Genomic DNA, 57,536 nt, shown 5'->3' with positions numbered 1-57,536 from the left:
TCGTCGACGCGGAGGGCAAGCTGATCGGCATCAACAGCTCCATCGCGCAGCTGGGCGGTGGCCTGGGTGGCCAGAGCGGCAACATCGGCATCGGTTTCGCGATCCCGGTCAACGAGGTCAAGTCGATCGCGGACCAGCTCGTCGCCGACGGCACCGCCGAGCACGCCTTCCTCGGCGTCAGCGCCCGGGACACCGTGACCAAGGACGGGTCGGCCCAGCGGGCCGGGGCAGAGATCGCCGAGCTGACCGCCGGTGCGCCTGCGGAGCAGGCCGGCCTCCGCAAGGGTGACGTCGTGGTCGCCATCGACGGTGAAGCCGTCGACTCGTCCACTGCTCTGGTCGCACAGATCCGCGAGCGGACGGCCGGCGAGAAGGTGACCCTGACCGTCATCCGCGACGGTCAGCGCCAGGACGTGGCGGTCACACTCGCAGCCAGGCCGGCGAGCTGACCTCTGGAGGGCCCCCCTTCCCCCCATGAGGTATGCCGCTGGGCTCCTCCCCGGGTCCAGCGGCCCCGGGTGGGCAGGACGTCGACAGGCGTCCTGCCCCTCGCGGTGGGCCCGACGATTCGGGGAGCACGTGGCCGGGACCGTACTCTGCTCCGGTGACCCAGCCCGCTCCTGCCGCCGACCACGCCGGTCCCGGCGACCCCGGCCACCCCGGCCACCCCGGCCACCCCGGCCACCCTGCAGCGTCCCCGCGCCTCGACCCGTCCGACGTGGCGACGACACTGCGGGTCCTGGCCGCCGTGCCCGCGCTGGACACCGACGACCCGGACTTCGAGACGCTCAAGCGGGCGGCCTCCCTGATGTACAAGCGTCTCAAGAAGGACCGGCGCAACGCCAAGACGTGGGCCGAGCGCAAGGCCGACCGGCAGGTGATCGAGTCGACCGCCACCGGGTCACCGATGCGGATCGACGACGAGACCAAGGGGATCCCCCTGGTCTCCACCGCGTCCGGGGCGTTCGCCGGTGAGCTGGTCAACCCGCGTGGCTGCTACATCTGCAAGAGCGACTACACCCTCGTCGACGCGTTCTACCACTGGCTCTGCCCGCAGTGCGCCGGCCTGAGCCACGCCAAGCGCGACCAGCGCACGGACCTCACCGGTCGCCGCGCGCTGCTCACGGGCGGGCGCGCCAAGATCGGCATGTACATCGCGCTGCGTCTCCTTCGAGACGGGGCGCACACGACCATCACGACCCGTTTCCCCAAGGACGCGATGCGACGCTTCGCCTCGATCGAGGACAGCGCGGACTGGATCGACCGGCTGAAGGTGGTCGGCATCGACCTGCGCGACCCGACCCAGGTCGTCGCGCTCGCCGACGAGGTTGCCGCGGCCGGGCCCCTCGACATCCTCGTCAACAACGCGGCGCAGACGGTGCGCCGCTCTCCGGGCGCCTACAGCCAGCTGGTGGAGGCCGAGTCGGCGCCGCTCCCGGAGGGCATCGCGCTGCCCGAGATGGTCACCTTCGACCGGATCAGCGAGGCGCACCCGGCCGCGATCGCCGGAGCGCTCGAGCACCACGCGATCGCCCACCACGACGGCGGGTCGGCTGCGGACGCGGTGGCTGCCCAGACCGCGGCGTCCCTGACCGCGCTCGCCCTGACCGGCAAGGCGATGACCGCGGGCCACGCCAGCCTGGAGGCGCACCGGGCCGGCACGGCGGTCGACGCCGGCGGGCTGCTCCCCGACCTGCAGCGCATCAACTCGTGGACGCAGAAGGTCGAGGAGGTCGACCCGCTCGAGCTGCTCGAGGTGCAGCTGTGCAACTCGACCGCACCCTTCATCCTCATCAGCCGGCTCCGCCCGGCGATGCGCGCCGCCGTGCGCGCCGGAGCCCGCCGAGCCTATGTCGTCAACGTCTCCGCGATGGAGGGCCAGTTCTCCCGCCGATACAAGGGCCCGGGGCACCCCCACACCAACATGGCCAAGGCGGCGCTCAACATGCTGACGCGGACGAGCGCCGGCGAGATGTTCGAGACCGACCGGATCCTGATGACCGCGGTCGACACGGGCTGGATCACCGACGAGCGTCCGCACGACGAGAAGCTGCGGATCGCTGCCGAGGGCTGGCACGCGCCGCTCGACCTCGTCGACGGGGCGGCGCGGGTCTACGACCCGATCGTGCGCGGCGAGGCCGGGGAGGACCTCTACGGCTGCTTCGTCAAGGACTACGAGCCCAGCCCCTGGTGACCACCCATCCCGCGGTCGCGAAGTCCTGTCCCACAGCGCCGGCCGGGGTTACCGTCGGAGCATGATCACCGCGGTGCACACGCTCATCTACTCAGACGACGCACCCGCCACCCGGGCGTTCCTGCGGGACGTGCTCCAGTGGCCCTACGTCAGCGACGAGGTCCCGGAGGGCGACCCGGAGTGGCTGATCTTCCGGACCGGGCCGAGCGAGGTCGGGGTCCATCCGACCCGAGGCAAGGACGCCGCCTCGCGCGCCGAGCGCCACCACTCCATCTCCCTGATGTGCGACGACCTCGAGTCGACGATGGCCGAGCTCGCCTCACGGGGAGCGGAGTTCGCGACGGAGCCGGTGGACGAGAGCTTTGGCCGCATCGTCTTCATGAGGGTCCCGGGCGCCGACGACATCCTGCTCTACGAGCCGCAGCACGCCGTCGCCTACTCCTTGGAGGGTTGAGCGACTCCGCTCCGGCGGCGCGGGCAGCAGCCGGTCGTCAGGCGCTCGCCCGGAAGTCCGAGGCGAAGGCCGCGCGGGACGCGAGCGCCTCGCGCAGCTCGGCGTCCGCGTCGACGAGCGACCTGCGCACCGCGGGGGTCAGGTCGCGGCGCCGCAGGGCCCGGCTGCTCAGGGCGTCCGTCTGGCTCGTGAAGACCTTGGGGAAGGCGGCGAGGACGACGCGAGAGAGGGCGTCCTCGCCGACCCACGCGGACATCGCAGGGACGTCGGTGAAGAACCGCTCGACGTAGTCGGCGACGAGGGCGTCGTCGGGCGACATCCACAGGCCGCGCGCGAGGTGGATCATCTCGTAGTTGGAACGGCCGTGGCGACCGGTCAGCTGGTCCCAGGCCCAGGCCTTCACGTCGGGACGGGGCAGCGCCGCCCGGCACATGAGCGCGTTGAGGCCGCCCTGGAGGGTGTCGTCCTTCGCGCGGTAGGAGTCGACCGCCGCTGCGTCGATGAGGCCGCGAGCGGCCAGATTGCGCACGACGATCCACCGGAAGTCGCCGTCGTCCTCGAGCCCGTGCGGCAGCCCCGAGCCGTCCGCCCACGAGCGGAGCAGCGCCTCGTCGTCGCTGGTCCCGGCGAGCAGGCGCGCCGCGGCGAGCGAGCGGCTGGTGCCCTCGTCGGCCCGGTCGAGCAGCTGACGGGCGCTCCGGGCCAGCCGGCCCGCCGCGGCCGGCTGCGCAGCACGCGGCACGAAGTGAGGGACGATCCGGTGCTCCGCGTAGAGCGCCATGCGGGCAAGGATGGATGCGTTGGACTCGGAGGTCCAGGTCGCCTCGAAGACGTCGAGGAAGGTCACGGGCGACACCTCCGCGACGTGGACCCCGTCGATGAGGGCCGACCACACGACAGCCCGGGCCTGCGCATCGGGCACCCTGGCCAGCTGGGTGGGAAGCGCGTCGAGCGTGCTCCTGTCGAGCCGGACCCGGGCCCACGTGAGGTCGGCGGAGTTGGGGACCAGGACCGCAGGAACGGCTTTGCCGGCCAGGTCGGGCAGCGGCGTCAGGTCGCCGGTCGCTGTCACGGCGAGCCTGCTGACCTCGGCCCCGTCCGTCCACGCCGCGACGTCCAGCGCGTGGGGACGGTCCGCCAGGTGCGTCGTGGGCCGCACCCGCAGCAGCCGTGCCGCCTCGACGGTCCCGCCGTGGACCGCCACGTCCACGGAGATCGTGTCACGGCCGGCGCTGAGCAGCCACGCATCTGACCAGGGGCCCAGGTCGCGGCCGCTGGCGCGCTCGATCGCGCCGAGGAAGTCGGCGAGCATCCCGTTCGCGTAGGACTTGTCGGTGAGGTAGGCGCGCACCCCGGCCAGGAAGGCGTCGTCACCGACGAACGAGATGAGCTGGCGCAGGACCGCGGCCCCCTTGGCGTAGGAGATCCCGTCGAAGTTCTGCAGGGCGCTCTGGGCGTCCAGGGCCTCGACGCCCGCCACCGGATGCGTGGACGGCGACCGCTCCGCGCCGTATCCCCACACCTTCCGCACGATCGACGAGTCCACCCACGCGTCGGTGTACTCCGTCGCGTCGACGAGGCAGCGGTGCGACATGTACTCGGCGAAGGACTCGTTGAGCCACAGGTCGTCCCACCACTTCATCGTGACGAGGTCGCCGAACCACATGTGCGACATCTCGTGGCTCACCGTGTTGGCGCGGCCGAGCAGCTCGTCGCGGGTCGCCGCCCCGCGGAAGAGGTACTGGTCGCGCAGGGTGACGCACCCGGGGTTCTCCATCGCCCCGGCGTTGAACTCGGGCACGAAGACCTGGTGGTACTCGCCGAAGGGATAGCGGATGCCGAACAGGTCGTGGAAGTAGTCGAAGCACTGCCGCGTCACGGTGAACAGCTCGCCGGAGTGCCGCTCCAGGGGCTCGCGAAGCGAGGCCCGCGCGTGGATCCCGAGGGGGATCCCGTCGTGCTCGTCCCGCACCGAGACGTAGGGCCCGGCACACACCGTGACGAAGTACGTCGCGAGGGGCTTGGTCGTCGCCAGGCGCCACTGGCCGGGCGCCACCTGACGGGCGGCGCCGTTGCCGAGGACGACCCAGTCCTGCGGTGCCCGCACGCCAATGTCGTGGGGCGCCTTGAGGTCCGGCTGGTCGAAGCAGGCGAAGACCGTCGGCGCCGCGTCGAGGAAGAGGTGCCCGTAGACGTAGTCCCGCCGGTCGGCCGGGTCGGTCGCCCGGTGCAGGCCCTGGCCGTCGTGGCTGTAGGCCATCGTCGCCCGCACCACGAGACGGTTGTCCGCGGCGAGCCCACGCAGCGTCAGCCGGCCGTCCCGGATGTCGCCGGGATCGAGCCGCCGGCCGTTGAGGGTGACCTCGTGCACCGATCGCGCCTTGACGTCGACCCAGCTGTCGGCACCCGGCGAGCTGCACGTGAAGGTGATGCTCGAGACCGAGCCGAAGACCCGGTCACCTTGGTCGAGGTCGAGCTCAACGGCATACGACGTCACCGCGATGAGCGCGGCCCGCTCGCGGGCCTCGGCCAGGGTGAGACTACGCATGAGGGCGAGCCTGCCAGATGAACGGGCCCGCCATGGCCACGACTGACCCAGCGTGTGGATCAGTAGCGGCGGGGACCCCCCGCCAGGCTCTCGAGCCGGGCGATCCGCTGCTCCATCGGCGGGTGGGTCGCGAAGAAGCGCGATACGTCCTGCGCCCGGAACGGGTTGGCGATCATCATGTGGCTCGCGTTGACGATCTGCGGCTGGGGTGCCAGCGGCGCCCGCGCCACCCCGGCCTCGAGCTTGCGCAGCGCCGACGCGAGCGCCAGCGGATCCCCGGTCAGGCGGGAGCCGTCCTCGTCCGCGTCGTACTCACGCGTCCGGCTGATGGCCAGCTGGATCATCATCGCGGCCATCGGCGCGAGGAAGGACATCGCCAGCAGGGCCAGCGGATTGGGCCGGTCCTCGTCGGAGCCGCCGAACATGCTCGTGAACATCAGCATCTGACCGATCGAGGTGATGACACCGGCGATCGCGGCAGCCACGGAGCTGGTGAGGATGTCCCGGTTGTAGACGTGCATCAGCTCATGCCCGAGCACCCCGCGCAGCTCACGCTCGTCGAGCAGCCCGAGCAGGCCCTCGGTCGCACACACGGCGGCATTCTGGGGGTTGCGGCCCGTGGCGAACGCGTTCGGCGCCTGCGTCGGGGACACGTACAGCCGCGGCATCGGCTTGCCCGCCGCGGTCGACAGCTCGCGGACGATCCGGTACATGACCGGTGCCTGCGCCTCTGAGACGGGGTAGGCGTGCATGGCGCGGATCGCGAGCTTGTCGGAGTTCCAGTAGCCGTAGGCGGTCGTGGCGACACCGATGAGGGCGAACAGCCAGATGTAGCGGCCGTTTCCGATGAGGGCGCCGATCCCGAGCAGGAGGGCCCAGATGGCGCCGAAGAGGGCGGCCGTCTTGAGTCCGTTGAAGTGCCTGTGCATGTCGGTGGAACGAGCGGTCCGCGGCGGGTGTTCCGCAGTGCGGGCTCGGGCTCGTGGCGGTGAGGCGCTGAGCTGGTGAGGCGGTGAGCTGGTGAGGCGGTGGTCACAGTCGCCCTCGTGGATTTCTCAACTACTACATGTAGTAGTAGTGTTCATCTCGCCAGGGGAAACCAGGGAACAGGGAACCAGGGAATGGGAGTCCCTCCCACTACAAGGAGTAACGCGATGCGCAAGACGCTTGACCAGCTCATCTCTTGGACCGGCCTCATCCTGGCCGTCGTCCTCCTCGTCGCAGGTGGCCTGCTCACCTACGCCAGCAACTTCGTCAACCAGAACGTCGAGGAGCAGCTCAGCCAGCAGCGCATCACGATGCCGGCCGCGGAGCGTCTCGAGACGCAGGAGCAGAAGGACGCCCTCCTCCAGTACGCCGGTCAGGACATGACCACCGGCGCGCAGGCCAAGGCCTTCGCCGACCACTACATCCTCGTCCACATGAACACGAGCTCCGAGAACCGCACCTACGAGGAGGTCTCCGGCGAGTTCATGAAGCTGGCCAAGGACCCCAGCGCCAACCCCGAGGAGGTCAAGGCTCTCGGTGACCTGCGCCAGACGCTCTTCATGGGCAACACCCTGCGCGGCCTGCTCCTCAACGCCTACGCCTTCGGCACCATGGGCACCATCGCCGGCATCGCGGGCATCGGCGCCTTCGTCGCCGCCGCGGTCCTCGCGCTCCTCGCCCTCTTCGGCTTCCGCCACGCCAAGAAGGTCAACGACGCCCTTCCCGCCGCCGCACACCGCGACGCCCCGGTCCGCGTCTGACGCACTCCCGCGGCGCGAAGACCACCGACGCCGCGGACCCACCCTTCGGCCACGACCGAACAGCAGCCAGCCCCGCTGTCGCCACCAGCGGGGCTGGCTGCTGTCCACGGGCCATCGAGGGCCATCGAGGGCCATCGAGGGCCATCGAGGGCCATCGAGGGCCGCCGCGGGATACCGTGGGCCGCATGCTGCCATGGTCCTCGGAACTGGCCGGACGCCTCGACGAGCACTCCCTGGAGAGCGCCGTCCTGCGGGACAACCCGCTCGGTGACCCCCATGTCCGGCCCCTCTGGGTCTATGTCCCACCCGGGTACGACTCCGAGCCCGAGCGGCGCTACGCGAGCGTCTACGTCATCCAGGGCTACACCGGTGCGATCACCATGTGGCGCAACCGGACGCCGTTCCGCCAGCCCTTCGTCGAGACGGCCGATGCCGTGTTCGCCGCCGGCGAGGCACCACCCACCATCGTCGTCTACGTCGACGCGTGGACGGCCTACGGCGGCAGCCAGTACGTCGACTCGCCGGGCACCGGCAACTACCATTCCTACCTCTGCGACGAGGTGGTGCCCTTCGTCGACCGGCACTACCGGACGCTGGCAGCGCCGCAGCACCGGGCGATCAGCGGCAAGTCGAGCGGTGGCTTCGGTGCGATGATCACCCCGATGCTGCGACCGGACCTGTTCGGCGCGCTGGCGACTCACGCCGGTGATGCGCTCTACGAGTACTGCTACATCCCGGACTTCGCCAAGGCCGTGAGGTTCCTGCGCGAGTATGACGGCGACATCACGGCCTGGTGGGACGACTTCCGTGGACGCACCGCGTTCACGAAGGAGGCCGACAGCTCACTGCTCATGCTCCTCGGGGTCGCCGCCTGCTTCTCCGCCGAGCCGGACGGGACCCCGCGTCTCCCGTTCGAGGCGAGGAGTGGTCGCCTCGTGCCCCACGTCTGGCAGCGGTGGCTCGACTGGGACCCCGTGCGGATGGCAGAGCGCCACGCCGACGCGGTCAGATCATGGCGCGCGGTGTGGATCGACGCCGGCACGCGGGACGAGTGGTTCCTCGACCTCGGCGCCCAGGCCTTCGACGCAGAGCTGCGGCGCATCGGCCTGCCCGACGAGCGGATCCACTTCGAGACCTTCGACGCCGGCCACGGCGCGATCGACTACCGCTATCCGCTCGCGCTGGCCTGGCTCGCCCGGCGCATCGCTCCCGGCGCCGACCGCGACGAGGTCAGCCCAGGAGACGCAGCACCACGTCCGGCTGGACGCTGACCACGACGAGCAACGCCGAGCTGAGCACCAGGCCGGCGATGATGACGCGCCGACTTCCGGGGCCACGCGTCGTGGGCTGCACCGTCTCGGCGGCCTCCGTCGTCGTGATCACGGGCTTGAGCCACCGCAGGTAGACGGCGACGCCGAGCACCGCGTTGGCGGCAGCGATGACGGCCAACCAGATCCATCCCTCGACGACCACCGGACGAAGGGCGACGACCTTGCCCACGAGTCCGATGATGCCCGGGGGCAGACCCGCCAGGGAGGTCAGCGCGAGCGCGAGAGCCCCGGCGCGCCACGGGCTGCGGTGCCACAGACCCTCGTACGCCTCGAGCGTGCGGCCAGAGCCCGGCCGCTCGCGGAGCATCAGAGCGACCACCGCGAAGGCCACTGTGGTCGCCAGGACGTACGTGAGCAGGTACGTCGCGGCCGCGCGGTTGCCGAGCGAGGAGACGCTGACGAGCGGCATCACCACCCAACCGGCCTGGGCAACCGTCGACCACGCGAGCAGCCGGACGACGTCGTTCTGACGCAGCGCCATGAGATTGCCCACGGTCATGCTCAGTGCCGCGAGCAGGGCGACGGCGGCGAGACCCGACGCACCCATCACCGTGATGGCGCGCAGGACCACGAGCAGCGCCGCGAGGGCCGCGATCTTGGAGACCGTGGCGAGGAAGGTCGCCACCGGCACCGTGGCGCCTGAGTAGGCCGTCGGGGTCCACGCGTGGAACGGCACGAGCGAGAGCTTGAAGCCCAGCCCAGCGATCATCAGCACGACGGCGAGGGCGAGCATCGCCGTTGACGCGTCGGGCCAGGCCACCAGGGCGGAGCCGGGCGCCTCGGTCTGGTATCCCTCCCCGACGAGAACGGCGTTGCCGTCGAGCATCGGGCTTCCCGTCGCGACGAGCCAGAGCGCCGCCCCGAGGACGAGCAGCGCGAAGGACACGAGCGAGGTGACGAGCAGCTGCACCGCGCCGGCGACGGCGCCGCGGCGTCCCGAGAGGGCGACGAGCCCGATCACCGGGAGGGTGGCGAGCTCCAGGGCGATGAGCCAGGTCCCGATGTCACGGCTCGCAGCGACGACCATGGTGCCCGCGAAGGCCGTGAGGAGCAGGATGGCCATGATCGGCTCACGGGTCCCCTCGGTGACCGAGCGGGCCCTGGTCCGCGGCCAGGCGAGGAGCACGACGACGAGCGTGGCCACCCCGGCGGCCAGCTGCAGGGAGCTGGTCAGCGAGTCCGCCTGCCAGAAGCAGGTCTGCGGCAGGCCCTCCCCCCCGGGACGCGGCGTCCCGGCAGGCGCGGTGCCGGCTCCCGGTCCGACACAGAGCGTCGCCCAGGCGTCGCCGCGCACCTGGCCCAGACCGGGCAGGGTGGCGACCGAGGCGCCGATCGCCGACAGGCCGGCGACGGCGAACGGGAGCTGCCGAAGGCTCGGGTTGACCAGGTCGACGACGAGGATCACCACGACGCCGACGATGGGGATCAGCGCAGGCAGCAGGACCAGGTAGTCGATCTCGAGGCCGTTCATCGGGTCACTCCCGTCAGCAGGGCGGCCGCGTCCATCTCGGAGATGGTCAGCAGCAGGTGGGGCATGACGCCCAGCGACACCATGACGACGATGAGGGCGAGGATGACGCCCCAGCGGATGCCACGCTCGTCCACCACCACCTCACCAAGGCCGTCGGCCGGCGTGGACCCGGCGGTGACCGAGGCCGCCGCGGCTGCGGCGGTCGCCCCGTCGGCCGCAGCTCCTTCGCCGGCCCAGAGGATGCGAGCAACACGCAGGGCGTAGGCCGCCGCGAGTGCCAGCCCGACGGCTCCGACGACGACCGTCCCTCGCAGCATGCCGACGTTGACGCCCTCCGCGGGTGACCAGGCGGCATAGAGCGAGAGGAACTCGCCCCAGAAGCTGATCAGGCCGGGGAGCCCGAGCGCTGCCGCCAGGCCGAAGACGAACGCGACACCGAAGCGCGGTGCGCGGTCGCGCAGTGCCACGCGGGGCGTCGACAGGTCCGCCGAGCCCCACTGCTCCTTCAGGTCACCGACGAGGAAGAAGAGCAGGGCCGAGACGATGCCGTGGGCGATGTTCGCGAAGAGCGCCGCCTGGAGCCCCGTGTGGTTGCCGGCGGCCAGGGCGATGCCGATGAAGCCCATGTGGGCGACGGAGCTGTAGGCGATGAGCCGCTTGAGGTCGCGCTCGACGAGGCAGGCCAGGCCTCCCCAGATCGTGGAGACCGCGCCGAGCGCCGCGAGGATCGGGCTCAGCGCGACGACGCCCTCCGGGACTGCGGCGACGGCCAGCCGGACGATGCCGTAGGTGCCCATCTTGAGGAGCACCGCCGCAAGGAGGACCGAGCCCGCCGTCGGGGCGATGGTGTGGGCCGAGGGCAGCCAGGTGTGCAGGGGCCACAGCGGAACCTTCACTGCCAGGCCCGTCAGGAGGATCGCCGCGATGGCGACCTCCAGACTGTGCGCCAGGCCGGCACCATGCATCCGGGCCAGCGCCTCGAGGTCGGACGTGCCCTGGTGCGACACGAGCAGCAGGATGCCGATGAGCATGAGGGTCGAGCCGAACACCGTGAAGAGGACGAACCGTCCTGCCGCGTCGGCCCGCGTCTCGTCCGGGACGTGGTCGTCGCCGAACCGGCGGATCAGCAGCCACATCGGCACGAGGACGACCTCGAAGGCGATGAAGAAGAGGATGGCGTCGCGCGCGAGGAAGGTGGCGATCGCCCCCGTCTCGACGAGCAGGATGGCGCCGAGGTAGGTCGAGCGCGATCCTCCGGAGGGCGTGGGCCCGGCGAGGGCGTGGAGCAGGACTCCGACCACGAGGAAGGCGGTCAGCAGGACGAGGGCCGCGGAGATCCCGTCGACCGCGAAGTGCCACCGGATGCCGAGGCTGCGGATCCACGGCACGTCGATGCTGTGGCTTCCCCACACGACGACCACTGCCAGGACGGCGGTGACCGCGGCGGTCCCCAGGGCGATGAGGCGGTCGACCGACGCCGCCGCAGGCATGGCGAACAGCACGATCGCTCCGACGAGCGGGAGGAGCAGGAGCAGGGTCAGAGCCACGTCACCACCCCCAGGCCGACGACGAGACCGGCGCCGACGACGAGGCCGACGAGGGCGAGGGAGGGGATCGCCCGATGGGCTCGTTCGCCGAACCGCCCGAGGCCCCGCGCCGTCACAGCGGTCGCGCGGGGGTAGGCGTCGACCACGTCACGGTCGAGCATCACCACGACGCGCGCCAGGCCCACGACCCCGGAGCCGAACCGGGCGTAGGCAGCGTCGGCGCCGAAACCGCGCTCGGCGCCGGCCCGGACCGACACGGGAAGGCGCTCGGCCGCGTCGACGCGGCCGTGGCGGCTGGCGACCCAGACAGCGAGGGCAGCGCCCGCGATGAGGAGGACGGACAGGACGGCCGTCGCGATGCCGACGTGGATCGCTCCCCGCAGTCCGGTCAGGAAGAGGGTGCCGACGACGGTGAGCACCGCAAGGGCCACGACGGACACCGCCGCCGAGAGCGTGATCGGGGCATGGTGCCCGTGGCCCGCTGCCTGCCCTGCCGCCACCTCGTGTCCCGCAGTCGGAGCGGGTGGGGACTCGCCGGCCGAGACCGGGACGGGGGCTGCCGACGCCTCCCGACGCGCCGTGTCCTCGAGCGGGCCGTCGACATGATCGAGCAGCAGCCAGGCACGCGTGCAGTAGGCAGCAGTCAGGACGACGGTGACCAGGAGGGCCACGAGGACGATCCAGGCGCCCAGCCCGACCCCCTCCGCCACGCCCTCGAAGGCGGTGTCGATGACGGTCTCCTTCGTGAAGAAGCCGATGAGGGGCGGGACGCCCGCGAGGGCGGCGAAGCCGAGCGCCATCGACCACCGGAGCGCACCCCTGGTGCGCAGCCGGCCACGCATCCTCACCAGCGCCGTCCCACCGACGAGGACCGCCAGCCAGCCGACACCGAGGAAGAGGAGTGCCTTGAAGAAGGCGTGACCGATGAGATGGGAGATCGCCGGCGCCGCTCCTGACTCGGCGGGAGCCGCAGCGAGCGCTCCGAGCATGATCGCGATCTGGCTCAGCGTCGAGTAGGCCAGCAACCGCTTGACGTCGCTCTGTGCGAAAGCGAGCACAGCGGCATACACCATCGTCACGGCGGCAAGGACGGCGAGGAGCAGGCGGGCGGCGTCGTCGACGGCGTAGAGCGAGAAGAAGCGCGTGACGACGTAGGAGCCCGCGGCGACCATCGTGGCTGCGTGGATGAGGGCGGACGCCGGCGTGGGGCCCTCCATCGCGTCGGGAAGCCAGTCGTGGAAGGGGAAGAGACCCGACTTGCCGGCGACTCCGATGAGCACACCGACGAGACCGACCGTGAGGAGCCCGTCGCCCTCGGTGGCCGTCAGGACGTCGAGCAGGTCGGTGCTGCCCGCACGGACCGCGAGGGCCACCAGGCCGACCACCATGCCGATGTCGGCGACCCGGGTCACGATGAAGGCCTTGTAGGCCGCGCGGCGCGCGGCGTAGCGATCGGTGTCGTGGCCGATGAGCAACCACGAGCACCAGCCCATGATCTCCCAGCCGACGAGGGTCAGGGCCAGGTCGGCCGACTGGACGACGAGAAGCATCCCGGCGGCGAAGAGCGACACCGTCGCCGAGAACTGGCCATAACGCCGGTCCTCGCGCAGGTACCAGACCGTGAAGACCTGGATCGCGAGGACGACCAGGGCGACGACGAAGCTGACGAGACCGGAGAGCCGGTCGGAGAGCAGGTGGAGCGGCACGCTCAGGTCCCGCAGGGGCAGGCCGCCGAGCGAGTCGATGTCGGCCGTCCGGAGGGGTGCCAGCCACTGGGCCAGACCGAGGGCGGTGACGAGGGCAGCGGAGCCGACGGCGACGCCGGCAGCCACGGCCCGCTGACGCCGGGCGAGCAGGCCGGCCAGGCCGGCGAGGGCAGGAAGCAGGACGATGAGCCGCACGACCCAGGTCATGAGATCTCCTCCGCAACGGGGCGGCCCGGCTGGCGTGCCGGTGTCTCTCCCGGTGTCTCTGGCACCGACCCTGCGGCGGCGACGCCGAGCGACTCGTCGCGCTCCGGGTCGTCGGTCAGGTCGGGCGTGGCCGTGAGGTCGATGTGGCCGAAGCGGCGGAACATCACCAGCACGATGGCCAGCGCCACCACCACCTCGGCAGCGGCGATCGTGATCACGAACAGCGCCAGGACCGGCCCGGCGGCGAAGGGGGCGCCCGAGCGGGCACCCGCCGTCACGAAGAGGAGGTTGGCGGCGTTGAGGATGAGCTCGACGCCGATGAGCATCAGCACGGCGTTGCGCCGGGCCAGCACGCCGTAGACCCCGATCCCGGCGAGGAGCGCGGCCAGCGCGGCCGGGTAGACCAGGCTCACGACGCCTCCCCCTCGTGGTGGAGCACGATGCGGGACACCGCGAAGGCCGTGACGAGGGCGACGAGCAGGAGCACCGACAACAGCTCGAACGGCCACACCCACGTGCCGAAGATCGCCTCGCCGATCGCGGGGGTGCCCGGCGCGTCATCGGCCAACCGGGTCGACGCGAACATCGGCAGGAGCACCGACGCGAGGAGCGCCGCGGTCGCCCCGCCGAGGACGCTGGCGAGGGCCCGCTCCCACCGCGGCGTGTCGATCTCGGGGTGCGGGCCGATCGGGGCCCGCGTCAGCATCAGCGCGAAGAGGACGAGCACGACGATGGCGCCGACGTAGACGAGCAGCTGCACGATCCCGACGAGCTCCTGGCCCAGCACGACGTAGGCGCCGGCGAGCGCGCCGAGCGCGACGAGCAGCCACAGGGCCGCGTGGACCACCTGCCGGGTCGTCACGGCCAGCATGGCGGACAGGGCGGTGATGGCGCCGACGACGACGAAGGCGATCTCACGGGAGGTCATGCCCCACCGTCCTCGTCAGGTCGCGTCGGTGCGGGTTGGCGTGTCGGGGATGGGGGTGTTGGGGGTGGGGGTGTCGGAGGAGGTGGTGGGGCCGCCGTCGGGAGCTCAGCCGTGGGAGCCGGTGCCTCGGTCGGGATCGCCTGGGTCACGTCGTCCGAGCCCCCGGCCTCGGGGACGGCGCGGCGGGGCCGCGCCGCGGCGGGACTGCCGTCCCCGGGGGCGACGCGCGCCGGGCGCACCCGTGCGGGCGTCGCCGCTGCTGCCTCGCCCGCTGCGGGACGGGCCGGGCGTGGCGGCTTGGAGGCGGCCACGAGCTCGGCCGGGTCGGCGCTGGCCGGGTCCAGGGCCGCGGGCGGGGGGACCGTGGCCATCCAGGCTCCGAGCCGGTCCTTCTCGTGGATGAGCTCGCGGATGTCGAGCTCGGCGTACTCGAACTCCGGGCTCCACCACAGCGCGTCGAACGGGCACACCTCGACGCAGATGCCGCAGTACATGCACAGCGAGAAGTCGATCGCGAACCGGTCGAGCACGTTGCGCTGGCGGGCCCGTCCACCCGGCGTCGTCGGCGGGAGCTCCTCCTTGTGGGAGTCGATGTAGATGCACCAGTCCGGGCACTCACGGGCGCAGAGCATGCACGACGTGCAGTTCTCCTCGGTGAGCGCGATGACGCCGCGGGTGCGTGGCGGCAGCTTGGGCATGACGTCGGGATACTCCGCCGTGTGCGTGTGGCGGGTCAGCGTGCGCGCGGTCGTCGCGAGGCCCTTGACCAAGCCGGGCAGTATGCCGCTGGGCCTGGTCTCCGCGCCCGGCTCAGGCTGCGTCCTGCGGGACCGCGACGCCTTGGCAGCGGCCCGGTCGGCGCCGGCCGGCTCGGGGCTCGCCGGGTCGAGCCGGTCCGGCTCGAAGCCGGTCTCGTCGGTGCGTGCTGGTTCGGTCATCGCATCATCACCACACCCACAGCCGTGATCGCGAGCTGGAACAGCGCGATCGGGACGAGCCAGACCCAGGCGAGGCGCTGGAGCTGGTCCTCACGCAGCCGCGGCCACGACACCCGCAGCCAGATGATCACCACGGCGATGGCGTACGCCTTCAGCACGGTCCAGAGCCAACCGAGCCAGTCCTCGAAGGGGCCGGACCACCCGCCCAGCCAGAGCACCGAGAACATGAGGGAGAACAGGACGATGCCGGCGTACTCCGCGAGCAGGAAGAAGGCGAACCGCAGCCCGGTGTACTCGGTGAAGATGCCGAAGACGAGCTCCGAGTCGGCGATCGGCATGTCGAACGGGGGCCGCTGCAGCTCGGCGAGAGCGGCGACGAGGAAGACGAAGGCACCGGGTGCCTGCCAGAGCAGCCACCACGGCGTCCACGCCTCGGCGATGCCGGTGAGCGAGAGGGTGCCGGCCGCCAGCGCCACCGAGGCCACGGCGAGGACCAGCGGCAGCTCGTAGCTGACCAGCTGGGCCGCCGCACGCATCGCGCCGAGCATGGAGTACTTGCTCGCCGACGCCCAGCCTCCCATCAGGGTGCCGATGATGCCGACGCCCGTGGCCGCGAGAACGAGAAGCGCACTGCCCGGGACCTCGGCCCCGACGATGCTCGGCGACAACGGGATCACGGCCATCGCCACGAGATAGGGGATGAGGGCGACGAAGGGGGCGAGCCGGAACACGCCGCGGTCGGCACGGGCCGGGGTGATGTCCTCCTTCTGGATGAACTTCACCGCGTCGGCGACGAGCTGGGCCCAGCCGTGGAAGCCGCCGGCATACATCGGTCCGAGCCGGCCCTGCATGTGCGCCATGACCTTGTGCTCGGTCTGGCCGACCAACAGCGGCAGGACCAGGAACGCGGCGAGCACCGAGACGGCCCGCAGGACGACCTCGAGAACGGTCCAGCCCGCATTCATCGTGGCCCCCACTCCGGCCCGGGCACGCCGGGCGCCTGGACTCGGCGGCGGCTCGGCGCCCCTCCGCCATGGCCTTCGCCCGGCTCCTTCGCACCCGGCCACGGCTTCGACGCGCGCGCGGTCAGGACGAACGACTTGCGCAGGGGGAAGCCCTCGAAACCGTCAGGCAGGAGCAGCAGCCGCAGCCCCTCGTCCGTGTGGTCGACGAAGCCGTCGAACTCGATCCCGAACATCTCGAAGGTCTCGCGCTCGTGCCACGCTGCACCGGGGAACACTCCCGTGATCGAGGGGACGGGCAGCCCCTCCGGCGCACGCGTGCGCAGCAGGACCGACTCGAGCGAGCCGGGGGTGCCGACCCGAATCAGGTGGCAGACGACGTCGAAACCAGCGACCGCGACCTCCCCGCCCTCGTCACCCGCCTCCTGCGGCTCGGCGGTGGCGTCGGTCTGGTCGACGGCCGTGAGCCAGTCGAAGTACGAGTAGCCCTCGTCCCGCAGGGCGAGCACGGTCGAGGACCACTCACCGAAGGGGACGTCGCGGACGGCGGTGACCTTCACGACACCTCACCGGTCCGCTCGCCGGTGCCGGGCTGGCGCGGCTCCCCAGGCTCCCCAGGCTCCTCCGGCTCCTGCGGTGACGTCTGCGCGGGCTTGGCGACCATCGGGCGGCTGAGGTCCCCCGCCGTCGCGAGGCGAGCGCCGGCGTAGCGCCCGCGCACCTTGGCGGCGGACAGACGCTCCTCGGCGATCTGCTCCTGGAGCCGGATGATTCCGTGGAGCAGGGCCTCGGGCCGCGGCGGACAGCCGGGAACGTAGACGTCGACGGGGATCACCGTGTCGACGCCCTTCGTCACGGAGTAGGAGTCCCAGTACGGGCCACCCGAGTTGGCGCAGGCACCGAAGGAGATCACGTACTTCGGCTCCGGCATCTGGTCGTAGAGCCTGCGGATCGCTGGCGCCATCTTGTCGGTCACCGTGCCGGACACGATCATCAGGTCGGCCTGCCGCGGCCCCGGTGCGAAGGGGATCACCCCGAGCCGCATGAAGTCGTGGCGCGCCATGGATGTCGCAATGAACTCGATTGCGCAGCAGGCGAGCCCGAAGTTGAAGACCCAGAGCGAGTAGCGGCGACCCCAGTTGAGCAGCACCTTGATGGGCTTGGGGGCGTGCTCGCCCAGGACTCCGACCCGACCGTCCATGGGCCGGATCATCGGCATCGGCAGCCCGACCGGCTCGGACATCACACCCACCTCAGGAGGCCGCGTCGGGCCGCGTGCGCCAGGCCGAGGACGATGACCCCGATGAAGATCGTCATCTCGACCAGGCTGGCGACGCCGAGGTCGGGCGACCGGAGCACATGGGCCCAGGGAAACAGGTAGATCGCGTCCACCGCGAAGACGACGTAGAGGAACGAGAAGACGAAGTAGCGCACCTTCGTCTGGGCCCAGCCCTCGCCGACCGGGTTGACGCCGGACTCGTAGGTCACGAGCTTGCCCAGGTGCGGCGCGTGGGGAGCAAAGAGGCGTCGCGCGATCATCGCCACCGTCACGAGGAGAAGTCCAGCACCGAGGACAGCAGCGACGACCACATAACCGGACATGGCCGTCAGCCTAGCGACGCGCGAACCGCAGTAAAGGGGGGGCGGCCCGGGCGCGTCGTGGTGTCGGCTAGATCACGTTCCCGGGTGGGGTGTGCGCGGCGCCGGCGACGGTCACGCGCCGTGTGCGCTGCGAGCGTCGCGCCGTGATGACCGGGGCCGATGAGGGCACTCCCGACCGGCTCGGACGCGTCGATCATGGGCCCGGGGATGTTAGCGGGCACGACCCGGTCCGCGCAGCATTGTGTCCGTGAAATGACAACCTGCACGAACATGACCCCTTCGCGGCCTAGCATGGGTACTGGCTCGTTGGGAAGCCCCCCGGCCAGTGTCTAGAAGCGCTTAGGACGTCGCAGAGCATGAGCACCAAATTGGTCCAGAAGCTCGATCGCGTGGTCATTCGTTTCGCCGGGGACTCCGGCGACGGCATGCAGTTGACCGGCGACCGGTTCACCTCGCAGACAGCGTTGCTCGGCAACGACCTGTCGACCCTGCCCAACTTCCCGGCGGAGATCCGGGCACCCCAGGGGACGCTTCCCGGTGTGTCCAGCTTCCAGCTGCACTTCGCCGACCACCACGTCCTCACGCCGGGTGACCGGCCGGACGTCCTCGTGGCGATGAACCCTGCGGCGCTCAAGGCGAACCTGCGCGACCTGCCGCGCGGCGCGACGATCATCGTCAACACCGACGAGTTCACCAAGCGCAACCTCGCCAAGGTGGGCTACGCGACGAACCCGATCGAGGACGGCTCGCTCGAGAGCTACCACGTCCACGCCGTGGCGCTCACCTCGATCACCGTCGACGCCTTGGCACCCTTCAGCGACCTGACCCGCAAGGAGAAGGAGCGGGCGAAGAACATGTTCGCCCTCGGGCTCCTCTCATGGCTGTACACGCGACCCCTCGAAGGTACGGAGGGGTTCCTCAAGGCGAAGTTCGGGGCGCGCCCCGGCATCCTCGAGGCCAACCTCGCGGCACTCCACGCCGGCTTCCACTACGGCGAGACCACCGAGGACTTCTCCGTCTCCTACGAGGTCTCCCCCGCGCCCATGGAGGAAGGCAGCTACCGCAACGTCACCGGCAACGTGGCCCTCTCGCTGGGGCTCGTCGCTGCGGCGCACCGCGCGAAGCTCCCCCTCTTCCTCGGGTCATACCCCATCACGCCGGCCTCCGACATCCTGCACACGCTCGCCGGCCTCAAGCGCTACGGCGTCGCCACGGTCCAGGCCGAGGACGAGATCGCCGGAGTCGGGGCAGCGCTCGGCGCCTCGTTCGCCGGAGCCCTCGGAGTGACGTCGACCTCCGGGCCCGGCCTCGCTCTCAAGGCGGAGACCATCGGCCTCGCGGTGTCGCTCGAGCTCCCGCTCGTCATCATCGACATCCAGCGCGGCGGGCCCTCGACCGGCCTGCCGACGAAGACCGAACAGGCCGACCTGCTCCAGGCGCTCTTCGGTCGCAACGGCGAGTCCCCCGTGTCGGTCCTGGCCCCGGCCACCCCCGCGGACTGCTTCGACGTCGCCGTCGAGGCGGTGCGCATCGCCACCGTCTACCGCACGCCGGTCATCATCCTGTCCGACGGCTACCTCGCCAACGGCTCCGAGCCGTGGCGCCTGCCGAGGACGAGCGAGCTGCCCGACCTGACGGTCGAGTTCGCCACCGAGCCGAACGACGTCACGGCTGACGGTGAGCCGGTCTTCCACCCCTTCAAGCGCGACCCGGAGACGCTGGCGCGTCCGTGGGCGATCCCCGGCACGCCCGGCCTCGAGCATCGCGTCGGCGGCATCGAGAAGGCCGACATCACCGGCAACATCTCCTACGACCCCGACAACCACGACAAGATGACCCGGCTGCGCCAGGCGAAGATCGACGGCATCGCCGACAGCATCCCGCCGCTCCTCGTCGACGACCCGACCGGAGACGCAGAGCTGCTCGTCCTCGGTTGGGGGTCGACGTACGGCCCCATCGCGGCCGGCGTCCGGCTCGCCCGGGCCATCGGCACACCGGTGGCTCATGCGCACCTGCGCCACCTCAACCCCTTCCCCGCCAACACCGGCGAGGTGCTGCGCCGCTACCGCCGGGTCATCGTCCCGGAGATGAACCTCGGACAGCTCGCGATGCTGCTGCGTGCCACCTACCTCGTCGACATCCAGTCGCACACGGCCGTCCGGGGCCTGCCGTTCCAGGCGAGCGAGATCGCCGATGTGATCGCCCAGGCGGCGCGCACGTCGGTTCCGGAGAGCATGAAGGAGATGGCCAAGTGAGCATCACTGACCTCGGTGTCCCCACCAACGGGAGCCCCGCACCGGGGCACCCGCTCAGCGGCGTCGGGCACGTGCCCGCGCTCAGCCCGGGCGAGACCCTCTCCAAGCGGGACTTCACCTCGGACCAGGAGGTGCGCTGGTGCCCCGGTTGCGGCGACTACGCGATCCTCGCGGCCGTCCAGGGGTTCCTCCCCGAGCTCGGCATCAAGCGCGAGAACATGGTCTTCGTCTCCGGCATCGGCTGCTCCTCCCGTTTCCCGTACTACCTCGACACCTACGGGATGCACTCCATCCACGGGCGCGCCCCGGCCATCGCCACGGGGATCGCCGCAGCGCGCGACGACCTGTCGGTCTGGGTCGTGACGGGCGACGGCGACGCGCTGTCCATCGGTGGCAACCACCTGATCCACGCCCTGCGCCGCAACATCAACCTCAAGATCCTGCTGTTCAACAACGAGATCTACGGGCTGACCAAGGGCCAGTACTCCCCCACGTCACGCACGGGGCAGGTCACCAAGTCGTCGCCGCTCGGGTCGCTCGACACCCCGTTCAACCCGGTGTCCCTGGCACTCGGGGCCGAGGCCACCTTCGTGGCGCGCACGCTCGACTCGGACCGCCAGCACCTCACCTCGGTGCTCCGGGCGGCCGCTGAGCACCGCGGCTCCGCCTTCGTCGAGATCTACCAGAACTGCCCGATCTTCAACGACGGCGCCTTCGACGTGCTCAAGGACCGGACCGAGGCCCAGGCCCGCATCTTCTACCTCAACAACGGCGAGGAAGTCGTGGCCGGGGATGGAGACGACCAGCGAGTCGTCGTCCGGGACGACCAGGGCGTCATGACCGTCGTGCGGCGCGCCGACGCCGATCCCGCCCGGATCGTCGTGCACGACGTGTCGGCGGAGAACCCCGCCGCTGCGTTCGCGCTGTCCCGGCTCGACTCAGCCGAGCTGACGAGCGTGCCGATGGGCGTGTTCCGCAATGTCGCCCGACCCGCCTACGACGACCTGCTGCGCGACCAGATCGACTCCGCTCGCACCGGTGAGATCACCGACGCTGACATCGACGCCCTCCTCGCGGGCAAGGACACGTGGACGGTCAGCGGGCCGGCATGACCGGTGCCTGACGAGCAACAGGGTCTGGGCACCCGGCCGACACGGCCGGGTGCCCAGCTCGTGGGCCCGCCTCAGGGAGAGGTGGGCCGCGGCACCGTGCTGGCCTTCGCCGCATACGGCATCTGGGGGCTGTTCCCGCTCTACTTCGACGCCCTGAAACCGGCCGGAGCCTGGGAGATCCTCGCCCACCGGATCCTGTGGACCCTGCTGTTCTGCGTGCTGCTCATCGCGGTCACCCGGGACGTCGACTGGATCCGACCGGTGTTGCGCCGCCGAGCGCTGCTCGCGGGAATCACCGTCGCGGCCCTCCTCATCGCCGCCAACTGGGTCATCTACGTGGCCGTCGTCACCGCGGGACACACGAGCGAGGCCGCACTCGGCTACTTCCTCAACCCCCTCGTCACCGTGGCCCTCGGCGTGATCGTCCTCGGGGAGCGGCTTCGCGTCCTCCAGTGGGTCGCCGTCGGCATCGGGCTGGCCGCCGGCGTCTACCTTGCCCTGGCGAGCGGCCGGGTGCCTTACGCCGCAATGGCTCTCGCCATGTCGTTCGGCCTCTACAGCCTGACGAAGAAGAAGGTCGGCGCCTCCCTCCAGGCGGTCCACGGACTTGCCCTCGAGACCGTCATCCTCGCCCCCGCCGCCGTCGTCATCCTCCTCGTGGTCTCGAGCCGCACCGGTCTCGAGTTCGGTGACCACGGTGCGCTGCACACCTGGCTGCTCGTCGGCTCGGGTGTCGCGACCGCGGTTCCGCTCCTCTTCTTCGCTGCCGCCGCCCGCCGCATCCCACTCGTCAGCATCGGGCTCATCCAGTTCATCACCCCGCTCATGCAGCTGCTCGTCGCCGTCCTCCTGCTCGACGAGCTCATGTCGCGCGAGCGGTGGATCGGCTTCGGCATCGTCTGGCTCGCCCTCGCGGTCCTCAGCATCGACTCGGTCCTCGCGCTCCGCCGGGGACGCCGAGCGGCCGCTGCCATCCCCACCGACGACTACCCGCGCTGACCGATCGAAAGAGCAGTTCGCGACAGGCGATGGGTGTCGCGAACTGCTCTTTCGATCAGGGGGCATGACACAGTGGGACGGTGGCCGGCATCGAGCTGGGGACTCGCACCGGACGGCTCGTCATCGCAGCGGCGGTGCTCGGGTCGGGGATGGCGCTGCTCGACGGCACCGTCGTCAACGTCGCGCTCGTCCGCATCGGCGCTGAGCTCGACGCCAGCCTGGCGGACCTCCAGTGGATCACCAACGGCTACCTGCTCGCCCTCGCCTCACTCATCCTGCTCGGCGGGTCGCTCGGGGACCGCTTCGGCCGGCGCCGGGTCTTCGTCATCGGGGTCGTCTGGTTCGCGCTGGCATCACTGGCCTGCGCCGTTGCCCAGAGCGCCGGGCAGCTCATCATCGCGCGCATCCTCCAAGGCATCGGCGGGGCCCTGCTGACCCCAGGCAGCCTCTCGATCATCCAGTCGGTGTTCCGGTCCGACGACCGGGCCAAGGCCATCGGCACCTGGTCCGGCCTCGGCGGGATCTCCGCGGCGGTCGGCCCCTTCGTCGGAGGATGGCTCGTCGAGTACGCCTCGTGGCGCTGGGCGTTCCTGCTCAACCTCCCGCTCGCGGTGGTCACCGTCTGGATCGCCCGCACGTCGGTCCCGGAGACCCTCGACGAGGCCGCACCGCGCGAGTTCGACGTCGCGGGGGCCACTCTCGCCAGCGCGGCTCTGGCCGTGCTGACCTACGCCCTCATCCAGCTGGAGGCCCTCGGCACCGGCCCCGGCGTCGCGCTCATGCTGCTCGCTCTCGCACTGGCGGTGGGGTTCGCCCTCGTCGAGGTCCGGAGCGCGCACCCGATGGTGCAACCCGCGCTCTTCGCCTCCCGACAGTTCACGGCAGCCAACCTCATGACGATGCTCGTCTACGCGGCCCTCGGCGCCGTCTTCTTCTTCCTCACCCTGCAGCTGCAGACCGTGCTGCGCTACGGGCCGCTCCGCGCCGGACTGGCCACCCTGCCGGTCACCGTGCTCATGCTCTTCCTCGCCGCCAGGGGCGGCGAGGTCAGCGCCCGCATCGGCCCCCGCCTGCCGATGGCGGTCGGGCCCGCCGTCTGTGCCGTCGGCGCCGGCCTGCTCACCGGCGTCGGGGCCGGCGACTCCTACTGGAGCGCCGTGTTCCCCGGCATCTCCATCTTCGGGCTGGGGCTCAGCCTGCTCGTCGCACCCCTCACCGCCACCGTGCTCGGCGCCGCGCCGGACCGCTGGGCCGGGATCGCCAGCGGAGTCAACAACGCGGTGGCGCGGGCCGGAAGCCTGCTCGCCGTGGCTGCCCTCCCGGCCGTCGTCGGACTGAGCGGCGCCGACTACCAGCGGCCCGAGGCCTTCGACGCCGGCTACGGCCGCGCCATGTGGATCTGCGCCGTGCTCCTCGCCGCGGGCGGGCTCGTCTCCTGGGGGCTCATCCGCAACCCCGAGCCGGCCGCAACCCCCGTGCCGGCCCCGGTGGGCGGCACCCAGCCACCCACGGACACCACCGTCCCCGGGAAGCGAGCCCAGCGGCATACGGCGCCGGTGGGGTGGTCGTGCGCGGGCGCGGAGGGCTGCCCGGGACACGCGGAGGAGGCCGAGTGACGAAGACGCTGTGCGAGCCGGCCTCCGGAGACCGATAGCCTGCCTTCGTGTCCACCAGCGTCTACCTCGCCTCATCGGAAGGGCTGTCGGGCAAGTCGGCCGTTGCCCTCGGCATCCTCGACCAGCTGAGCCGGCGGGTCGAGCGCGTCGGGATCTTCCGGCCGATCGTCCGCTCGGAGAGCGCAGCGAACGACCATGTGCTCGACCTGCTCCTCTCCCGACTCGATACCGGCCTCACGGCGGAGGATGCGTCCGGCGTCGGCTACGAGGACGTCCACGCCGACCCCGACGGAGCGATGGCCACCATCGTCGACCGGTTCCACGCGGTGGCCGAGCAGTTCGACGCGATGCTCGTCGTCGGCTCCGACTACACGGACGTCACCTCCCCCACCGAGTTCTCCTACAACGCCAAGATCGCCGCCAACCTCGACGCGCCGATGGTGCTCGTCATCTCGAGCAAGGGCCGCACGCCGGAGCAGGTGCGGGTGGCCGCGGAGATCGCCTCCGACGAGGCCAAGGCCAACCACGCGCACGTGCTCGCCGTCGTGTCCAACCGAGCTGTGCCCGATGCCGTGACCGCCACCAGGGACGCTCTCACGGAGGCCCTCGCGGACACCGCGGCCTATGTCATCCCCAGCGCCCCCGTGCTCGAGTCCCCCACCGTCCGAGACCTGCTCGCCGCGGTCGACGGCACCCACCTCTACGGTGACGACGACCTGCTCGACCGCGAGTCACTCGGCCTCGTGGTGGCCGCCATGACCCTGCCCAACGTCCTCGACCGGATCTTCGAGGGCTGCGTCGCCATCGCCCCCGCCGACCGCGGTGACGTGCTCCTCGGCCTCCTGCTCGCGCACCGGTCCCAGACCTTGCCGACGCCGTCGGGCATCGTCCTCAACGGCGGCTTCGACCTGCCGGCGCCCATCACGACGCTGGTCGAGGGCCTCGAGGTCCACGTGCCGGTGATCAGCTGCGCCACCGGCACGATGCAGACCGCGGCCACTCTCTCCGCCGTCGTCCCGCGGATGACCCGGTCGGCGACGCGCAAGATCGAGACCGCGCTCAGCCTGTTCGACGAGCACGTCGACGGCGCAGAGCTGCTCGACCGTCTCAAGGTGTCGCCGAGCCACGTCGTCACACCGCTGATGTTCGAGCACCAGCTGCTGGACCGAGCTCGCGCGGCCGACAAGCACATCGTCCTGCCGGAGGGTGAGGAGGACCGCATCCTCCGCGCTGCGGACCAGCTGCGGCGGCGTCGCGTCGTGCGACTGACGCTGCTCGGCGACTCCGGGGCGATCCGTCGACGGGCCGCGCAGCTCGGCCTCGACATCGAGGGCGCCACCCTGCTCGACCCCCATGAGGAGGAGTTGCGCGCACGGTTCGCGGAGGAGTACGCCGAGCTGCGGGCCCACAAGGGGGTCACCCTCGAGCAGGCGCGCGACATCGTCGTCGACCCGAGCTACTTCGGGACGATGATGGTGCGCGACGGACTCGCCGACGGCATGGTGTCCGGGGCCATCCACACGACCGCCCACACCATCCGGCCGGCGCTCGAGGTCGTCAAGACGACTCCCGACATCAAGACCGTCTCGTCGGTCTTCCTCATGTCGCTCGCAGACCGCGTCCTCGTCTACGGCGACTGCGCGGTCATCCCCGACCCGACGGCCGAGCAGCTCGCCGACATCGCCATCTCGTCCGCCGCGACAGCCGTGCAGCTCGGGATCGAGCCGCGCGTCGCCATGCTCTCCTACTCGACGGGCGGCTCCGGCACGGGCGCCGACGTCGACAAGGTCCGGACCGCCACCGAGCTCGTCCGGTCGAGGGCGCCGCACCTGTCGGTCGAGGGGCCGATCCAGTACGACGCCGCCGTCGACGCGGCCGTGGCTGCCGCCAAGCTCAAGGACAGTCCGGTGGCCGGCCGGGCCACCGTGTTCATCTTCCCCGACCTCAACACCGGCAACAACACCTACAAGGCCGTGCAGCGGACCTCCGGGGCGGTCGCCATCGGCCCCGTCCTGCAGGGCCTCAACAAGCCGGTCAACGACCTCTCTCGAGGAGCCCTCGTGCGGGACATCGTCAACACCATCGCGATCACGGCCATCCAGGCCGAGGCCCTCTCGTGAGCGGTCTCGTCCTCGTCGTCAACGCCGGTTCCTCCTCCCTGAAGTACGACCTCATCGACGTCGACGCCGGTGCGTCCCGAGCCAGCGGTGTCGTCGAACGCATCGGCGAGCCGAGTTCGAGGGCCAAGCACTCGGTGGACGGCGTCGACCACCGCATCGAGGGCACGTGCGCCGACCATGGCGCAGCGTTCGAGCTGCTCATCGACGCGTTCCGTGAGCACGGGCCCGACCTCGCCGGGCTGGACCTGACAGCGGTGGGGCACCGGGTCGTGCACGGCGGGGCCGACTTCAGCGCACCCACTCGGATCGACGACCAGGTCGAGGCGACGATCGAGCGCCTCGTCCCACTCGCCCCGCTGCACAACCCGGCCAACCTCGAGGGCATCCGGGTGGCCCGGGCACACTTCCCCGACGTCCCGCAGGTCGCCGTCTTCGACACCGCCTTCCACCAGACCCTCCCGCCGCACGCCTACACCTACGCCGTCAACCGCACGTGGCGGGACGAGCACCGGGTGCGCCGCTACGGCTTCCATGGCACCTCGCACGCCTACGTCTCGCGCCGCGCCGCCGAGCTCCTCGGGCTTCCGGTGCCGGAGGCGAACGTCATCGTGCTCCACCTCGGCAACGGCGCGAGCGCGACGGCGGTGGCGGGGGGACGCAGCGTCGACACGTCGATGGGCCTCTCGCCGCTCGAGGGCCTGGTCATGGGCACGCGCCCCGGGGACCTCGACCCGTCGCTGCCGGCCCACCTGTCCAGGGCCGGCGTGTCGTTGGAGGACTACGACCGCGCGCTGAACAAGGAGAGCGGCCTCAAGGGCCTCATCGGGACGAACGACTTCCGCGAGCTCGAGGAGCGGGTGACGTCAGGGGACGTCGAGGCCGGCCTCGCGTTCGACGTCGTGGCCCACCGTCTGCGCAAGTACATCGGGGCGTATGCCGCTGTGCTGGGTCGCGTGGACGCCGTCGCGTTCACGGCCGGCATCGGTGAGCACAGCCCGATGCTCCGGGCCGCCGCGCTCGACGGTCTGGCCGACCTGTTCGGCATCGAGGTCGACCCCGCGGCGAACGAGGCGGCGATGTCCGGCGAGCACCGGATCTCCACGGCCGCCAGCCGCGTGGCCGTGCTCGTCATCCCCACAGCGGAGGAGCTCGAGATCGCGCGCGAGGCCGCCGCGGTCGCCGCTGGAGCATGATGGGGGCATGAGCGACCAGCACGGCAAGGGCTTCCGGACCGAGCACGACTCGATGGGCGAGGTGCAGGTCCCCGCAGACGCTCTCTACGGCGCGCAGACGGCTCGCGCTGTCGAGAACTTCCCGATCAGCGGGCAGCCCGTCCCAGTAGGCGTGGTCCACGCACTTGCGAGACTCAAGGCTGCAGCGGCGGCCGTCAACGCGGAGCTGGGAGTCCTCGACGGGGACCGCGCTCGGGCGATCGCCGCGGCCGCCGAGGAGGTTGCCGAGGGGCGCCATGACGCCCACTTCCCCATCGACGTCTTCCAGACCGGTTCCGGAACGTCGACGAACATGAACGTCAACGAGGTCGTCGCGCGACTGGCGAGCAGCTCGGGCACCGTCGACGTCCACCCCAACGACCACGTCAACTACGGCCAGTCGAGCAACGACACCTTCCCCTCCGCCCTGCGGATCGCCGCGACGATCGCCGCCCGGGACGATCTCGTCCCTGCGCTCGCCCACCTCGCCAGCTCGCTCGGCCGCAAGGAGGCGGAGTTCGCCGACGTCGTCAAGGCGGGCCGCACCCACCTGATGGACGCGGTGCCGGTGACGCTGGGACAGGAGTTCGGCGGCTACCGCAGACAGATCGAGCTCGGCGCCGCGCGGGTCGCTCATGCGGCGGAGGCGACCGCGGAGCTGCCGCTCGGCGGCACCGCTGCCGGCACGGGTCTCAACGCGGCGCCAGGGTTCGCCCGGGCGGTCATCGACCGGGTGTCCGAGGCGACCGGTCAGTCCTTCCGCGAGGCCGAGAACCACTTCGAGGCCCAGTCCACGCAGGATGCGGTCGTCGAGCTGTCGGGTGCGCTCAAGGTCGTCGCGGTGAGCCTGACGAAGATCTGCAACGACCTGCGGTGGATGTCGTCCGGGCCGCGCACCGGCCTCGGCGAGATCCACCTGCCCGACCTCCAGCCAGGCTCGAGCATCATGCCGGGCAAGGTCAACCCGGTCATCCCGGAGGCCACCCTGATGGCCTGCGCACAAGTCATCGGCAACGACATGGCGATCACGACCGCCGGCGCGGCCGGCAACTTCGAGCTCAACGTCATGCTGCCCGTCCTCGCCAAGAACATCCTCGAGTCGATCGGCCTCCTCGCGGCGACGAGCCGGCTGCTCGCAGACCGGTGCGTCGACGGGATCACGGCCGACGCCGACCACGCGCGGCGGCTGGCGGAAAGCTCTCCTTCGATCGTCACCCCGCTGAACCGCTTCATCGGCTACGAAGCCGCCGCGGCCGTCGTCAAGCGAGCGGTGAAGGAACGCAAGACGATTCGTGAGGTCGTGCTCGAGGATGGGCATGTCCGCGAGGGACGTCTCACCGAGGCCCAGCTCGACGAGGCACTCGACGTGCTCGCGATGACCCGCCCGCCCACGGCCTGACCACCCCGCAGATCGAAAGAGCAGTTCGCGACACGTGGCGCGGGGCTTCGCCCCCGTGCGACGTGTCGCGAACTGCTCTTTCGATCTGGTGTCGCGAACTGCTCTTTCGATCTGGTGTCGCGAACTGCTCTTTCGATTGTCAGGGGCCGAGGACGCGATCCAGATAGGCGTTGCCGAAGAGCCGCTCGGGGTCGACGCGGTCGCGCACGGCCAGGAAGTCGGCGAATCGCGGGTAGGCGGCGCGGAAGAACTCAGCGCCGCGCGAGTGCATCTTGCCCCAGTGCGGTCGTCCGCCATGGTCGATGGCGATCGCCTCGAAGGCATCGAAGTAGGCGCCCTTGGCCTGCCGGTGATAGCGGTGGACCGCGATGTAGCAGCTCTCCCGTTCGTACGCCGTCGACAGCCAGACGTCATCGGGCGCTGCGAAGCGACACTCGACGGGGAAGGAGATCATCTCGTCATGGCCGTCCACCCATGCCTTGAGCTCACGCAGGACGTCGGCGAGCTCGTGCCGTGGAAACGCCCACTCCGCCTCCATGAACCGCACGTCGCGGTCGGTGACGAAGACCTTGTCCGAGGCGTCGACGTACTCGCGGCCCGTCAGGGCGCGGGCCGCCACCGCGCTGACGGGCTTGGTGGTGCGCGGCACCTTGGTCACCAGACGGTTGAGCACCTCGTACGCGCGGTTGCTGAGCAGCTCGTCGTCCAGGTAGGCGCGCCAGCGCGCGAGTGGCTTGGCAGCCGTCCCGGAGTCGACTCGGTTGTTGCGCTTGGTCAGGGCACGGTCGGTGTGGGGATACCAGTAGAACTCGAAGTGGTCATTGCACTCCGCATCGTCGTCCACTGCCTCCAGCACCCGCTCAAGTGGCTCCGGCCGCTCCACGGCATGGAGCAGGAAGGCGGGGACGACGGAGAGGGTCACCTCGGTGATGACCCCGAGCGCACCGAGGCCGAGCCTGGCGGCCTGGAAGAGGTCGGGGTCCCGCTTCGGCGAGCACTCGGTCACGGATCCATCCGCCAGGACGAGGCGCAGACCCCGCACCCCACCCGTCAGTCCGGTGAGGCGAAGGCCGGTGCCGTGCGTCCCGGTCCCGAGCGCCCCACAGATCGACTGGCGGTCGATGTCGCCGAGGTTGGGCAGCGCGAGCCCGAGCTGGGCGAGCTCGTCATTGAGGACATGCAGCGGGGTGCCGGCGCGGACGGTGGCCTCACCCCGGGTCGCGTCCAGCGTGGTGACTCCGCTCAGGCCACCGAGTCGCAGCTGGACCCCATCAGTAAGGGCGACGCCGGTGAAGGAGTGGCCCGCGCCGATCGCCTTGACCCGCAGGCCTCGCTCCGCTGCCTTGACGACCTCCTCGGCAACGTCCTCCTCCGACCTCGGGGTGGCGATGCGGGCGAGCCTGGTCGACTCCGTGCCCGCCCAGTTCGACCACGCGATGCCACGGACGATCTCTCGCTGAGTCTCAGCCAAAGCACTGCCCTTCCCCACGATAGGTCGCGGCCTGACCGACGACCTCGTCACCCTCGATGAGAGCCAGATGGGTGAACCGCTCCGCGAGCTCACCCGCCTTGGCGTGGCGGAACCAGATCCGGTCACCCAGACCGAGCCGGGCCGCGCCGGGTCCCCTCAGCGGAGTCTGCACCTCCCCGGTGCCTTCGGTGCGCAGCCGGTGCAGACCGTGCTCCGGGAGCGGCGATGGGACCCGGGACCACCCGGGCGGCCCCGACGCGACATAGCCGCCGGAGTAGACGGTGACGATGTCGTCCGCCGGCCGGCGCACGATCGGGCAGGCGAAGAAGGCAGCAGGCTCCAGGTCGAGGTCGTCGTAACCGTCGAAGAGCGCGGGGGCGTAGAGACCGGAGCCGGCAGCCAGCTCAGTCAGGCTGGGGTCGCGGCCGGTCACGTGAAGACTCCCCGTGCCGCCGCCGTTGACGAAGTCGAGGTGGACGAGCTGCCGCACCCTGGCCGTGATCTCGGCTCTACGGAGGCGTAGCTGGGCGTCGGAGCGGGACTTGAGCCGCCGAACCACCGCTGAGGAGTCAGGCAGGCCGGCGACCTGAGCGTCGTAGAACATCAGGCCGACGACGAGCAGGCCGCGCTCCTGTGCTCGACGGACGACCGCCTCGACCTGTTGGGGTTCGCGAAGCGGTGAGCGGCGCACCCCGACGTGTGCAGGACCGACCCGCACGGAGGCGTCGACGTCGACAGCGACCCGCAGCCCACGAACGTCGCCAACCCCACGAGCGATGAGATCGACGAGCTCGACGCTGTCGACCATGATGCAGACGGCGGCGCGAAGACCCGGGTCGGAGACCAGCTCGGTGACGGCCAGGAGGTCGACGCTCGGGTAGGCGACCATGATGTCGGTGAAGCCCTCCCGGGCCCACCACAGCGCCTCGCGTACGGAGTAGCACATGAGCCCGGCGAAGCCCTCCTTCGCCAGGGCGCGCTCGATGAGGGCGCGGCTACGCAGCGACTTGGTGGCCACGCGGATCGGCTTGCCGTGGGCCCGCCCGACGAGGTGCTCGGCGTTCCGGTCGAAGGCAGGCAGGTCGACGGCAGCGAGCGGAGCCGGCAGGTGGCGCGTCGCGGTGGACAGACGCGCGGCCACCGGGTGCGGCAACGGGCGACGGCTCATGTCCGCACCCTACCGAGCGTCAGCCGACGCGCTCCACGACCGAGAGCGCGAGCGTCTGGAGGGCCGCCTTCGCCGGCCGGTCCGGCAGGGGGTCGAGCAGGCTCTGCGCCTCGCGCGCCACGCCGTACGTCTCGGCCCGGGCGGCCTCGAGCGCCGGATGCTGCCGCAGCAGGCCGAGCGCCTCCTCCAGGGCGGCCTCGTCGGCGGACAGGTCCGAGCCGAGCAGCTCGAGGAGCCGCTCATCCGCCGGGTCGGTGGACGCCTTGGCGCGGAGCACGGCGAGCGTGTCGACGCCCTCTCGGAGGTCGGTGCCCGGCGTCTTGCCGCTGGCGTCGGAGCTCGAGGCGATGTCGATGAGGTCGTCGGCCAGCTGGAAGGCCATGCCGACCTTCTCACCGTAGGCACGCAGCGTCTCGACCACCTCTGGGGAGCCCCCGCTGAACATCGCGCCGTAGCGGCACGCAGTCGCCGTGAGGGACCCGGTCTTGTCCGCCAGGACGCCGAGGTAGTACTCGACGGGGTCGACATCGGGCGGGCAGGGCCGGTCGTCCCTGATCTGTCCCGAGCAGAGCCGGACGAAGGTCTGTGCCTGGATCAGCACGGCCTCGGCCCCGAGCCCCGCAATGAGCTCCGAGGCCTTCCCGAACAGGAGGTCGCCCACGAGGATCGCCGTCGAGTTGTCGTAGGCGGCGTTGGCCGACGGGACGCCACGGCGCACCTCGGCCTCGTCCATCACGTCGTCGTGGTACAGGGAGGCCAGGTGCGTCAGCTCGACCCCCGCCGCAGCCCGGACGACGTCATCGCTGATCCCGTCACCCAGCTCGGCGGACAGCAGGGTGAGCAGAGGGCGGAAGCGCTTGCCCCCAGCCTGGGCGAGGTGCGCAGAGGCCGCCGCGATGAACGGGTCCTCGTGGTCGACGACCTCACGGAGGAGGGCGTCGACCCGGCCGAGACCGTCCTGGAGGTGGGCCGTCAGCTCCGGTGTGGCACCGGGAACACTGAGGACCGGCGGCGTGGCGTGCGTCGTCATGAGCTTCCTGGGGGTCGTGGCCCGTGACCTCGGGCGGTCAGCGGACGAACTGGGAGGCCCGGTCGGCGAGGTCGAGCAGGGCCGAGGGCAGGACGCCGAGGGCCAGGGTGATCATCGTGCCGACTGCGATGGCGAACGTCGTGCCGACCGACGGGGTCACCACTGCGACCGGTCCCGAAGCGGCGAACGGCGACCCGACGCCGGCCGAGGCGCCGGACACGACCTGGTCGGCAGGCGGGTCGCTGAAGAACATCAGCACGATCACCCGGGCGTAGACGAACACCGTGATCGCCGAACAGACGACTCCCACCACGGCGAGCACCGTGCCCGTCGCCCCACCGGTCCCGATCGCCGCGGAGAACACGGCGAACTTGGAGACGAAGCCGGAGGTGAGCGGGATGCCGGCGAAGGCGAGCATGAGGAAGGCGAAGGCGGCCGCGACGACCGGGTGGCGCTTGCCCAGGCCAGCCCATTGGGACAGGTGCGTCGCCTCGGTGCCGCTCTGGCGGACGAGGTTGACGATGCCGAAGGCTGCGATCGTCGCGAACCCGTAGGCCACCAGGTAGAAGAGCACGGCGCTGATCGCCTTGCGGTCGAAGGCCAGCACACCGACGAGGATGAAGCCCGCGTGGGCGATCGAGGAGTAGGCCAGCAGCCGCTTGATGTCGGTCTGGGTGACCGACAGGACGGCGCCCACGACCATCGTCAGCAGCGCGATGACGACGATGGCGTTGGTCCACTCCCAGCGGGCCGTGTCCAGGCCGACGTAGGCGAGCCGGAGGATGGCGCCGAAGGCTGCCGCCTTGGTCGCCGCCGCCATGAAGCCCGTCACCGGGGTCGGGGCACCTTGGTAGACGTCCGGCGTCCACGCGTGGAACGGGACCGCCCCCACCTTGAAGAGCAGGCCGACGAAGACGAGGAACGCGCCGGGGATGAGCAGCCCGTTCATCGCCAGCGGACCGGAGCCGATCGCCGCGCTGATGTCGGCGAAGTAGACGGAGCCGGCGTAGCCGTAGAGCAGCGCCGTGCCGAACAGGAAGAACGCCGAGCTGAACGCACCGAGGAGGAAGTACTTGAGCGACGCCTCCTGCGAGAGCAGCCGACGTCGACGAGCCAGTCCGGTGAGGACGTAGAGCGGCAGGGAGAGCACCTCGAGGGCCACGAACATCCCGATGAGGTCGTTCGCCGTCGGGAAGAGCATCATCCCGGCGATGGCGAACAGGGTCAGCGGGAAGACCTCGGTCGTCACCGCGCCCGCTCGGGTCGCGGCGGCCTCGACCGTCGAGCCCGGCGTGGAGGCGCCGCTGGCGGTGAAGGCGTCCGGGCCGACCCCACCGAGGCGTTCGGACATCGTCAGGATGCCGAGCACGCCCATGAGGACGATGGCCCCCTGCATGAAGAGGGCGGGCCCGTCGATCGTGAGAGCGAACAGGTGCCGGCCGGTGTCTCCGGGCAGCCCCATCGTGTAGCCCTGGTGGTCCACGGCAACGATGACGCCGGCGAAGGCCGCCAGCAGCGCGACGACAGCCAACGTCGTCTGCACGAGGTGCCGGCGCTCGCGCGGGGCGAACGCCTCGATGACCACCCCGACGACCGCGGCACCGAAGACGATGAGGAGCGGGAGGATGGCGAGGTAGTCAACCTGGGCCGGCTGGAAGGCCGTGGGCAGCGCGGACGGCGCCGCGAGCGCAGCGACGGCGGTCACTTCGTGCTCCCTTCAGCCGCGACGCCTGCCGCGGGTGGTGACGTGTCGGCGGTCGAGACATGCGACAGCGACGTGTCGACAGCCGGGTTGATGACGTCCAGGGCGAGGTTCGGGTAGAAGCCGAGGACGAGGAACGCCGCGATGAGCGGGGCCGCGACGAGCTTCTCGCGCAGCGTCAGGTCGGGGATCACGGTGCCGCCCGAGGAGCGGCGCCAGCGGTCGTCCACGCTGGCAGCGTCCAGGGCCAGCGTCTCCGGCTTCGGCCCTGTCATGATCCGCTTGTACATCAGGAGCATGTAGAGGGCCGCGAGGATGATGCCGGCGGTGGCCAGGACGGCGGCGACCGGCTGGGTCGGGAAGGTCCCGACGTAGACGAGGAACTCGGAGACGAAGCTGGCCAGGCCCGGCAGCGCCAGGCCGGAGAGGCTGGCCACGAGGAAGATCCCGGCCAGCCCGGGGGTGACGCGCTGCCATCCGCCGTAGTCCGAGATGCGCTTGCTCCCGCCCCGGCGGATCAGCATGGCGGCAAAGAGGAACAGCGCCGCCGTGGAGAACCCGTGGTTGAGCATGTAGAGCGACGAGCCGGCACCGCCGACGTTGGTGAAGGCGAAGATGCCCAGGACGATGAAGCCGAAGTGGCTCACCGAGGTGTACGAGATCAGTCGCATCATGTCCGTCTGACCGATGGCGAGCAGCGCGCCGTACAGCACCGAGATGACGGCCAGCACGACGACGACCGGCGTCGCCCACTCGCTCGCCTCCGGGAAGAGCTGGAGGCAGAAGCGGATCATGCCGAACGTGCCGACCTTGTCGAGCACCCCGACGAGGAGCGTCGCCGTGGCGGGGGTCGACTCGGTGGCGGCGTCCGGCAGCCACGTGTGGACCGGCACCATGGGCGCCTTCACGGCGAAGGCGATGAAGAAGCCGACGAAGAGCAGCCGCTCGGTCGTCGGGTCGAGCTCCAGTCCGGTGAGCTTCGAGATGAGGAAGCCGTCAGCGCCGCCCGGTCCCTGCAGGTACACCGCGATGACCGCGACGAGCATGATGAGCCCGCCGGCGAGCGAGAAGAGGAGGAACTTCATCGCGGCGTACTGGCGACGCTGCCCCCCGAAGCGCCCGATGAGGAAGTACACCGGGATGAGCATCGCCTCGAAGAAGACGTAGAAGAGGAACACGTCCGTCGCAGCGAAGACGCCGACCATGAAGGTCTCGAGGGAGAGCAGCAGGGCGAAGTAGGCCTTGACGCGTCGCGCTCCCCCGGCGTCGGCCTCCTCGGGCACGTCGTGCCAGGCAGCGAGCAGACAGATCGGCGTGAGGACGAGTGCCATGAGGATGAGCACCAGCGCGATGCCGTCGACCCCCAAGGCGTAGCTGACGCCGAACTGCGGGATCCACTCGACGTACTCGCCGAGCTGGAACTGCTTCGTCGACGCGCTGTCGTACTGCAGCGCCGCCACGACGCCGAGGACGAGGGTGAGCAGGGAGGTGCCGAGCGCGATGCGCTTGGCGTTCTCCACGGTCCCCGGCGCGAACGCCACGACGAGCGAGCCGACGAGCGGCAGGAGGACAAGGATCGTCAGCCACGGGATGGTGGACATCACGGTGGATTCGTTCATCAGGAGATCACCCACAGTGCACCGAGGATGGCGACGACACCGGTGAGCATCGTCAGGGCATAGGAGCGCGCGAAGCCGTTCTGCAGCCTGCGCAGGCGGGACGAGGTCCCGCCGACCAGGGCCGCCAGGCCTCCGGCACCACCGTCGACTCCCTTGCCGTCGAGGAAGACGAGCGAGCGGGTCAGGTGGATGCCCGGCCGCATGAGGAGGGCCTCGTTGACCTGGTCCTGGTAGAGGTCGTTGCGTGCCGCCTGCGTGAGCAGGTTGCCCGCCGGCGCGACCACGGGCACGTCGTCACGCCAGTACCGCATCCAGGCGAGCGCGACGCCCCCGGCGACGAGGAGCAGCGTGAGCACCATGATGAGGGGAACGGCGAGGACCGGGTGCTCGTCGCCGTGGGCTCCGGTCACCGGCTCGAGCCACGAGGTGAACATGCCCGTGGGGCCGATGATGAGCCCGAGGAAGGCGGAACCGACCGCGAGCACCATCATCGGGACCGTCATGAGCAGCCCGGACTCGTGGGGGTGCACCTCGTCCGTCCACCGCTTCTTGCCGTGGAAGGTCATGAAGAACAGACGGGACATGTAGAAGGCGGTGATGCCGGCACCGACGAGGGCCGCGGCACCGAAGACCCAGGGACGCCAACCCTCGCCGATGAAGGCCGCCTCGATGACCTTGTCCTTCGACCAGAAGCCGGAGAACGGGGGAACACCGATGATGGCGAGCCAGCCGAGGGCGAAGGTCGCCCAGGTCACCTTCATGATGCCGGACAGGCCACCGAAGCGCCGCATGTCGACCTGGTCGTTCATGCCGTGCATGACCGAGCCCGCGCCGAGGAACATCCCGGCCTTGAAGAAGCCGTGCGTCAGCAGGTGGAAGATCGCGAACGCGTAGCCCACCGGACCGAGCCCGGCCGCCAGCATCATGTAGCCGATCTGCGACATCGTCGAGGCCGCGAGGGCCTTCTTGATGTCGTCCTTGGCCGTACCGACGATCGCTCCGAACAGGAGGGTGATGGCGCCGACCACGACGACGGCCAGCTGGGCGTTCGGTGAGGCCTCGAAGATCGGCCCGGAGCGGACGACGAGGTAGACGCCGGCCGTGACCATGGTCGCCGCGTGGATCAGCGCCGACACGGGAGTCGGACCCGCCATGGCGTCGCCGAGCCAGCTCTGCAGCGGGAACTGCGCCGACTTGCCGGTGGCGCCGAGAAGGAGCATGAGCCCGAGGGCGGTCATGAAGCCTTGGTTGGCCTCGTTGCCCGCCGCCCCCAGGACGGTGCTGAAGTCGACGGCCCCGAAGTGGAAGAACATGATCATCACGGCCACCGAGAGGCCGAAGTCACCGACGCGGTTGGCGACGAAGGCCTTGTTCGCGGCGGTCGCGTAGGCAGGGTTCCAGTTCCAGAAGCCGATGAGCAGGTAGGACGCCAGACCGACGCCCTCCCAGCCGATGTAGAGCAGCAGGTAGTTGTCGGCGAGGACGAGCAGCAGCATCGCCGCGACGAACAGGTTGAGGTAGGCGAAGAAACGCCGCTTGTCGGGGTCGAGCTCCATGTAGCCCAGTGAGTACACGTGGATGAGCGAGCCGACGAAGGTGATGAGCAGGACGAACGCGATCGACAGCTGGTCGACGAGCAGCGCCGCATCGACGGAGAACGAGCCCGCGGTCACGAACTCGAACAGCCGCACCGACGAGTGCCGCGCCTCCGGGTCCTGGCCGAGCATCTGGAGGAAGATCAACGCCCCGACGACGAACGAGCCCCAGGAGAGCGCGGTCGCGAGGACCGGGCCGAAGCCGTTGGTGCGCCGCCCACCGAGAAGGAGCACCGCGGCGCCGAGCATCGGCAACGCGATGAGCAGCCAGGCCACCGACGCGACCCCGGTGGCAGCGTGTGCCTCGCCGGTCTGCGTCGCCAGCCCAGCGGCATACGAGCCGGGCGCGTGGAGAAGGTTTCCCATGCCAAGTGACATCGAGTGAGGCTCCCTTACAGCTTCAGCAGGTTGGCGTCGTCGACGGAGGCCGACCGGCGGGCACGGAAGATCGCCATGATGATGGCCAGGCCGACGACGACCTCAGCGGCCGCGACGACCATGACGAAGAGCGCCATGACCTGGCCGTCGAGTCCACCGTGGATCCGGGAGAACGTCACCAGGGCAAGGTTCGTCGCGTTGAGCATCAGCTCGACGCCCATGAAGACGATGATCGCGTTGCGACGCATCAGCACGGTCGCCGTGCCGATCGAGAAGAGCACGATCGAGAGGTAGATGTAGTTCAACGGGCTCACTGGTCCACGCCCTTCTCAGCGTCCCTCGCGGTGTCCCTCGCGGTGTCCCTCGCGGTGTCCCTTGTGGTGTCGGTTGCGGTGTCCCTGGCCGCGTCGCCGCGCGTCGACCCGAGGATGTGACGCTCGACCTGAAGGAACTCGTCCGGCCGGGCCACCTGGTTGCGGGCCACGAGCACCCGCGACACGGAGATGTCGCTCGGCGTGCCGTCGGGCAGCAGCGCGGGCGTGTCGACCGCGTTGTGGCGGGCGTAGACGCCGGGTGCCGGCAGGCCCGCGACGAAGGTGTTCTCGCGCACGCGGCGGGCCGCCCACTCGGCCTGGGTCAGCTTCGGGGAGATCCGCTCACGGTGGGCGAGGACCATCGCGGCGATGGCCGCCGTGATGAGCAGCGCCGAGGTCACCTCGAAGATCCAGACGTACTGGCCGAAGATGAGCTCCGCCATACCGGTGATGTTGCCGGGCTCCGCGTTGCTCGCCTCGAGGCGGTCGATCCCCGCCTGGACGGTGGCCTCGTCGAAGGTGGCGGACCCGATCAGGGAGGAGAGCAGGCCGACGAGACCGACGGCGAGGAGCACGGAGAGCCAGCGGTGGCCCCGGATCGTCTCGACGATCGAGTCGGAGGAGTCGACGCCGACGAGCATGATGACGAAGAGGAACAGCATCATCACGGCGCCGGTGTAGACGAAGACCTGCACGATCCCCAGGAAGTCGGCCTTCTGCATCAGGTAGAAGACGCCGAGGATGGTCATCGCGATGGCCATGCCGATGGCCGCGTGGACCGCCTTGCGGGCGAAGACGAGCGCGAGGGCGGCGATGACCGCGAGCGGTGCCAGCACCCAGAAGAAGGCGGATTCAGTTCCGGAGGTCATGGGTTCGCCCCTTCCCGGGTCTGCGCAGCGGTCGGCGCCGTCGTGTGGACCACGTCGTGCTCCCCCGGCGCGCTCGCGGCGATGTTGCCGGGCTCGTCGTGGGCGAGCGGGCTCTCGTCGACGGCGACCTGGGCGTCGCGAGACCCGACGTAGTCGCGTTGGGCCGCGGTCGGCCCGGTGACCTTGCCCTGGTAGTAGTCGCGCTCCTCCATCCCGTCGGCCATCGGGAACGGCGGTGGGAGCATGCCCTCCTGGAGCGGTGCGAGCAGCTGGTCCTTGGTGAAGATCAGCTTGCCGCGGTCGTTGTCCGCGAGCTCGTAGAAGTTCGTCATCGTCAGGGCCCGGGTCGGGCAGGCCTCGATGCAGAGCCCGCAGAAGATGCAGCGCAGGTAGTTGATCTGGTAGACGCGGCCGTAGCGCTCCCCGGGGCTGAACCGCCCCTTGCCGCCCTGCTCGAGGGGGGTGTCGTCGTTGTCGGCCCCCTCGACGAGGATCGCGTCGGCCGGGCAGGCCCAGGCGCACAGCTCGCACCCGACGCACTTCTCGAGCCCGTCAGGGTGCCGGTTGAGCTGGTGGCGGCCGTGGAAGCGCGGCTGGGTGGGGCGTGGCTTCTCGGGGTACTCCTCGGTCGCGACCTTGCGGAACATCGTCGAGAAGGACACGCCGAACCCTGCGACGGGCGCGAACATGTCGGCAAGGGCGCTCTTGCGCTTCCTGCCGTTGTCCTTGCTGACGGAGTCGTCAGCCATGGGTCTCCTCCTTGCCGGCGATGCCGTCGGTCGTGCTGGGAGCGGTGGGGTCCGATGCCGTGCCCCGCACGGTCGTGCCTCGGCCGGCGGCCGGCCCTGCCAGCACGCGGTCGGCGGGCGCCGGCTCGCGCAGGCGCTGGCCGGGCAGCGGCGGGACCGGGTAGCCGTCGGCGAACGGGTCGATCTCCTCGGGTGGCGCGGTCTCCGCGGCGGCACGTCTGGCGTCCACCCGGTCGCCCCAGACCCATGTGACGACGAGGGCGAGGACGGCGACGACGCTGATCAGGATGAGCGTGGCCCGGTTGAACGCTTGGCCCGCGATCGTGACGCTGTCGTCACCGAGGAAGCCGAGCTGCGCGCCCCGGATGAAGGCCACTGCGACGACCCAGGCGAGGGTGATCGGGATGAGGAACTTCCAGCCGAAGCGCATGAACTGGTCGTAGCGCACGCGCGGCAGGGTGCCCCGCAGCCAGACGAAGAACCACATGAAGAGCCACATCTTCAGCGTGAACCAGAGCAGGCCCCACCAGCCGCCGGCGAACATCCCGTCGCCGATCATGGAGATGAGCGGCGGAGCCGCGGGTCCACCGAGGAACATCGTGGTGGCGAGGGCGGACACGGTGAACATGTTGATGTACTCACCGAGGTAGAACATCGCGAAGGTCATCGAGGAGTACTCGGTGTGGAACCCGCCGACGATCTCGCCCTCGCCCTCGGCGAGGTCGAAGGGGAGACGGTTGGTCTCGCCGACCATGGTGATCACGTAGACGGCGAAGCTGAAGAACGCCGGAAGGATGTACCAGAGCGAGCGCTGCGAGGCGACGATCTGGGACGTCGACATGGAGCCGCTGTAGAGGAAGACCGCGACGAGCGAGAGTCCCATCGCGATCTCGTAGGAGATCACCTGGGCCGTCGAGCGCAGCCCACCGAGGAGGGGGTAGGTCGAGCCCGAGCTCCACCCGGCGAGGACGACGCCGTAGACACCGACCGAGGCCACCGCGAGGACGAGCAGCACGGCGACGGGCACGTCGGTCAGCTGGAGCGGCGTCACGTGGCCGAGCAGCGAGACGGTGCCGCCGATCGGGATGATGGAGAAGGACACGAAGGCCACGGTGGCCATCAGGATCGCCGCCGCCCGGTAGATCACCTTCTCGGCGTTGGCGGGGGCGATGTCCTCCTTGAGCATGGACTTGAGCCCGTCGGCGAGCGTCTGCAGCAACCCGAACGGCCCGTTGCGGTTGGGGCCTGGCCGTTGCTGCATCCGGCCGATGATGCGCCGCTCGAACCAGATGACGATGAGGGTCGAGACGAGCAGGTAGACGAAGATCAGGACGGCCTTGATCAGCGACAGCCAGAGCGGGGTGTCGCTGAAGTCGGCTGCTGGGTTCTCCGTCGCCGGCAGCGCCGAGACGATGCCGTATGCCGCTGGGCTGAGTGTCATGCGACACCGTCCTTTGCGAGGTTGGCGGAGTCAGGGGAGGCGCCTCCGGCGGTGACGGACACCCGGTGTCCGGCCTCGGACCCGAGCCCGGCGCGGACCGCGACCCCCCTGGAGTTCGTGGGGAGCCAGACGACACCGTCGACCATCCCCGCCGTGACGAGCGCGGGCACGGTGACGCTGCCGCGGGGGCCGGTCACGGTGACGGCACCGCCGTCAGGGACACCGAGCCGCTCGGCGGACGCGGCCGACAGGCGCGCCACGGGCGACTGGGCGGTGCCGGCCAGGAAGGGCTCGCCGTCCTGCATCCGGCCCCGGTCGAGCAGCGTCGGCCAGGTGGCGAGAACGTACTCGCCCAGGCCGTCGCCGGCGACCGGTGCTGCCGCGGCCTGACCGGAGGCCGACACGCCTCGGGCCCCGGACCACGGGCCGAGCGCCTCGAACTGCGCGTGGACCTGGTCCGTGGTGCGCGTCTCGAGGAAGTGACCGAGCTCCCCGGCCAGCATGTCGAGGGCGCGGTGGTCGCTCACGTGGTTGGTGTCGAAGGACTTCTCGAAGGGCCGGACGCGGCCCTCCCAGTTGACGTAGGAGCCGGCCTTCTCGGCCTGGGCCGCCACGGGCAGCACGACGTCGGCGAGCTGGGTGACGGCCGACTCGCGGATCTCGAGCGAGACGACGAAGGCCTTCTCGAGGGCGTTGCGGGTGTCGGCCAGTCCCAGGTCGGCCGGGTCGACGCCACCGACGACGAGGGCGTCCAGCTCTCCGGACGCGGCCGCCGCGATGATGCCGGCGGTGTCACGGGCCGGGGCGTCGGGCAGCGAGTCGACCTCCCAGACCGCGGCCACCTCGCCACGCGCTGCTGCATCGGTCGTCGGCCGGCCGCCGGGAAGGAGCGCACCGAGCGCTCCGGCCTCGAGCGCGCCACGCTCACCGGCGCGGCGCGGCACCCAGGCGAGCCGGGCACCGGTCTCGGCGGCGAGCTGGGCCACTGCGGCGAGGGCGCCGGGCGACGTGGCCGCCCGCTCGCCGACGAGGATGACCCCACGGTCGGCGAGGCCGTCTCGGGCCGCGGCGCCGACGTCGCTCGAGCGCAGGTCGCGCAGCACGGCGGCTTCCTGCCCGGGCACCGTCGGGATGAGGGTGCCACCCATCTTGGCCAGCCCACGGGTGGGAGCCGGCCCAGCGGCATACACCGTGGTCTGGTGGCGGCGGAACGCCTTGCGCAGGCGCAGGAAGACGATCGGGCTCTCGTCCTCGGGCTCGAATCCGACGAGCAGGACCGTGCCGGCCTGCTCGAGGTCGGCGTAGGTCACCGCCCCACCCTCGGGACCGGTCGCCGCGACGTGCTCCGCGAGGAAGGCGACCTCCTCCGCCGAGTGGGGACGCGTGCGGAAGTCGACGTCGTTGGTGCCCAGCACGACGCGGGCGAACTTGGCGTAGGCGTAGGCGTCCTCGGTCGAGACGCGTCCGCCGACGAGCACGCCGGAAGCCGTGGACCGCGCCAACCCGGCGGCAGCGGCGGCGAGCGCCTCGGGCCACCCGACGGCCTTGAGCTCGCCGTTCGCCTGACGCACCATCGGGAACTCGAGGCGGTCGGGCTGCGTGGCGTAGGTGAACGCCCAGCGGCCCTTGTCGCAGTTCCACTCCTCGTTGACCGCGGGGTCGTTCAGGGCCATCCGGCGCAGGACGACGCCACGACGGTGGTCGGTGCGGATGGCGCAGCCGCTGGCGCAGTGCTCGCAGACCGACGGCGTCGACACGAGGTCGAACGGGCGGCTGCGGAAACGGTAGGCGGCGCCGGTCAACGCGCCGACCGGGCAGATCTGGACGGTGTTGCCGGAGAAGTAGCTCTCGAAGGGCTGCTCCTCGTAGATGCCCACCTGCTGCAGGGCGCCTCGCTCGACGAGCGCGATGAACGGGTCACCCGCGATCTGGTCGGAGAAGCGGGTGCAGCGGGCGCAGAGGACGCAGCGCTCACGGTCGAGCAGGACCTGCGAGGAGATGTTGATCGGCTTGGGGTAGGTCCGCTTGACGTCCTCGAAGCGGGACACCGCCCGGCCGTTGCTCATCGCCTGGTTCTGCAGGGGGCACTCGCCGCCCTTGTCACACACCGGGCAGTCGAGCGGGTGGTTGATGAGCAGCAGCTCCATGACCCCCTGCTGGGCCTTGTCCGCGACGGGCGAGCTGTGCTGGGTGTTGACGACCATGCCCGGAGACACGGTCATCGTGCACGAGGCCTGCGGCTTCGGCATCGCCCGCGGCACGCCCTCCTTGTCCGGCAGGGCGACGTCGACGAGGCACTGGCGACAGGCGCCGACCGGCTCGAGGAGCGGGTGGTCGCAGAAGCGGGGGATCTCGATACCGATCGTCTCCGCGGCGCGGATGACGAGCGTGCCCTTGGGCACGCTGACGTCGACCCCGTCGATCGTCAGGCCGACGAGGTCCGGGTTGGCCGGGGCCCCCGCGCCCGCCCCGGACGCGGCGGCATTGGTCGAGGTGGCAGTCATGCAGTCACCATCCCGCTGGACTCCTTGGTCTGGACTTCGTAGAGGACCGACTTCTCCGGCGGGAAGAGCACGTGGGCCGGGGTGTGCATGCCGGCCTCGAACTCCTCGCGGAAGTACTTGACGGCCGAGGTGATCGGGCTGGTCGCCGCGTCACCGAGGGCGCAGAAGCTGCGGCCCAGGATGTTGTCGCAGATGTCGACGAGCTTGTCGATGTCGTCCTGCGTGCCTTTGCCGTTCTCGATGCGGGTCATGATCTGGCGCAGCCACCACGTGCCCTCACGGCACGGCGTGCACTTCCCGCAGGACTCGTGGGCGTAGAAGTCGGTCCAGCGCGACACGGCGCGGACGACGGAGACCGTCTCGTCGAAGACCTGCAGAGCCCGGGTGCCGAGCATCGAACCGGCCGCGGCGACCGAGTCGAAGTCGAGCGGCACGTCGAGGTGCTCCTCGGTGAAGATCGGCGTGGAGGACCCGCCCGGCGTCCAGAACTTCAGCTTGTGGCCCTGGCGCATGCCTCCGGCGAGGTCGATCAGCTCGCGCATCGTGATGCCGAGCGGAGCCTCGAACTGGCCGGGGTTGGCGACGTGGCCCGAGAGGCTGAAGATGCCGAAGCCGGTGGACTTCTCGGTGCCCATGCCCTTGAACCAGTCCGGTCCCTCGAGGATGATCCCCGGCACCGAGGCGATGGACTCGACGTTGTTGACCGAGGTCGGCCGGGCGTAGAGGCCGGCTGCGCCCGGGAACGGCGGCTTGAGGCGCGGCTGGCCCCGACGGCCCTCGAGCGAGTCGAGCAGCGCGGTCTCCTCGCCGCAGATGTAGGCGCCTGCGCCGGCATGGACGGTGATGTTGACCGTGACGCCCTTGCCCCCGACGTCGTCGCCGAGGTAGCCGGCGGCGCGGGCCTCCTCGACGGCGCGCAGCAGGCGACGGTAGACGTGGACGACCTCACCGCGCAGGTAGATGAAGGCGTGCTCGCAGCCGATCGCGTAGGAGCTGATGATGACGCCCTCGATGAGCGCGTGCGGGTTGGCCATCATGAGCGGGATGTCCTTGCACGTGCCCGGCTCGGACTCGTCGGCGTTGACGACGAGGTAGCGCGGGCCGCCGTCGGGCGGGCTCATGAAGGACCACTTGAGGCCGGTGGGGAACCCGGCGCCACCACGGCCCCGGATGCTCGAGTCCTTGACGGCTCCGAGCACGTCGGCAGGCGCCATGTCGAGCGCCTTGCGCAGCGCCCGGTAGCCGTTGTTGCGCTCGTAGGTCGCGAGCGTCCAGGACTGCGGGTCGTCCCAGAACTTCGTGAGGATCGGGGTCAGCGTGCCGGTCACTTCGAGCCGTCCTTCCCGTCCGTGGCTGCACCGTCGGACGAGTCGCCGTCGGCGCCGGGGGCCGTCCAGCCGCGCTCCTTGGCGATGCGCAGGCCGAGCAGCGAGGCCGGACCCGCGCCGGGGCCCTGGTCGGCCAGGCCGTCGGAGAACCCGGCCAGGACGCGGGAGACCTGCTTGAAGGTGCACACCCGGTCGGGGCCGCGCGTGGGTGCGACCTCCTTGCCGGCGCGCAGGTCGTCGACGAGCGCCACCGTGCTCTCGGGCGTCTGGTTGTCGAAGAACTCCCAGTTGGTCATGACGACCGGCGCGTAGTCGCACGCCGCGTTGCACTCGATCCGCTCGAGGGTGATCTTGCCGTCCGGGGTCGTCTCGTCGTGGCCGACGCCCAGGTGCTGGGAGACCGTGTCGAAGATCTGGTCGCCGCCCATGATGGCGCAGAGCGTGTTGGTGCAGACCCCGACGGTGTACTCGCCGTTGGGGTGGCGCTTGTACTGGGTGTAGAAGGTCGCCACGCCGCTGACCTCGGCCTCGGTGAGGTCGAGCAGCTCCGCGCAGAGGGACACGCCGCGGCCGGTGACGTAGCCGTCCACGGACTGCACGAGGTGCAGCAGCGGCAGCAGCGCAGACCGTTTCTGCGGGTAGCGCGCGATGACCTCGGCAGCGTCGGCGCGCAGCCCCTCCAGGACATCCGGGGCGTACGGCTCCTTCGACTCCGGGCGCAGGTGCAGGTGCCCGGAGGCGTGGGACGTGTCGTTGCCGCTCATCGGTCCACTCCTCCCATCACGGGATCGATCGAGGCCACGGCGACGATGACGTCGCCCAGCTGGCCGCCCTCACACATCGCGGCGACGGCCTGCAGGTTGTTGAAGCTCGGGTCTCGGAAGTGGGCCCGGTAGGGGCGGGTGCCGCCCTCGGACACGAGGTGGCAGCCCAGCTCGCCCTTGGCGGACTCGACCGCGACGTAGGCCTGGCCGGGCGGGACCCGGAAGCCCTCGGTCACCAGCTTGAAGTGGTGGATGAGTGACTCCATGGAGGTGCCCATGATCTCGCGGATGTGGTCGAGGCTGTTGCCGAGACCATCGCCCCCGAGCGCCAGCTGCGCCGGCCAGGCGATCTTCTTGTCCTCGACCATGACGGCGCCCTGGCTTCCCTCGGTCGCCTGGAGCCGGTCGGTGCACTGCTCGACGATCTTGAGCGACTCGTACATCTCGTCCAGCCGGATCCGCATGCGCCCGTAGGCGTCGGAGCTGGTCCGGGTGATGACGTCGAAGTCGTAGGTCTCGTAGCCGCAGTACGGCGCGGCCTTGCGCAGGTCGTGCGGCAGACCGGTCGACCGCAGGATGGGGCCGGTGACGCCGAGCGCCATGCAGCCGGCCAGGCTGAGGATGCCGACGTCGACCATCCGGCCCTTGACGATCGGGTTCTCGTTGACCAGGGCCTCGAGCTCACCGATGCCGCGCTGCAGCGCCGGCACCAGCTCGCGCAGCGCGTCGATGGCACCTGGAGGCAGGTCCTGGGCGACGCCGCCGGGGCGGATGTAGGCGTTGTTCATCCGCAGGCCGGTCACCATCTCGAAGATGCGCAGGATCCGCTCGCGTTCGCGGAAGCCGACGGTCATGACCGTCGTCGCGCCCATCTCCATGCCGCCCGTGCCGATACACACGAGGTGGGAGCTGATGCGGGTCAGCTCCATCATGAGCACCCGCAGGACGCTGGCTCGCTCAGGGATGTCGTCGGTGATGCCGAGGAGCTTCTCGATCGCCAGGCAGTATGCGGTCTCCTGGAACATGGGAGTCAGGTAGTCCATCCGCGTGCAGAACGTGACGCCCTGCACCCAGTTGCGGAACTCCATGTTCTTCTCGATGCCCGTGTGCAGGTAGCCGACACCGGCGCGGGCCTCGGTGACCGTCTCGCCGTCGAGCTCGAGGATGAGCCGCAGGACACCGTGAGTCGACGGGTGCTGCGGGCCCATGTTGACGACGATCCGCTCCTCGTGGAGGGCAGTGGCCTCGTCGACGAGGTCGTCCCAGTCCCCGCCGGACGCGTTGAAGACGGCCGCGTCACCGGCGGCGGCCTCGTCGGCCGGAGCCGTCGCGTAGGGGTCGGCGCCGAGGCGCGGGTCGAGCCCCGGGCTGGTGCCGTGCACCGTCTCGTCGCTGTTGGTGTCGGTGTCGGTGTTGGCGTTGGTGTTGGCGTTGGTGCTCATCAGTTGTACGACCTCCGCTGGTCCGGCGGGGGGACCGTCGCGCCCTTGTACTCGACGGGGATGCCGCCGAGCGGGTAGTCCTTGCGCTGTGGGTGGCCCGGCCAGTCGTCGGGCATGAGGACTCGGGTCAGGGCCGGGTGTCCGTCGAACTCGATCCCGAACATGTCCCACGTCTCGCGCTCGTGCCAGTCGTTGGCGGGGTAGACCTCGACGATCGAGGGGATGTGCCGGTCGTCGTCGGGGCAGGACACCTCGACGCGGACTCGCCTGCTGCCGTGGGTGATCGACAGGAAGTGGTAGACGGCGTGCAGCTCCTCGCCGACGCGGTCGGGGTAGTGCACTCCGGACACCCCGGTGCAGATCTCGAAGCGGAGAGCGGGGTCGTCCCGCAGGGCGCGCGCCACGGCGACGAGGTGCTCGCGGTGGACGTTGATGGTCATCTCGTCACGGTCGACGACAACCGCGGCGACGGCCTCGCCGAAGGAGGCGCTGCCGCCGACGAGCGCCCGCTCGAGCGCGTCGGCGATCTCGTCGAAGTAGCCACCGTAGGGCCGCGAGGTCTCCCCCGCGACGAGGACGGGACGCCGGAGCAGGCCGTAGCCAGACGTGTCGCCGCCCTGCTTCGCACCGAACATGCCCTGCCGGTAGCCGACGACCTTGGGCGTCGTCTCGCCCGGCTCGGCGCCCGCCGAGGCCGCCCGCGTCAGCTCGATCTCGCTCGGCGTCAGGCCACTCTCCTGGGTCTTCTCGACCCCCGTGGCCACGTCGCCCTTCGCCACGTCGTCACTCATGCGAGGAGCCCCTTCATCTGGTGCGTCGGCGTCGCCTGCAGGGCGGCTTCCTCGGCCGCACGTGCGGCGGTCTCGCGGTTGACGCCGAGCGGCATGCTCTGGACCTGCTTGTGCAGCTCGATGATCGCGTTGAGCAGCATCTGCGGACGGGGCGGGCACCCGGGCAGATAGATGTCGACCGGGATGATGTGGTCGACGCCCTGGACGATCGCGTAGTTGTTGAACATCCCGCCGGAGCTCGCGCACACCCCCATCGAGATGACCCACTTGGGGTTGGGCATCTGGTCATAGACCTGCCGCACGACGGGTGCCATCTTCTGGCTGACCCGGCCGGCGACGATCATCAGGTCGGCCTGGCGCGGCGTCGCCGAGAAGCGCTCCATGCCGAAGCGGGCGATGTCGTAGTCCGGCGTGCCGACGGCCATCATCTCGATCGCGCAGCAGGCGAGGCCGAAGGTGACCGGCCACATCGACGCCTTGCGCATGTAGCCGGCGAGCCCTTCGACGGTCGAGAGCAGGAATCCGGCTGGCAGCTTCTCTTCGATTCCCATGGTTTCTCCTATGTCCTTCGTGCTCGCTCGGGCTCGGCCCGTTCCACTGGGTGCTCCACTCCGTGGCCCACGCTGTCGCTCAGTCCCACTCGAGCCCGCCCCGCCGCCAGACGTACGCGTACGCGACGAAGACGGTGAGGATGAACAGGACCATCTCGACGAGCGCGAAGAGCCCGAGCCGGTTGAACGCGACCGCGAACGGATAGAGGAAGACCGACTCGATGTCGAAGACGATGAAGAGCATCGCCGTCAGGTAGTACTTGATCGGCACCCGACCGCCGCCGGCCGGATGGGGCGTCGGCTGGATGCCGCACTCGTAGGCCTCGAGCTTGGCCCGGTTGTAGCGCTTCGGGCCGATGACGAGGGAGGCACCCACGGACAACGCGGCGAATGCGAAGCCGAGCCCCAACATGAACAGGATCGGGACGTACGGGTTCATCCTCGGTCACATGCCTTTCGGTCGTGGCAGCGGCGGCGACGGTGGCCACCCTGGCTGACAGTGCTCGGCGCACCCATCCTAGGGGCGTCGGAGACGATTGTGCTCCGGGTCACAAACTCCACCCCACACCGGGGCGCGCGGTCCCTCGGACAGCCGGCCCAGCGGCATACGGCACGGCTGTCGTCATGCGTCCGGCGCGATCTTCGACAGGGCGTTGATGATGCGGTCGCTCGCACCTCTGCCACCGGGCTCGGCCAGGTTGGCCATGATCTTGAGGAGGAACTTCATCAGCGTCGTGCGCGGCAGGCCGTACTTCGTCGCGAGGCGCATCACCTCGGGGTTGCCGATGATCGTCGCGAAGTGCCGACCGAGCGTGTAGTAGCCGCCGAGGTCCTGCTTCATCCTGGTGTTGTAGGACTGGAGGACCCGCTCGCGGCTGGCCACGTCCGCCCGGGCGAAGGCATGGGCGACGACCTCGGCCGCGGTCCGGCCGGACTCCATCGCGTAGGCGATGCCCTCGCCGTTGAAGGGGTTGACCATGCCGCCGGAGTCACCGACGAGGAGCAGACCGTCGGCGTAGTGCGGCTGCCGGTTGAAGCCCATCGGCAGGGCTGCCCCACGGATCGGCTGCGTCATCGTGTCGTCGTTGTAGGTCCACTCCTCGGGCATCGTCGCGACCCACCGACGCATGACGTCCTTGTAGTCGACGTTGCCGAAGGCCTTGGACGTGTTGAGGATGCCCAGGCCGACGTTGCTGGTGCCGTCGCCGACGCCGAAGATCCAGCCGTAGCCGGGCAGGAGCACGTCCTTGCCGGACGGGTCCTTGGCCCAGAGCTCGAGCCACGACTCGAGGTAGTCGTCGTCGGTGCGCGGACTCGTGTAGTAGGTGCGGACGGCGACCCCCATCGGGCGGTCGTCGCGCTTCTCGCGGCCCATCGCGAGGGAGAGGCGGCTGGAGTTGCCGTCGGCGGCGACGACGAGCGGCGCGCGGTACTCGTGCGTCTCCCCGGTCGCGCGGCCGGCCTCGTCGACACCCTTGGCAGTGACGCCGACGATCGCGCCGCGGGCGTCGGTGATCGGGCCGGTGACGTTGCAGCCCTGCACGAGGCGGGCGCCGTTCTTGACAGCGTGCTGCGCGAGGATGTCGTCGAAGTCCATCCGCGTCCGGACCAGGCCGTAGGGCGGGAACGCGGCGTTCTCGGGCCAGTCGAGCTGGAGGCGCATGCCGGCGCCGATGATGCGCAGGCCCTTGTTGCGGATCCAGCCGTCGGCCTCGGGGGTCGGGATGCCGAGGTTGATCAGCTCGCGGACCGCGCGCGGCGTGAGGCCGTCACCGCAGACCTTCTCGCGGGGGAAGTGCGTCTTCTCGAGGAGCAGCACGTCGATGCCCGCCATCGCGAGGTATGCGGCGGTGGCAGATCCTCCGGGACCGGCTCCGACGACGATGACGTCAGCCGTGTCGACATTCGTAGTGCTCATGGCTCCCTGCAGGTTCCGAATGCTTGCGCGCGCTGCTTGTGAATCGGTTCACGAACTCTCGAGCACCCTACTCCGGACCGCTCGAACTTGTCAGATAAGGCGTACCTAACCCAGCCCGGGGAGGCCGGCGCGACTGGCGTCATCGCTTCACGGCGGTGTGGAGCGCCACGATGCCCCCGGTCAGGTTGCGCCAGGCGACGCCGGACCAGCCGGCCTGCTCGATCCGGCGGGCGAGCTCGCCCTGTGGCGGCCACTCGCGGATCGACTCGGCGAGGTAGACGTAGGACTCCGGGTTGCTCGCGGTGCGCCGCGCGATGCCCGGAAGCACCCGGAGGACGACGTTGCCGTAGAGGTTGCGCACGACGCGGTTGACCGGCTGGCTGAACTCGCAGATGACGAGGCGGCCGCCCGGCTTCGTGACGCGGAGGAACTCCCCCAGCGCCCGGTCCATGTCGGCGACGTTGCGCAGCCCGTAGCTCATCGTGACGACGTCGAAGCTGGCGTCGGCGAAGGGCAGTCTCATCGCGTCGGCGGCGGTGAAGGCCATGTCGGGTCGGCGGCGCCGCCCGACGCGCAGCATCCCGAGGCTGAAGTCGGCGGGCACGACCTCGATCTCCCGGTCCGCCCAAGGCTCGCTCGAGGTCCCGGTGCCGGCCGCGATGTCGAGGATGCGCTCGCCCCGCTGGGCGCCGACCGCCTTGACGACCGCGCGCCGCCAGAGCCGGTCGATCCCCGCCGTCATGACGTCGTTGGTGAGGTCGTACTTCTCGGCGACGGTGTCGAACATCGACGCGACGTCGACGGGCTTCTTGTCGAGCTGGGCACGAGTCATGGAGCCATCCTCCCATCCCGGGTCCCCGGCGCACCGGGCTGCTCATGACACACCGGCGTCAGCGGCCGGGGTGCTGCTCGGTGCCCGGTGTGGTGCTGGTCGCACCGGGGGCCGGCGATGGCGTCGGACCGGGCCGGGCGGTCGTAGAGTTACGGGCGATGTCATCGCTCCCTGTCCCCGAGGCACCCGCCGCGTCGACCGCATCGACCGCGTCGGCGGCATCGACCGTGTCGACCGTGTCGACCGTGTCGGTCGCACCCGCGGTCATCGTCCGGACCGTGCCCCTCGACTCGGACGAACCGCTGCTGGCCTACCTGCCCGGCGCGGGGGATGCAGGCGATTCAGCCCCCGTCGTCTCGTGGGTCCGTCGCGGGGACGGACTCGTCGGGTGGGGCACGGCGGTCGACTTCTCGGCCGGTGGACCCGGCCGGTTCCGCGAGGCGGAGGCGTGGTGGCGGTCGGTGGCCGCGCGGGCGGTGGTCCGCGACGAGGTCGGCGTTCCCGGCACCGGCCTCGTGTGCTTCGGCTCCTTCCCCTTCGCGGACGACTCCGCCGAGCCGGCCCGCCTCGTCGTGCCCTCGACCATCGTGGGCCGACGCGACGGCCGGACGTGGGTGACCTCGGTGACCCTCGAGCCGCAGCTGCGCCCACTCGAGACCCCCGCCGTCGCACCGGAGCCCCCGTCGCCGGTCGGGGTCACCTTCGCCGACGGCTCCGTCTCGCCGAGCGACTACGCCCACGCCGTGGCCGAGGCCGTGCAGCGGATCAGCTCCGGTGCGCTCGACAAGGTCGTGCTCGCCCGGGACCTCATCGCCACGGCGAAGGAGCCGATCGACCAACGATGGGTGCTGCGTCGGCTCGCTGAGCGCTACGAGAACACCTGGGTCTTCGCCGTGTCGGGGCTGCTCGGCGCGACGCCTGAGCTGCTCGTCCGTCGGGACCAGGGGCTGATCACCTCCCGGGTCCTCGCGGGCACGATCCGCCGGACCGGCGACGACGAGGCGGACCTCGCCCTCGCGGCCTCGCTCGCCAGGTCGTCGAAGGACCTCGAGGAGCACGAGTACGCCGTCCGCTCCGTCGCCGAGGCCCTCGCCCCGCACTGCTCGTCGATGAACGTCCCGGAGGCGCCGTTCGTCCTCCACCTGCCCAACGTCATGCATCTCGCCACCGACGTCGCCGCGGTCAGTGCGGACGACGCCTCCTCCCTGACCCTCGCGGCCTCGCTCCACCCGTCGGCAGCGGTCGGGGGCACCCCGACCGCGCAGGCCGTCGCGCTGATCGGCGAGCTCGAGCACATGGACCGGGGACGCTACGCCGGACCGGTCGGCTGGATGGACGCCGGGGGGGACGGCGCGTGGGGCATCGCGCTCCGCAGCGGCGCCCTCCTCCCCGACGACCCCAGGACGATCCGGCTGTACGCAGGGTGCGGCATCGTCGCCGGCTCCGACCCCGAGTCCGAGGTGGCCGAGTCGAACGCCAAGCTCATCCCGATGCGTGACGCGCTGACGAGCGAGTGATCGTGGCCGTATGCCGCTGAGCTCGCTCCCAGCCCCGGGTGCCCACGCGCTGTCGCTGGCCCTCGTGCAGGCGTTGTGGGTGCACGGGGTCCGCGACGTCGTCCTCGCACCGGGATCCCGGTCGGCGCCGTTGGCTCTCGTCCTCCACCGCGCCGACACCGTCGGGGACCTGCGGCTGCACGTCCGGGTCGACGAGCGGTCCGCGGGCTTCCTCGCGCTCGGGCTGGCCAAGGGATCTCGCCGGCCCGTCGCGGTGGTGACGACCTCGGGCACGGCGGTCGGCAACCTGTTCCCGGCCGTCATGGAGGCCCACCACACGGGTGTGCCGCTCGTCGTCGTCTCCGCGGACCGGCCGGAGCGACTGCGCGGGACCGGGGCCAACCAGACGACGGCGCAGGCGGGACTCTTCGGGACGTTCGCGCCGTGCCATGACCTGGCTGCGGGTCCACGGGCCGTCGACGACATCTCCGACGCGGCCGCCGCCGCCTGCCGCCGGCCCGGGCCGACCCAGCTCAACCTCCAGCTGGACGGCGACCTCATGCCTGCCGACGTGGACCCGGCCACCTGGTGGTCCCGTCCCGACACCCCGTCTGGATCCTCCGTCACGACCTCCCCATCCTCCGTCACGACCTCCCCGTCCGAGGCGGCAGACGTGTCGGACCCCGTGGTGCTGCCCCGAGGACCACGGACCGTCGTCGTCGCGGGTGACGGCGCGGGCCCGGCCGCCCGCCTGCTCGCCGAGGCCGGCGACTGGCCGCTGCTCGCGGAGCCGACGTCCGGGGCGCGCGTCGGCCACCACGCGATCCGCACCCATCGGCTCCTGCTCGGCACGTCGCTGCGCGCCGACATCGAGCGGGTCGTCGTCGTCGGGCACCCGACGCTGTCCCGGCCGGTGACCGGGCTGATCAGCGACCCGACGCTCGAGATCCTCGCGGTGCGCGACCGCTCGGGCACGGCCACCGACCCCGCTCGCGTGGCACGGGTCCTCGACGACGTCCCGACCGTGGCCGCGCGTGCCGACGGCGCCCGCGGCGACGCCGGCCCCGACGCCGAGGACGCCACGTGGTTCGCGCGCTGGCAGGGGGCGGACCGGAGGCTGGCCGCCGCGATCGACGACGTCCTCACCGACCGCCCCGGCTCACCCCTGGCCATCGCGTCGGTCGTCGCCGACGCGGTGGGCCCGCACACGACCCTCGTCCTCGGCTCGTCCAACGTCGTCCGGGACCTCGACGTCATGGGCCGCCCGTGGCCGCCGCACGAGCACCGCTTCGTCGTCGGCAACCGTGGCCTCGCCGGCATCGACGGCACGGTCTCGACCGCCGTCGGCGTCGCCCTCGGTCGCCCCAGCGCATCACGCAGCATCGCCTACCTCGGCGACCTGACGCTCCTGCACGACGCCAACGGTCTGCTCATCGGTCCGGACGAGCCCCGCCCGGACCTCACCTTCGTCGTGCTCAACGACGACGGCGGGGCGATCTTCGCCGGGCTCGAGCAGGGAGCCCCTCCCTACGCGCCCGCCTTCGAGCGCGTCTTCGGGACCGCGCACCACACCGACCTCGGTGCCCTCTGCCGCGCGCACGGCATCGCCCACGAACTCATCAGCCAGCCCGAGCGGCTCGCCACCGCCCTGCGGAGCGAGCCCAGCGGCATACGGCTCATCGAGGTTCCCGTGTCGCGAGCGGAGCGGCGAGCGGAGGCCGACCACCTGCGAGCGCTCGCGGCCGCCCTCTGACTCACAACGGGTCTGGCACCGGCCACTGGGTCGGTGCCCCGCCTCCGGACCTCAGCGCCTCCGCCACGAGCTCGGTGTTGTCGCGGGCCTCCCGCCCGGTGGGGAGCACGAGGGTGTCCTCGAGCCCGATGCGGACGTCATAGCCGGAGCGCTGCGCCCAGCGCAGCACCGGCCAGGCCCAGGCGTGCTCACCGTGGACGAGGACGGGCGCCGCGGACATCCCCAGCGCCGCGAGAACCCGCTCGGCCGCCCACAGGCCGTCGCTGCCGCGGGTGTGCCCGGGGATCACCTCGACGAGGACTCGCTCCACCTGCCACGGCCAGTTCGTCGAGACGAAAGCGGTCGCGGCGTGCGGCGTCCAGATGCCGGCCTCGACGCCGATTCCGTTGGTGCGCAGCAGTCCCGCGACTCGGACGGCGCTGGGCTCGTGCCAGTTGACGGTGGCGCAGTCCGGGCCTCCCTGGTCGGGCCCCGGCCAGGCCTGCACCCGCGCGAGCTTCTCCCGGTCGTCGTCCGCGATCCCGTCCCGCGTCGTGACGCTGATGCGCACGTCGGGGACCAGCGAGCGGATGGCGCCGACCGTCGCGAGCACGTGGTCGACCTCCAGCGACTCCCGCCCCTGCTCGTCGCGCGGGTGCACGTGCACCATGAAGGCGCCCGCGTCGACGACGCCGCGGGTGGCGCGAGCCACTGCGTCGGGGGTGACCGGCAGGCGCGGGTGGGCACGGGGAGCCCGGTCGCCGTTGAGGCAGGCCGTGATCATCGGTCCACCTCCGCGGCCACGAGAACGGCATGGCAGCGGGCGAGGCGCTCGAGCCACCACTGCCGCCGGTCAGGGCGGGCGGCGAGCCGGGTGAGGGCCTCGACGTCGGGCGTGACGCGTCGCGGGTGCAGGACGCCTCCGCGAGGCCGCAGGGGGTCCGCCGCGACGTCGCTGACGAAGAGGCCGACCGTGCCCAGGCCGCAGGCGTGGTCCAGGCCCGGGAGGGCTGCTGCCAGCGCGACTCCCGCGGAGATCCCGACGCTCGTGTCGAGGGCCGAGGAGACCACCGCCGGCAGGCCGCAGGCCGCCACGATGTCCAGGGCAGCGGAGACGCCCCCGAGCGGGGCGACCTTGACGACGATGAGGTCAGCCGCCTCCTTGGCGGCGACGAGCAGCGGGTCCTCCGCCCTGCGGATCGACTCGTCCGCGGCCACCGGGACGTCGATCCCGTTGCGGGCCAAGACGACCCGGAGCTCGGCGAGCTCGTCGACGGTGGCACAGGGCTGCTCGGCGTACTCGATGCCGTATGCCGCTGACCTCCTCAGTGCCTCCGTGGCCGTCTCGACGTCCCACGCTCCGTTGGCATCGATCCGGATCCGCGCGTGCGGACCCATGGCGTCCCGGACGGCGGCGATGCGGTCCAGGTCGTCGAGCAGGCCCTGCCCGCGCTCGGCGACCTTGACCTTCGCCGTGGTGCACCCGTCGAACCGGGCGAGCACCTCCGGCACCCGGTCCGGGGCGACGGCGGGCACCGTGGCGTTGACGGGGACGACGGTGCGCACGGGCGTCGGCCGGGTGGAGTGCGCCTCTTCGATCGCGGCCGCGAGCCAACGCGCCGACTCCTCGTCGCCGTACTCGGTGAACGGCGCGAACTCACCCCAACCGGAAGGGCCCTCGAAGAGGAGTGCCTCCCGCTCCCCCAGACCGCGGAAACGCACTCGCATCGGGATCGAGACGACGTGCGCGCGCTCGAGGAGCGCAGCGAGGGGGGGCAGGTCGGTCACCACCCCCACATCATGACCGAGAGTGCGACCGAACCGGTCAGGGGCCGACGAGATCGGCGAGCAGGGCCATCTCCCTCATCAGCAGGGCAGCGGAGCGGACGAGCGGGACGGCGGCCATCGAGCCGGACCCCTCGCCCAGCCGCAGGCCGAGGTCGAGGAGCGGCTCCAGGTCGAGGGCCGCAAGGGCGTGCCCCTGCGCCGGCTCGGTGGAGCGGTGGCCGGCGAGGAACCACGCCTGGGCACCGGGGGCGACGTCCGCGGCGACGAGAGCCTCGGCGCACGCGATGACCCCGTCGAGGAGCACCGGCACCCCACGTCGTGCCGCCTGGGCGAGGAAGCCGACCCCCACCGCCAGGTCTGCCGAGCCGAGGGCCGCGAGTCGCTGGACGGGGTCCTCAACCCTCCCGTCACCGTCGCAGGCCCGGGCCAGCGCCCGGGTGAGGACCTCCAGCTTGCGGGCGTGCGCCGCGTCGTCGATCCCGGTGCCTCGGCCGATGACGTCCTCGGCGCCGAGCCCCAGTGTCGCTGCGATGAGCGCTGCCGACGGGGTCGTGTTGCCGATGCCCATGTCACCGAGGACGAGCAGCTGGGCACCGGCGTCGACCTCGACGTCGGCGATCTCCGCGCCCACGACGAGGGCCCGCTCGACCAGGTCGCGGCTGACCGCGTCGGTCACGTCGATGGACCCCGACGACCTGGTCAGCTTGTGCGCGGTCACGTCGGCCGGGGCGCTGGACAGGTCGGCGTCGACCGCGATGTCGAGGACCCGCACCGTCGCACCGTGCTGCCGGGCGAGCACGCTGACCCCAGCCACTCCCGCGACGAAGGCGTGCACCATCGCGGCCGTCACCTCGGCCGGGTAGGCGGACACCCCGGACCGGGTGACGCCGTGGTCGCCGGCGAGGACGACGGCCCTGACGTGCTCGATCGGCTCGGGCGGGCAGACACCCTGGCAGGCGGCCAGCCACGCGCCGACCGCCTCCAGCCGGCCCAGGGCTCCGAGCGGCTTGGCGAGGCCGTCAAGGCGCTCGACGGCCTCCGCGTGGACCCGCTGGTCCGGTGGCGTGATCGTGGTGGACGTCTGGGTGGGCATCGGGCCTCCGCTGCTCGGCGTGTTCGGGTTGCCCCATCCTTGCCGACGCGGCGAGGCGGCCGGAGCCGGTATCCACATCCCCCTGACTCGACGGCCGCTGTCCACAGCCGGGACGCGGGCGACGACGGTGGCGTGAGCCGGCGGGGAGAGTCGGACCATCACCCGACGGCACGACGAAAGGCGACGCGATGGAGGCTTCCAGCTGGACGGACGACCCCTGGCCGGTCGGCGACCACGACGACGACCCCGTGGCCGCCCGCTGGTCCCCGGGCCCCTCGGCTGCACCTGATCGCACCGTCTCCTACGTCGTCCTCGTCGACGGCCGCGTCGTCGACGCGTGGGACGAGTCGCTGTGGGACTCGCCGTGGCGGCACGACCCCAGGGTGGACCGCTCGCGGCGGCCCTGGCGCGAGGAGCCACCACGACCGTCTGAGCCGCGGCCGTGGGTGGCCACCCTCCAGTGGCTCGAGCACGTCGTCGGCGGCGCCGAGGCGCTCGCCACCCTGACCACGGAGAGCCTGCCGGACGAGGACTTCCAGCTCCCCGAGGGTGCCGTCGGGGACGGCGACGTCGTTGCCCGCTTTCGCCGGGCCGTGAGCCAGCTCGACCTGCT

At 71.0% G+C, this 57,536-nt stretch carries 49 protein-coding genes (2 of these 49 only partly in view); 15 read left to right on the top strand and 34 right to left on the bottom strand.

Annotated features, from left to right (window positions below; translation table 11 throughout):
* From ABWV20_RS03690 to ABWV20_RS03680, 3 genes are all read left to right on the top strand, one after another.
* Positions 1-449, top strand: partial view of a S1C family serine protease gene (locus ABWV20_RS03690; protein WP_353353459.1) — the final stretch only. Its footprint begins 859 nt before the window's first position; 449 of the gene's 1,308 nt are visible here — the last part of the coding sequence; its start codon lies off the left edge, out of view; it ends in the stop codon at positions 447-449.
* A gap of 269 nt (positions 450-718) precedes the next feature.
* A complete protein-coding gene (locus tag ABWV20_RS03685) occupies positions 719-2,194 on the top strand; it encodes an SDR family NAD(P)-dependent oxidoreductase (RefSeq protein ID WP_353353547.1) in 1,476 nt (491 codons plus the stop codon).
* 61 nt (positions 2,195-2,255) lie between these two features.
* Positions 2,256-2,648 carry a VOC family protein gene (locus ABWV20_RS03680; RefSeq protein WP_353353458.1) on the top strand — a complete coding sequence of 131 codons (393 nt, stop codon included), beginning with the start codon at positions 2,256-2,258 and terminating at the stop codon, positions 2,646-2,648.
* Positions 2,649-2,685: 37 nt separating this feature from the next.
* Here ABWV20_RS03680 and pepN read toward each other — a convergent pair whose 3' ends face one another.
* Both pepN and htpX read right to left on the bottom strand, forming a co-directional pair.
* A complete protein-coding gene (gene pepN / locus ABWV20_RS03675; RefSeq protein WP_353353457.1) occupies positions 2,686-5,196 on the bottom strand; it encodes an aminopeptidase N in 2,511 nt (836 codons plus the stop codon).
* Positions 5,197-5,255: 59 nt separating this feature from the next.
* Positions 5,256-6,125: a zinc metalloprotease HtpX gene (htpX, locus tag ABWV20_RS03670; RefSeq protein WP_353353456.1), complete on the bottom strand. Its 870-nt coding sequence runs from the start codon at positions 6,123-6,125 to the stop codon at positions 5,256-5,258.
* Positions 6,126-6,350: 225 nt separating this feature from the next.
* On the opposite strand from htpX, the gene ABWV20_RS03665 reads away from it, so the two are divergent.
* Both ABWV20_RS03665 and ABWV20_RS03660 read left to right on the top strand, forming a co-directional pair.
* Complete coding sequence (locus tag ABWV20_RS03665) at positions 6,351-6,944, top strand: hypothetical protein (RefSeq protein ID WP_353353455.1); 594 nt, start codon at positions 6,351-6,353, stop codon at positions 6,942-6,944.
* 185 nt (positions 6,945-7,129) lie between these two features.
* Positions 7,130-8,215: an alpha/beta hydrolase gene (locus ABWV20_RS03660; protein WP_353353454.1), complete on the top strand. Its 1,086-nt coding sequence runs from the start codon at positions 7,130-7,132 to the stop codon at positions 8,213-8,215.
* On the opposite strand, the gene ABWV20_RS03655 is transcribed toward ABWV20_RS03660, so the two are convergent.
* From ABWV20_RS03655 to ABWV20_RS03610, 10 genes are read right to left on the bottom strand one after another with little or no spacing between them, the layout of a single operon-like run.
* A complete protein-coding gene (locus ABWV20_RS03655) occupies positions 8,175-9,746 on the bottom strand; it encodes an NADH-quinone oxidoreductase subunit N (RefSeq protein WP_353353453.1) in 1,572 nt (523 codons plus the stop codon). The genes ABWV20_RS03660 and ABWV20_RS03655 overlap by 41 nt on opposite strands.
* Positions 9,743-11,293, bottom strand: coding sequence for a complex I subunit 4 family protein (locus ABWV20_RS03650; RefSeq protein ID WP_353353452.1), 1,551 nt, complete (start codon positions 11,291-11,293; stop codon positions 9,743-9,745). The genes ABWV20_RS03655 and ABWV20_RS03650 overlap by 4 nt, the downstream gene beginning before the upstream one ends.
* The gene (locus ABWV20_RS03645; protein ID WP_353353451.1) at positions 11,284-13,206 is read right to left on the bottom strand and encodes an NADH-quinone oxidoreductase subunit 5 family protein; all 1,923 of its coding nucleotides are present in this window, start codon (positions 13,204-13,206) and stop codon (positions 11,284-11,286) included. Before ABWV20_RS03645 ends, ABWV20_RS03650 begins: the two co-directional genes overlap by 10 nt.
* A complete protein-coding gene (gene nuoK / locus ABWV20_RS03640) occupies positions 13,203-13,619 on the bottom strand; it encodes an NADH-quinone oxidoreductase subunit NuoK (protein ID WP_353353449.1) in 417 nt (138 codons plus the stop codon). The genes ABWV20_RS03645 and nuoK (ABWV20_RS03640) overlap by 4 nt, the downstream gene beginning before the upstream one ends.
* On the bottom strand, positions 13,616-14,134 hold the full coding sequence (locus tag ABWV20_RS03635; RefSeq protein ID WP_353353448.1) for an NADH-quinone oxidoreductase subunit J family protein: 519 nt from the start codon (positions 14,132-14,134) through the stop codon (positions 13,616-13,618). The genes nuoK (ABWV20_RS03640) and ABWV20_RS03635 overlap by 4 nt, the downstream gene beginning before the upstream one ends.
* Positions 14,131-15,072 (bottom strand): NuoI/complex I 23 kDa subunit family protein, encoded by a 942-nt coding sequence (locus ABWV20_RS03630; RefSeq protein ID WP_353353447.1) that lies wholly within the window; start codon positions 15,070-15,072, stop codon positions 14,131-14,133. Before ABWV20_RS03630 ends, ABWV20_RS03635 begins: the two co-directional genes overlap by 4 nt.
* A complete protein-coding gene (locus ABWV20_RS03625) occupies positions 15,069-16,037 on the bottom strand; it encodes a complex I subunit 1/NuoH family protein (protein WP_353353446.1) in 969 nt (322 codons plus the stop codon). The genes ABWV20_RS03630 and ABWV20_RS03625 overlap by 4 nt, the downstream gene beginning before the upstream one ends.
* Entirely contained in the window at positions 16,034-16,594 is a 561-nt protein-coding gene (locus tag ABWV20_RS03620; protein ID WP_353353445.1) for an NADH-quinone oxidoreductase subunit C, read from the bottom strand. Before ABWV20_RS03620 ends, ABWV20_RS03625 begins: the two co-directional genes overlap by 4 nt.
* Complete coding sequence (locus tag ABWV20_RS03615) at positions 16,591-17,277, bottom strand: NADH-quinone oxidoreductase subunit B (protein ID WP_502901751.1); 687 nt, start codon at positions 17,275-17,277, stop codon at positions 16,591-16,593. The genes ABWV20_RS03620 and ABWV20_RS03615 overlap by 4 nt, the downstream gene beginning before the upstream one ends.
* Entirely contained in the window at positions 17,277-17,636 is a 360-nt protein-coding gene (locus ABWV20_RS03610) for an NADH-quinone oxidoreductase subunit A (RefSeq protein WP_353353443.1), read from the bottom strand. Before ABWV20_RS03610 ends, ABWV20_RS03615 begins: the two co-directional genes overlap by 1 nt.
* Before the next feature lie 356 nt (positions 17,637-17,992).
* Here ABWV20_RS03610 and ABWV20_RS03605 point away from each other — a divergent pair, with 356 nt between their 5' ends.
* The 7 genes from ABWV20_RS03605 to ABWV20_RS03575 all read left to right on the top strand — a co-directional run bounded on the left by ABWV20_RS03605 (position 17,993) and on the right by ABWV20_RS03575 (position 28,348).
* Complete coding sequence (locus ABWV20_RS03605; RefSeq protein ID WP_353353442.1) at positions 17,993-19,891, top strand: 2-oxoacid:acceptor oxidoreductase subunit alpha; 1,899 nt, start codon at positions 17,993-17,995, stop codon at positions 19,889-19,891.
* A complete protein-coding gene (locus tag ABWV20_RS03600) occupies positions 19,888-21,003 on the top strand; it encodes a 2-oxoacid:ferredoxin oxidoreductase subunit beta (RefSeq protein ID WP_353353441.1) in 1,116 nt (371 codons plus the stop codon). Before ABWV20_RS03605 ends, ABWV20_RS03600 begins: the two co-directional genes overlap by 4 nt.
* A 3-nt stretch (positions 21,004-21,006) precedes the next feature.
* Positions 21,007-22,002: an EamA family transporter RarD gene (gene rarD, locus ABWV20_RS03595; RefSeq protein ID WP_353353439.1), complete on the top strand. Its 996-nt coding sequence runs from the start codon at positions 21,007-21,009 to the stop codon at positions 22,000-22,002.
* Between the two features lie 80 nt (positions 22,003-22,082).
* Positions 22,083-23,618: an MFS transporter gene (locus ABWV20_RS03590; RefSeq protein WP_353353438.1), complete on the top strand. Its 1,536-nt coding sequence runs from the start codon at positions 22,083-22,085 to the stop codon at positions 23,616-23,618.
* Positions 23,619-23,665: 47 nt separating this feature from the next.
* Positions 23,666-25,738 carry a phosphate acetyltransferase gene (pta, locus tag ABWV20_RS03585; RefSeq protein WP_353353437.1) on the top strand — a complete coding sequence of 691 codons (2,073 nt, stop codon included), beginning with the start codon at positions 23,666-23,668 and terminating at the stop codon, positions 25,736-25,738.
* Positions 25,735-26,931 (top strand): acetate/propionate family kinase, encoded by a 1,197-nt coding sequence (locus ABWV20_RS03580; RefSeq protein ID WP_353353435.1) that lies wholly within the window; start codon positions 25,735-25,737, stop codon positions 26,929-26,931. The genes pta and ABWV20_RS03580 overlap by 4 nt, the downstream gene beginning before the upstream one ends.
* Positions 26,932-26,938: 7 nt before the next feature.
* On the top strand, positions 26,939-28,348 hold the full coding sequence (locus ABWV20_RS03575; RefSeq protein ID WP_353353434.1) for a class II fumarate hydratase: 1,410 nt from the start codon (positions 26,939-26,941) through the stop codon (positions 28,346-28,348).
* Between the two features lie 139 nt (positions 28,349-28,487).
* On the opposite strand, the gene ABWV20_RS03570 is transcribed toward ABWV20_RS03575, so the two are convergent.
* The 19 genes from ABWV20_RS03570 to ABWV20_RS03480 form a co-directional block, all read right to left on the bottom strand.
* A complete protein-coding gene (locus ABWV20_RS03570; protein WP_353353433.1) occupies positions 28,488-29,819 on the bottom strand; it encodes a D-arabinono-1,4-lactone oxidase in 1,332 nt (443 codons plus the stop codon).
* Positions 29,812-30,987, bottom strand: coding sequence for an alanine racemase (locus ABWV20_RS03565; RefSeq protein ID WP_353353431.1), 1,176 nt, complete (start codon positions 30,985-30,987; stop codon positions 29,812-29,814). The genes ABWV20_RS03570 and ABWV20_RS03565 overlap by 8 nt, the downstream gene beginning before the upstream one ends.
* 19 nt (positions 30,988-31,006) lie before the next feature.
* Positions 31,007-32,017, bottom strand: coding sequence for a polyprenyl synthetase family protein (locus tag ABWV20_RS03560; protein WP_353353430.1), 1,011 nt, complete (start codon positions 32,015-32,017; stop codon positions 31,007-31,009).
* A 37-nt stretch (positions 32,018-32,054) separates the two neighbouring features.
* Positions 32,055-33,722: an NADH-quinone oxidoreductase subunit NuoN gene (nuoN, locus tag ABWV20_RS03555; RefSeq protein WP_353353429.1), complete on the bottom strand. Its 1,668-nt coding sequence runs from the start codon at positions 33,720-33,722 to the stop codon at positions 32,055-32,057.
* Complete coding sequence (locus tag ABWV20_RS03550; protein ID WP_353353428.1) at positions 33,719-35,338, bottom strand: NADH-quinone oxidoreductase subunit M; 1,620 nt, start codon at positions 35,336-35,338, stop codon at positions 33,719-33,721. Before ABWV20_RS03550 ends, nuoN begins: the two co-directional genes overlap by 4 nt.
* Entirely contained in the window at positions 35,338-37,311 is a 1,974-nt protein-coding gene (nuoL, locus tag ABWV20_RS03545) for an NADH-quinone oxidoreductase subunit L (protein WP_353353427.1), read from the bottom strand. Before nuoL ends, ABWV20_RS03550 begins: the two co-directional genes overlap by 1 nt.
* Before the next feature lie 14 nt (positions 37,312-37,325).
* On the bottom strand, positions 37,326-37,625 hold the full coding sequence (nuoK, locus tag ABWV20_RS03540; protein WP_013491560.1) for an NADH-quinone oxidoreductase subunit NuoK: 300 nt from the start codon (positions 37,623-37,625) through the stop codon (positions 37,326-37,328).
* Positions 37,622-38,494 (bottom strand): NADH-quinone oxidoreductase subunit J, encoded by an 873-nt coding sequence (locus ABWV20_RS03535; RefSeq protein ID WP_353353426.1) that lies wholly within the window; start codon positions 38,492-38,494, stop codon positions 37,622-37,624. Before ABWV20_RS03535 ends, nuoK (ABWV20_RS03540) begins: the two co-directional genes overlap by 4 nt.
* A complete protein-coding gene (nuoI, locus tag ABWV20_RS03530) occupies positions 38,491-39,243 on the bottom strand; it encodes an NADH-quinone oxidoreductase subunit NuoI (RefSeq protein WP_353353425.1) in 753 nt (250 codons plus the stop codon). The genes ABWV20_RS03535 and nuoI overlap by 4 nt, the downstream gene beginning before the upstream one ends.
* Positions 39,236-40,684 (bottom strand): NADH-quinone oxidoreductase subunit NuoH, encoded by a 1,449-nt coding sequence (gene nuoH / locus ABWV20_RS03525; RefSeq protein ID WP_353353424.1) that lies wholly within the window; start codon positions 40,682-40,684, stop codon positions 39,236-39,238. The genes nuoI and nuoH overlap by 8 nt, the downstream gene beginning before the upstream one ends.
* A complete protein-coding gene (locus tag ABWV20_RS03520; protein WP_353353423.1) occupies positions 40,681-43,188 on the bottom strand; it encodes an NADH-quinone oxidoreductase subunit G in 2,508 nt (835 codons plus the stop codon). Before ABWV20_RS03520 ends, nuoH begins: the two co-directional genes overlap by 4 nt.
* Entirely contained in the window at positions 43,185-44,516 is a 1,332-nt protein-coding gene (gene nuoF, locus ABWV20_RS03515) for an NADH-quinone oxidoreductase subunit NuoF (protein WP_353353421.1), read from the bottom strand. The genes ABWV20_RS03520 and nuoF overlap by 4 nt, the downstream gene beginning before the upstream one ends.
* Positions 44,513-45,280 (bottom strand): NADH-quinone oxidoreductase subunit NuoE, encoded by a 768-nt coding sequence (gene nuoE / locus ABWV20_RS03510; RefSeq protein WP_353353419.1) that lies wholly within the window; start codon positions 45,278-45,280, stop codon positions 44,513-44,515. The genes nuoF and nuoE overlap by 4 nt, the downstream gene beginning before the upstream one ends.
* Positions 45,277-46,722, bottom strand: a complete 1,446-nt coding sequence (locus tag ABWV20_RS03505) for an NADH-quinone oxidoreductase subunit D (RefSeq protein WP_353353417.1) — start codon at positions 46,720-46,722, stop codon at positions 45,277-45,279. Before ABWV20_RS03505 ends, nuoE begins: the two co-directional genes overlap by 4 nt.
* The gene (locus tag ABWV20_RS03500) at positions 46,722-47,513 is read right to left on the bottom strand and encodes an NADH-quinone oxidoreductase subunit C (protein ID WP_353353416.1); all 792 of its coding nucleotides are present in this window, start codon (positions 47,511-47,513) and stop codon (positions 46,722-46,724) included. The genes ABWV20_RS03505 and ABWV20_RS03500 overlap by 1 nt, the downstream gene beginning before the upstream one ends.
* Positions 47,510-48,064: a NuoB/complex I 20 kDa subunit family protein gene (locus ABWV20_RS03495; protein ID WP_353353414.1), complete on the bottom strand. Its 555-nt coding sequence runs from the start codon at positions 48,062-48,064 to the stop codon at positions 47,510-47,512. The genes ABWV20_RS03500 and ABWV20_RS03495 overlap by 4 nt, the downstream gene beginning before the upstream one ends.
* Before the next feature lie 79 nt (positions 48,065-48,143).
* Complete coding sequence (locus ABWV20_RS03490) at positions 48,144-48,503, bottom strand: NADH-quinone oxidoreductase subunit A (RefSeq protein ID WP_353353413.1); 360 nt, start codon at positions 48,501-48,503, stop codon at positions 48,144-48,146.
* Positions 48,504-48,686: 183 nt separating this feature from the next.
* Entirely contained in the window at positions 48,687-49,982 is a 1,296-nt protein-coding gene (locus ABWV20_RS03485) for a geranylgeranyl reductase family protein (RefSeq protein WP_353353412.1), read from the bottom strand.
* Positions 49,983-50,121: 139 nt separating this feature from the next.
* A complete protein-coding gene (locus ABWV20_RS03480; RefSeq protein ID WP_353353410.1) occupies positions 50,122-50,814 on the bottom strand; it encodes a demethylmenaquinone methyltransferase in 693 nt (230 codons plus the stop codon).
* A 158-nt stretch (positions 50,815-50,972) separates the two neighbouring features.
* On the opposite strand from ABWV20_RS03480, the gene ABWV20_RS03475 reads away from it, so the two are divergent.
* Together ABWV20_RS03475 and menD are read left to right on the top strand one after the other, a co-directional pair.
* Positions 50,973-52,331, top strand: coding sequence for an isochorismate synthase (locus ABWV20_RS03475; protein WP_353353408.1), 1,359 nt, complete (start codon positions 50,973-50,975; stop codon positions 52,329-52,331).
* Between the two features lie 10 nt (positions 52,332-52,341).
* Positions 52,342-54,063 (top strand): 2-succinyl-5-enolpyruvyl-6-hydroxy-3-cyclohexene-1-carboxylic-acid synthase, encoded by a 1,722-nt coding sequence (gene menD, locus ABWV20_RS03470; protein WP_353353406.1) that lies wholly within the window; start codon positions 52,342-52,344, stop codon positions 54,061-54,063.
* Position 54,064: 1 nt separating this feature from the next.
* On the opposite strand, the gene ABWV20_RS03465 is transcribed toward menD, so the two are convergent.
* From ABWV20_RS03465 to cobT, 3 genes are read right to left on the bottom strand one after another with little or no spacing between them, the layout of a single operon-like run.
* Positions 54,065-54,826: a 3-keto-5-aminohexanoate cleavage protein gene (locus ABWV20_RS03465; protein ID WP_353353405.1), complete on the bottom strand. Its 762-nt coding sequence runs from the start codon at positions 54,824-54,826 to the stop codon at positions 54,065-54,067.
* On the bottom strand, positions 54,823-55,830 hold the full coding sequence (locus ABWV20_RS03460; protein WP_353353404.1) for an o-succinylbenzoate synthase: 1,008 nt from the start codon (positions 55,828-55,830) through the stop codon (positions 54,823-54,825). The genes ABWV20_RS03465 and ABWV20_RS03460 overlap by 4 nt, the downstream gene beginning before the upstream one ends.
* 37 nt (positions 55,831-55,867) lie before the next feature.
* Positions 55,868-56,923, bottom strand: coding sequence for a nicotinate-nucleotide--dimethylbenzimidazole phosphoribosyltransferase (gene cobT, locus ABWV20_RS03455; RefSeq protein ID WP_353353403.1), 1,056 nt, complete (start codon positions 56,921-56,923; stop codon positions 55,868-55,870).
* Positions 56,924-57,111: 188 nt separating this feature from the next.
* On the opposite strand from cobT, the gene ABWV20_RS03450 reads away from it, so the two are divergent.
* Positions 57,112-57,536, top strand: partial view of a hypothetical protein gene (locus tag ABWV20_RS03450; protein ID WP_353353402.1) — the 5' portion only. 451 nt of this gene lie beyond the right edge of the window; only the first 425 of its 876 coding nucleotides appear in the window; the start codon lies at positions 57,112-57,114; its stop codon lies beyond the right edge, outside the window.

Source organism: Intrasporangium sp. DVR, assembly GCF_040365325.1.
Taxonomy (GTDB): Bacteria; Actinomycetota; Actinomycetes; order Actinomycetales; family Dermatophilaceae; genus Intrasporangium.
This window is presented reverse-complemented; position numbering and strand designations above follow the sequence as displayed.

Excerpts from the sequence above, each read along its gene's own strand:
- ABWV20_RS03680 (WP_353353458.1), top strand. The coding sequence starts at position 2,256 with ATGATCACCGCGGTGCACACGCTCATCTACTCAGACGACGCACCCGCC.
- pepN (WP_353353457.1), bottom strand. The coding sequence starts at position 5,196 with ATGCGTAGTCTCACCCTGGCCGAGGCCCGCGAGCGGGCCGCGCTCATC.
- htpX (WP_353353456.1), bottom strand. The coding sequence starts at position 6,125 with ATGCACAGGCACTTCAACGGACTCAAGACGGCCGCCCTCTTCGGCGCC.
- ABWV20_RS03665 (WP_353353455.1), top strand. The coding sequence starts at position 6,351 with ATGCGCAAGACGCTTGACCAGCTCATCTCTTGGACCGGCCTCATCCTG.
- ABWV20_RS03660 (WP_353353454.1), top strand. The coding sequence starts at position 7,130 with ATGCTGCCATGGTCCTCGGAACTGGCCGGACGCCTCGACGAGCACTCC.
- ABWV20_RS03655 (WP_353353453.1), bottom strand. The coding sequence starts at position 9,746 with ATGAACGGCCTCGAGATCGACTACCTGGTCCTGCTGCCTGCGCTGATC.
- ABWV20_RS03645 (WP_353353451.1), bottom strand. The coding sequence starts at position 13,206 with ATGACCTGGGTCGTGCGGCTCATCGTCCTGCTTCCTGCCCTCGCCGGC.
- ABWV20_RS03635 (WP_353353448.1), bottom strand. The coding sequence starts at position 14,134 with ATGACCTCCCGTGAGATCGCCTTCGTCGTCGTCGGCGCCATCACCGCC.
- ABWV20_RS03630 (WP_353353447.1), bottom strand. The coding sequence starts at position 15,072 with ATGACCGAACCAGCACGCACCGACGAGACCGGCTTCGAGCCGGACCGG.
- ABWV20_RS03625 (WP_353353446.1), bottom strand. The coding sequence starts at position 16,037 with ATGAATGCGGGCTGGACCGTTCTCGAGGTCGTCCTGCGGGCCGTCTCG.
- ABWV20_RS03615 (WP_502901751.1), bottom strand. The coding sequence starts at position 17,277 with ATGTCCGAGCCGGTCGGGCTGCCGATGCCGATGATCCGGCCCATGGAC.
- ABWV20_RS03610 (WP_353353443.1), bottom strand. The coding sequence starts at position 17,636 with ATGTCCGGTTATGTGGTCGTCGCTGCTGTCCTCGGTGCTGGACTTCTC.
- ABWV20_RS03605 (WP_353353442.1), top strand. The coding sequence starts at position 17,993 with ATGAGCACCAAATTGGTCCAGAAGCTCGATCGCGTGGTCATTCGTTTC.
- ABWV20_RS03575 (WP_353353434.1), top strand. The coding sequence starts at position 26,939 with ATGAGCGACCAGCACGGCAAGGGCTTCCGGACCGAGCACGACTCGATG.
- ABWV20_RS03565 (WP_353353431.1), bottom strand. The coding sequence starts at position 30,987 with ATGAGCCGTCGCCCGTTGCCGCACCCGGTGGCCGCGCGTCTGTCCACC.
- ABWV20_RS03560 (WP_353353430.1), bottom strand. The coding sequence starts at position 32,017 with ATGACGACGCACGCCACGCCGCCGGTCCTCAGTGTTCCCGGTGCCACA.
- ABWV20_RS03550 (WP_353353428.1), bottom strand. The coding sequence starts at position 35,338 with ATGAACGAATCCACCGTGATGTCCACCATCCCGTGGCTGACGATCCTT.
- nuoL (WP_353353427.1), bottom strand. The coding sequence starts at position 37,311 with ATGTCACTTGGCATGGGAAACCTTCTCCACGCGCCCGGCTCGTATGCC.
- ABWV20_RS03535 (WP_353353426.1), bottom strand. The coding sequence starts at position 38,494 with ATGACCTCCGGAACTGAATCCGCCTTCTTCTGGGTGCTGGCACCGCTC.
- nuoI (WP_353353425.1), bottom strand. The coding sequence starts at position 39,243 with ATGGCTGACGACTCCGTCAGCAAGGACAACGGCAGGAAGCGCAAGAGC.
- nuoH (WP_353353424.1), bottom strand. The coding sequence starts at position 40,684 with ATGACACTCAGCCCAGCGGCATACGGCATCGTCTCGGCGCTGCCGGCG.
- ABWV20_RS03520 (WP_353353423.1), bottom strand. The coding sequence starts at position 43,188 with ATGACTGCCACCTCGACCAATGCCGCCGCGTCCGGGGCGGGCGCGGGG.
- nuoE (WP_353353419.1), bottom strand. The coding sequence starts at position 45,280 with ATGAGCGGCAACGACACGTCCCACGCCTCCGGGCACCTGCACCTGCGC.
- ABWV20_RS03505 (WP_353353417.1), bottom strand. The coding sequence starts at position 46,722 with ATGAGCACCAACGCCAACACCAACGCCAACACCGACACCGACACCAAC.
- ABWV20_RS03500 (WP_353353416.1), bottom strand. The coding sequence starts at position 47,513 with ATGAGTGACGACGTGGCGAAGGGCGACGTGGCCACGGGGGTCGAGAAG.
- ABWV20_RS03495 (WP_353353414.1), bottom strand. The coding sequence starts at position 48,064 with ATGGGAATCGAAGAGAAGCTGCCAGCCGGATTCCTGCTCTCGACCGTC.
- ABWV20_RS03490 (WP_353353413.1), bottom strand. The coding sequence starts at position 48,503 with ATGAACCCGTACGTCCCGATCCTGTTCATGTTGGGGCTCGGCTTCGCA.
- ABWV20_RS03485 (WP_353353412.1), bottom strand. The coding sequence starts at position 49,982 with ATGAGCACTACGAATGTCGACACGGCTGACGTCATCGTCGTCGGAGCC.
- ABWV20_RS03480 (WP_353353410.1), bottom strand. The coding sequence starts at position 50,814 with ATGACTCGTGCCCAGCTCGACAAGAAGCCCGTCGACGTCGCGTCGATG.
- ABWV20_RS03475 (WP_353353408.1), top strand. The coding sequence starts at position 50,973 with ATGTCATCGCTCCCTGTCCCCGAGGCACCCGCCGCGTCGACCGCATCG.
- menD (WP_353353406.1), top strand. The coding sequence starts at position 52,342 with ATGCCGCTGAGCTCGCTCCCAGCCCCGGGTGCCCACGCGCTGTCGCTG.
- ABWV20_RS03465 (WP_353353405.1), bottom strand. The coding sequence starts at position 54,826 with ATGATCACGGCCTGCCTCAACGGCGACCGGGCTCCCCGTGCCCACCCG.
- cobT (WP_353353403.1), bottom strand. The coding sequence starts at position 56,923 with ATGCCCACCCAGACGTCCACCACGATCACGCCACCGGACCAGCGGGTC.